This window comes from Vibrio sp. PID17_43 (assembly GCF_002608565.1).
Taxonomy (GTDB): Bacteria; Pseudomonadota; Gammaproteobacteria; order Enterobacterales; family Vibrionaceae; genus Vibrio.
In genome coordinates, this window is the sequence record NZ_LIXM01000018.1 from 57,672 (window position 1) to 104,943 (window position 47,272).

The 47,272-nt window shown below is 44.4% G+C and carries 51 protein-coding genes, 1 tRNA gene and 2 pseudogenes (1 of these 54 running past the window's edge); 29 read left to right on the forward strand and 25 right to left on the reverse strand.

Translation table 11 applies throughout. The features are described from left to right. The 8 genes from ptsN to AK965_RS13805 all read right to left on the reverse strand — a co-directional run. Positions 1–442, reverse strand: the 5' portion of a protein-coding gene (gene ptsN, locus AK965_RS13770) for a PTS IIA-like nitrogen regulatory protein PtsN (protein ID WP_099080143.1). 5 nt of this gene lie to the left of the window's left edge; only the first 442 of its 447 coding nucleotides appear in the window; its start codon is at positions 440–442; its stop codon lies off the left edge, out of view. Positions 443–444: 2 nt separating this feature from the next. Next, the gene (hpf, locus tag AK965_RS13775; protein ID WP_099080144.1) at positions 445–732 is read right to left on the reverse strand and encodes a ribosome hibernation promoting factor; all 288 of its coding nucleotides are present in this window, start codon (positions 730–732) and stop codon (positions 445–447) included. Between the two features lie 24 nt (positions 733–756). After that, positions 757–2,223: an RNA polymerase factor sigma-54 gene (locus AK965_RS13780; protein ID WP_099080145.1), complete on the reverse strand. Its 1,467-nt coding sequence runs from the start codon at positions 2,221–2,223 to the stop codon at positions 757–759. Positions 2,224–2,273: 50 nt separating this feature from the next. Next, positions 2,274–2,999, reverse strand: coding sequence for an LPS export ABC transporter ATP-binding protein (lptB, locus tag AK965_RS13785; protein WP_099080146.1), 726 nt, complete (start codon positions 2,997–2,999; stop codon positions 2,274–2,276). Between the two features lies 1 nt (position 3,000). After that, a complete protein-coding gene (lptA, locus tag AK965_RS13790) occupies positions 3,001–3,495 on the reverse strand; it encodes a lipopolysaccharide transport periplasmic protein LptA (RefSeq protein ID WP_099080189.1) in 495 nt (164 codons plus the stop codon). Beyond that, entirely contained in the window at positions 3,476–4,039 is a 564-nt protein-coding gene (gene lptC, locus AK965_RS13795; protein ID WP_099080147.1) for an LPS export ABC transporter periplasmic protein LptC, read from the reverse strand. The genes lptA and lptC overlap by 20 nt, the downstream gene beginning before the upstream one ends. Positions 4,040–4,129: 90 nt before the next feature. Beyond that, positions 4,130–5,101 carry an arabinose-5-phosphate isomerase KdsD gene (gene kdsD / locus AK965_RS13800; RefSeq protein ID WP_099080148.1) on the reverse strand — a complete coding sequence of 324 codons (972 nt, stop codon included), beginning with the start codon at positions 5,099–5,101 and terminating at the stop codon, positions 4,130–4,132. A gap of 35 nt (positions 5,102–5,136) precedes the next feature. Then, the gene (locus AK965_RS13805; protein WP_099080149.1) at positions 5,137–6,102 is read right to left on the reverse strand and encodes a calcium/sodium antiporter; all 966 of its coding nucleotides are present in this window, start codon (positions 6,100–6,102) and stop codon (positions 5,137–5,139) included. A 471-nt stretch (positions 6,103–6,573) separates the two neighbouring features. Between AK965_RS13805 and mlaF the strand changes: the two genes are divergently transcribed. From mlaF to AK965_RS13845, 8 genes are all read left to right on the forward strand, one after another. Further along, on the forward strand, positions 6,574–7,377 hold the full coding sequence (gene mlaF, locus AK965_RS13810) for a phospholipid ABC transporter ATP-binding protein MlaF (RefSeq protein ID WP_099080150.1): 804 nt from the start codon (positions 6,574–6,576) through the stop codon (positions 7,375–7,377). Then, positions 7,367–8,158 carry a lipid asymmetry maintenance ABC transporter permease subunit MlaE gene (mlaE, locus tag AK965_RS13815; protein ID WP_099080151.1) on the forward strand — a complete coding sequence of 264 codons (792 nt, stop codon included), beginning with the start codon at positions 7,367–7,369 and terminating at the stop codon, positions 8,156–8,158. Before mlaF ends, mlaE begins: the two co-directional genes overlap by 11 nt. Before the next feature lie 2 nt (positions 8,159–8,160). Further along, positions 8,161–8,649: an outer membrane lipid asymmetry maintenance protein MlaD gene (gene mlaD / locus AK965_RS13820; protein WP_099080152.1), complete on the forward strand. Its 489-nt coding sequence runs from the start codon at positions 8,161–8,163 to the stop codon at positions 8,647–8,649. A 3-nt stretch (positions 8,650–8,652) separates the two neighbouring features. Then, complete coding sequence (gene mlaC / locus AK965_RS13825; RefSeq protein ID WP_099080153.1) at positions 8,653–9,291, forward strand: phospholipid-binding protein MlaC; 639 nt, start codon at positions 8,653–8,655, stop codon at positions 9,289–9,291. Then, positions 9,291–9,611, forward strand: a complete 321-nt coding sequence (locus AK965_RS13830) for a lipid asymmetry maintenance protein MlaB (RefSeq protein WP_099080154.1) — start codon at positions 9,291–9,293, stop codon at positions 9,609–9,611. Before mlaC ends, AK965_RS13830 begins: the two co-directional genes overlap by 1 nt. Positions 9,612–9,614: 3 nt before the next feature. Beyond that, complete coding sequence (ibaG, locus tag AK965_RS13835; protein ID WP_005432865.1) at positions 9,615–9,869, forward strand: BolA family iron metabolism protein IbaG; 255 nt, start codon at positions 9,615–9,617, stop codon at positions 9,867–9,869. A gap of 9 nt (positions 9,870–9,878) precedes the next feature. Then, positions 9,879–11,144: a UDP-N-acetylglucosamine 1-carboxyvinyltransferase gene (murA, locus tag AK965_RS13840; protein ID WP_099080155.1), complete on the forward strand. Its 1,266-nt coding sequence runs from the start codon at positions 9,879–9,881 to the stop codon at positions 11,142–11,144. A gap of 141 nt (positions 11,145–11,285) precedes the next feature. Next, positions 11,286–12,011 carry a 1-acylglycerol-3-phosphate O-acyltransferase gene (locus AK965_RS13845; RefSeq protein ID WP_099080156.1) on the forward strand — a complete coding sequence of 242 codons (726 nt, stop codon included), beginning with the start codon at positions 11,286–11,288 and terminating at the stop codon, positions 12,009–12,011. 90 nt (positions 12,012–12,101) lie between these two features. Here AK965_RS13845 and AK965_RS13850 read toward each other — a convergent pair whose 3' ends face one another. The 6 genes from AK965_RS13850 to arcA form a co-directional block, all read right to left on the reverse strand. Next, entirely contained in the window at positions 12,102–12,491 is a 390-nt protein-coding gene (locus AK965_RS13850; protein ID WP_005432832.1) for a RidA family protein, read from the reverse strand. Positions 12,492–12,658: 167 nt separating this feature from the next. After that, positions 12,659–13,120 (reverse strand): aspartate carbamoyltransferase regulatory subunit, encoded by a 462-nt coding sequence (pyrI, locus tag AK965_RS13855; protein WP_099080157.1) that lies wholly within the window; start codon positions 13,118–13,120, stop codon positions 12,659–12,661. A gap of 16 nt (positions 13,121–13,136) precedes the next feature. Beyond that, a complete protein-coding gene (gene pyrB / locus AK965_RS13860; protein ID WP_099080158.1) occupies positions 13,137–14,066 on the reverse strand; it encodes an aspartate carbamoyltransferase in 930 nt (309 codons plus the stop codon). 90 nt (positions 14,067–14,156) lie between these two features. Further along, on the reverse strand, positions 14,157–14,252 hold the full coding sequence (locus AK965_RS13865) for an aspartate carbamoyltransferase (RefSeq protein WP_253252696.1): 96 nt from the start codon (positions 14,250–14,252) through the stop codon (positions 14,157–14,159). A 90-nt stretch (positions 14,253–14,342) separates the two neighbouring features. Further along, positions 14,343–15,347, reverse strand: coding sequence for an ornithine carbamoyltransferase (argF, locus tag AK965_RS13870; protein ID WP_099080160.1), 1,005 nt, complete (start codon positions 15,345–15,347; stop codon positions 14,343–14,345). A 157-nt stretch (positions 15,348–15,504) separates the two neighbouring features. Then, positions 15,505–16,725 carry an arginine deiminase gene (gene arcA, locus AK965_RS13875; RefSeq protein WP_099080161.1) on the reverse strand — a complete coding sequence of 407 codons (1,221 nt, stop codon included), beginning with the start codon at positions 16,723–16,725 and terminating at the stop codon, positions 15,505–15,507. Positions 16,726–17,308: 583 nt separating this feature from the next. On the opposite strand from arcA, the gene rraB reads away from it, so the two are divergent. Together rraB and AK965_RS13885 are read left to right on the forward strand one after the other, a co-directional pair. Beyond that, complete coding sequence (gene rraB / locus AK965_RS13880) at positions 17,309–17,725, forward strand: ribonuclease E inhibitor RraB (RefSeq protein ID WP_099080162.1); 417 nt, start codon at positions 17,309–17,311, stop codon at positions 17,723–17,725. 167 nt (positions 17,726–17,892) lie between these two features. Then, entirely contained in the window at positions 17,893–18,693 is an 801-nt protein-coding gene (locus AK965_RS13885) for a hypothetical protein (RefSeq protein ID WP_099080163.1), read from the forward strand. Positions 18,694–18,741: 48 nt separating this feature from the next. Here the strand turns inward: AK965_RS13885 and AK965_RS13890 are convergent. From AK965_RS13890 to pepA, 5 genes and pseudogenes are all read right to left on the reverse strand, one after another. Beyond that, positions 18,742–19,221, reverse strand: a pseudogene (locus AK965_RS13890) (GNAT family N-acetyltransferase); the annotation flags it as partial. 63 nt (positions 19,222–19,284) lie between these two features. After that, a complete protein-coding gene (locus AK965_RS13895; protein ID WP_099080165.1) occupies positions 19,285–19,689 on the reverse strand; it encodes a DUF2061 domain-containing protein in 405 nt (134 codons plus the stop codon). Between the two features lie 227 nt (positions 19,690–19,916). Continuing rightward, a complete protein-coding gene (locus tag AK965_RS13900) occupies positions 19,917–22,775 on the reverse strand; it encodes a valine--tRNA ligase (RefSeq protein ID WP_099080166.1) in 2,859 nt (952 codons plus the stop codon). Between the two features lie 96 nt (positions 22,776–22,871). Further along, positions 22,872–23,321 carry a DNA polymerase III subunit chi gene (locus tag AK965_RS13905; RefSeq protein WP_099080167.1) on the reverse strand — a complete coding sequence of 150 codons (450 nt, stop codon included), beginning with the start codon at positions 23,319–23,321 and terminating at the stop codon, positions 22,872–22,874. 115 nt (positions 23,322–23,436) lie between these two features. Then, positions 23,437–24,945, reverse strand: a complete 1,509-nt coding sequence (gene pepA / locus AK965_RS13910; RefSeq protein WP_099080168.1) for a leucyl aminopeptidase — start codon at positions 24,943–24,945, stop codon at positions 23,437–23,439. Between the two features lie 200 nt (positions 24,946–25,145). Here pepA and lptF point away from each other — a divergent pair, with 200 nt between their 5' ends. Next, the gene (lptF, locus tag AK965_RS13915; protein ID WP_099080169.1) at positions 25,146–26,246 is read left to right on the forward strand and encodes an LPS export ABC transporter permease LptF; all 1,101 of its coding nucleotides are present in this window, start codon (positions 25,146–25,148) and stop codon (positions 26,244–26,246) included. A 3-nt stretch (positions 26,247–26,249) separates the two neighbouring features. Next, positions 26,250–27,320, forward strand: a complete 1,071-nt coding sequence (lptG, locus tag AK965_RS13920; RefSeq protein WP_099080170.1) for an LPS export ABC transporter permease LptG — start codon at positions 26,250–26,252, stop codon at positions 27,318–27,320. Between the two features lie 73 nt (positions 27,321–27,393). On the opposite strand, the gene AK965_RS13925 is transcribed toward lptG, so the two are convergent. Then, positions 27,394–27,873 (reverse strand): RDD family protein, encoded by a 480-nt coding sequence (locus AK965_RS13925; protein WP_099080171.1) that lies wholly within the window; start codon positions 27,871–27,873, stop codon positions 27,394–27,396. 354 nt (positions 27,874–28,227) lie between these two features. Here AK965_RS13925 and AK965_RS13930 point away from each other — a divergent pair. The 5 genes from AK965_RS13930 (at position 28,228) to AK965_RS13945 (ending at position 31,087) form a co-directional block, all read left to right on the forward strand. Further along, a tRNA-Leu gene (locus AK965_RS13930) sits at positions 28,228–28,312 on the forward strand. Positions 28,313–28,827: 515 nt separating this feature from the next. Then, complete coding sequence (locus tag AK965_RS13935; RefSeq protein ID WP_099080172.1) at positions 28,828–29,388, forward strand: hypothetical protein; 561 nt, start codon at positions 28,828–28,830, stop codon at positions 29,386–29,388. A 559-nt stretch (positions 29,389–29,947) separates the two neighbouring features. Beyond that, positions 29,948–30,100, forward strand: coding sequence for a hypothetical protein (locus tag AK965_RS13940; RefSeq protein WP_020329560.1), 153 nt, complete (start codon positions 29,948–29,950; stop codon positions 30,098–30,100). Positions 30,101–30,110: 10 nt separating this feature from the next. Beyond that, positions 30,111–30,248, forward strand: coding sequence for a hypothetical protein (locus tag AK965_RS20455; RefSeq protein WP_172438150.1), 138 nt, complete (start codon positions 30,111–30,113; stop codon positions 30,246–30,248). Between the two features lie 62 nt (positions 30,249–30,310). Beyond that, positions 30,311–31,087 (forward strand): hypothetical protein, encoded by a 777-nt coding sequence (locus tag AK965_RS13945; RefSeq protein ID WP_030001019.1) that lies wholly within the window; start codon positions 30,311–30,313, stop codon positions 31,085–31,087. A gap of 267 nt (positions 31,088–31,354) precedes the next feature. Here the strand turns inward: AK965_RS13945 and AK965_RS13950 are convergent, their stop codons facing one another. Further along, complete coding sequence (locus AK965_RS13950; protein ID WP_099080173.1) at positions 31,355–32,440, reverse strand: phospholipase D family protein; 1,086 nt, start codon at positions 32,438–32,440, stop codon at positions 31,355–31,357. A 207-nt stretch (positions 32,441–32,647) separates the two neighbouring features. Between AK965_RS13950 and AK965_RS13955 the strand changes: the two genes are divergently transcribed. From AK965_RS13955 to AK965_RS13980, 7 genes and pseudogenes are all read left to right on the forward strand, one after another. Continuing rightward, entirely contained in the window at positions 32,648–33,886 is a 1,239-nt protein-coding gene (locus tag AK965_RS13955) for an integrase family protein (RefSeq protein WP_099080174.1), read from the forward strand. 102 nt (positions 33,887–33,988) lie between these two features. After that, positions 33,989–34,372 carry a hypothetical protein gene (locus AK965_RS13960; RefSeq protein ID WP_099080175.1) on the forward strand — a complete coding sequence of 128 codons (384 nt, stop codon included), beginning with the start codon at positions 33,989–33,991 and terminating at the stop codon, positions 34,370–34,372. Positions 34,373–34,416: 44 nt separating this feature from the next. Further along, on the forward strand, positions 34,417–34,917 hold the full coding sequence (locus tag AK965_RS13965) for a hypothetical protein (protein ID WP_099080176.1): 501 nt from the start codon (positions 34,417–34,419) through the stop codon (positions 34,915–34,917). 101 nt (positions 34,918–35,018) lie between these two features. Continuing rightward, positions 35,019–35,447: pseudogene (locus AK965_RS13970) on the forward strand (DUF2787 family protein). A gap of 967 nt (positions 35,448–36,414) precedes the next feature. After that, positions 36,415–36,564, forward strand: a complete 150-nt coding sequence (locus AK965_RS20460) for a hypothetical protein (RefSeq protein ID WP_172438151.1) — start codon at positions 36,415–36,417, stop codon at positions 36,562–36,564. A gap of 93 nt (positions 36,565–36,657) precedes the next feature. Beyond that, positions 36,658–36,849, forward strand: a complete 192-nt coding sequence (locus tag AK965_RS13975) for a hypothetical protein (protein ID WP_099080177.1) — start codon at positions 36,658–36,660, stop codon at positions 36,847–36,849. A gap of 198 nt (positions 36,850–37,047) precedes the next feature. Further along, positions 37,048–37,311 (forward strand): hypothetical protein, encoded by a 264-nt coding sequence (locus tag AK965_RS13980; protein WP_099080178.1) that lies wholly within the window; start codon positions 37,048–37,050, stop codon positions 37,309–37,311. A gap of 99 nt (positions 37,312–37,410) precedes the next feature. Here AK965_RS13980 and AK965_RS13985 read toward each other — a convergent pair whose 3' ends face one another. The 4 genes from AK965_RS13985 to AK965_RS14000 all read right to left on the reverse strand — a co-directional run bounded on the left by AK965_RS13985 (position 37,411) and on the right by AK965_RS14000 (position 42,504). Continuing rightward, on the reverse strand, positions 37,411–39,378 hold the full coding sequence (locus AK965_RS13985; RefSeq protein WP_099080179.1) for a DNA polymerase: 1,968 nt from the start codon (positions 39,376–39,378) through the stop codon (positions 37,411–37,413). A gap of 48 nt (positions 39,379–39,426) precedes the next feature. Continuing rightward, positions 39,427–41,100: a DNA-binding response regulator gene (locus tag AK965_RS13990; protein WP_253252697.1), complete on the reverse strand. Its 1,674-nt coding sequence runs from the start codon at positions 41,098–41,100 to the stop codon at positions 39,427–39,429. Between the two features lie 146 nt (positions 41,101–41,246). Beyond that, on the reverse strand, positions 41,247–41,870 hold the full coding sequence (locus AK965_RS13995) for a hypothetical protein (protein ID WP_099080181.1): 624 nt from the start codon (positions 41,868–41,870) through the stop codon (positions 41,247–41,249). 25 nt (positions 41,871–41,895) lie between these two features. After that, entirely contained in the window at positions 41,896–42,504 is a 609-nt protein-coding gene (locus tag AK965_RS14000; protein WP_099080182.1) for a hypothetical protein, read from the reverse strand. A gap of 136 nt (positions 42,505–42,640) precedes the next feature. On the opposite strand from AK965_RS14000, the gene AK965_RS14005 reads away from it, so the two are divergent. From AK965_RS14005 to AK965_RS14020, 5 genes are all read left to right on the forward strand, one after another. Continuing rightward, positions 42,641–43,225, forward strand: coding sequence for a helix-turn-helix domain-containing protein (locus AK965_RS14005; protein WP_172438152.1), 585 nt, complete (start codon positions 42,641–42,643; stop codon positions 43,223–43,225). A gap of 235 nt (positions 43,226–43,460) precedes the next feature. Beyond that, positions 43,461–43,598, forward strand: coding sequence for a hypothetical protein (locus tag AK965_RS20700; RefSeq protein WP_253252698.1), 138 nt, complete (start codon positions 43,461–43,463; stop codon positions 43,596–43,598). 49 nt (positions 43,599–43,647) lie between these two features. Beyond that, positions 43,648–44,070, forward strand: coding sequence for a hypothetical protein (locus tag AK965_RS14010; RefSeq protein ID WP_253252699.1), 423 nt, complete (start codon positions 43,648–43,650; stop codon positions 44,068–44,070). Between the two features lie 154 nt (positions 44,071–44,224). After that, complete coding sequence (locus AK965_RS14015; protein ID WP_099080184.1) at positions 44,225–45,352, forward strand: DNA cytosine methyltransferase; 1,128 nt, start codon at positions 44,225–44,227, stop codon at positions 45,350–45,352. A gap of 130 nt (positions 45,353–45,482) precedes the next feature. Further along, positions 45,483–46,352: a Cfr10I/Bse634I family restriction endonuclease gene (locus AK965_RS14020; protein ID WP_099080185.1), complete on the forward strand. Its 870-nt coding sequence runs from the start codon at positions 45,483–45,485 to the stop codon at positions 46,350–46,352. Positions 46,353–47,272: the final 920 nt, after the last annotated feature.

Genomic DNA, 47,272 nt, shown 5'->3' on the forward strand with positions numbered 1-47,272 from the left:
GATGAATCATAATGTCGTAGAGTTCTTCATCACTCTGAGCATTGCGCAGCATTTTTAACACTTGCTTGTTGCTCAGACGCTCTGCCATGGAGGATAAAGTCTTGAGGTGCTCTTTGCATTGCTCTTCTGGTACGAGAAGAGCGAAAAGAAGATCGACTGGACGGTTGTCGATAGCATCAAATTCAATCGCTTCGTCACATTGTAGTAGCACGGCGATGGCTTTGTCGCTGGATGGCATTCTGGCATGAGGAATAGCGATACCGTTACCGATACCTGTACTGCCCATTTTTTCTCTGTTTAGCATACACTCAAACAGCTCTGTTGAATCTTGACCCGTACTTTCAGCCACGATTTGGCTGATCATTTCCAGGGCACGTTTTTTACTCGTACAATGGACTGCACTTTTCGTGCAGTCCAATGACAGTATCTCGCTAAGTTGCATGATTAATGACTGTTTAATTTTTCTTTGTGCTTGTTAAGTTGGCGAACTAACTTATCCACCAGCGAGTCAATCGCTGCATACATATTTTCGTCATCGGCTGACGCATGGATTTCGCCCTGATTTACGTGGAGCGTAGCTTCCGCGATTTGCTGAAGTTTTTCAACTTTTAGTACAACGTGAACTTGATTGATATGGTCGAAGAACCTTTCGAGCTTCTGAAACTTTGTTTGAACATAGTCTTGCATTGAATCGGTAAGATCAACGTGATGGCCTTGAATATTGATTAGCATAGACTTTCCTTTTCAGTTGGTGCCTTAAAGTAGGCGTTTACGCTGACTTGAAGGGGCAATACCCAAGGATTCGCGATATTTCGCTATGGTTCGTCTTGCGACTTGAATCCCTTGATCAGCCAGAAGAGTAGCAATCTTGCTGTCACTAAGTGGTTTGGCAGTATTCTCCGCTGCGACCAGTTTCTTGATGAGAGCACGAATTGCTGTGGACGAACATTCTCCCCCATTGTCAGTACTGACATGACTGGAGAAGAAGTACTTCAATTCAAATATGCCACGTGGTGTGTGCATGAACTTCTGTGTGGTAACACGAGAAATTGTGGATTCATGCATTTCTACCGCCAAAGCAACATCGTTTAATACCATTGGCTTCATGGCTTCTTCACCATACTCGAAGAAATCTTGCTGATGTTCAACAATACATCGTGCAACTTTGAGAAGTGTCTCGTTTCTGCTTTCTAGACTCTTTATTAACCACTTTGCCTCTTGCAAATTGCTGCGAATATACTGGCTATCTGCGCTACTGCCTTTGCTTAGCTGTGCATATTGTTGATTTACCTTCAATTTTGGCATGCTGTCAGGGTTAATCGAAACTGTCCATTTGCCATGCTCTTTAAAGACAGAGACATCAGGAATGACGTACTCGGTCTCATCAGAGGTAATGCGACTGCCAGGGCGAGGATCAAGTTGCTGAATTAACTTCAACACTTCACGTAACTCGGTTTCTTTCAGCTTACTTTCTTTGATAACGAGTTTGTAATCACGATTGCCTAGCTGGTCGATGTGATCGGCAAGTACCATCTTCGCTTCGGCTAACCATGGGGTATCTTCAGGAAAAGTGGCCAATTGCAGCAATAAGCACTCTTGTAGGTTGCTTGATGCAACACCAAGAGGATCAAATTGTTGAATTCGCTTGCGAACGGCTTCGATTTCATCGAGCTCAATTTCTTCGTTATCAAAGCTCTCGTGAATTTCTTCCGGAGAAAGCGTAAGGTAGCCGTAATCGTCAATAGCATCGATAATGGTAAGAGCAATCGTTCGGTCAGTTTCACTAAAGGGGGTAAGATCCAGTTGCCACATTAAGTAATCGTGTAGAGACTCAGTGGTCTCACCTTGGTAAATCGGCATGTCGTCATCAAGAGCTAGGCCAGTACTGCCAGTGTTCGCACTGTAGACATCATCCCAAGTCGTATCGATTTCCAGCTCTGAGCTGATTTCTGACTTTTCGATGATGTCAGAGCTGTCTGGAAGATCTGTTTCAGAGGTATCGCTCGCACTGTCGTCAGACGTATTCAGTCCGGATTTGTCTTCACCATTGGCTAGAGGTTCTTCTTGACCTTCTTCAACTTCCAGCAGAGGGTTGGAATCCAGTGCATCTTGAATTTCTTGTTGAAGATCGAGTGTAGACAGTTGCAACAAACGAATGGCTTGTTGCAGCTGTGGCGTCATGGCTAACTGTTGACCTAGCTTGAGTTGTAATGAAGGTTTCATTCAGTGTTACTTACCTTGTAATGCTCAGAATCTTACCGTTCCTAATGTAATCATAGACGGAATTGTTCGCCGAGATAAACTTGTTTCACTTGCTCATTATTGAGAACTTCATCCGGAGTTCCTGAAGCAATGAGGTGTCCTTGACTGACAATGTAAGCTTTTTCACAGACGTCTAGGGTTTCACGAACATTGTGGTCGGTGATTAGCACACCAAGGCCACGATCACGCAGGTGTTCGATGATCTTTTTGATATCGTTTACAGAAATCGGGTCTACACCCGCAAACGGTTCATCCAACAGAATGAATTGTGGATTTGCGGCTAGAGCGCGCGCGATTTCGACACGTCGACGCTCACCACCAGATAGTGCCATACCCGCACTGGTTCGTATGTGCTGTATGTGGAACTCTTCCAATAAATCTTCTAGCTTATCTTGGCGTTCTTCATGTGTGAGTTCTTGGCGCGTCTCTAGTACAGCCATGATGTTGTCTTCTACTGAGAGTTTACGGAAGATAGACGCCTCTTGTGGCAGATAGCCGATACCCATACGAGAACGACTGTGCATTGGCAAAATACTAATATCTTGATCATCAATAGTAATAGTGCCTTCGTCACGGGGTACAAGACCTACGATCATATAGAAGGATGTGGTTTTACCTGCCCCGTTAGGGCCTAAAAGTCCTACGATCTGACCGGACTCAACCTCTAAGCTTACATCAGTAACCACTTTGCGCTTTTTGTAGCTTTTTGCCAAGTTTTTTGCGCTTAGTACCGCCATATTACTTCTCGATCTGATTAGGTTGCAAAATGGTGGTCACGCGCTCGTTTTTTGAGCTATCAGCAACCAATTTCTGTTTGCCAATTTGGTAACGGATTGAGGCGCCATTGATGGTGTTACCATCTTGAGCGAGTTGCGCTTGGCCCTTCATTGTCAGTTCGTCAGTAGAGATGCGGTAATCTAACTCTTCGGCTTGACCGCTTAAAGTTTTGCCATCATCCATTAGCTGAGAGAAGGTGGCTGGTTTGCCAAAAGCCTGAATCTGTTTAATTGACTGCGTTTTTGCATCGCGAGTTACGACGATTTTATTCGCATCAATATTAATACTACCTTGCTTAAGAGAGACATTGCCTTCAAAAGTCACCTGATTACTCTTCATGTCCACCAGTTGGGTGTTAGAGTTAATGTAAACCGGTTGTTGAGTGTCCGATTTTAATGCTAACGCTTGCGGCGCAGCTAAAATCAGCGCCAATAGGCTAAGGTGTAACGGTTTCATATCGACCTTGAACTTCATCTGTTAGAGTCGCGATATGCTTTTTCAAGTTACCTTGCATTGCGCCTCCAGTAGTTTCAAATTGAGGTCCAACCAACATCACTTGTTGATCGGCTTTAAAATCACGATTGGTTAGATTGATGACCAGTTTATCCGTTACCATGGTATCAAAACTGGCACCTGGTAATAGATTTTTCATTAAGACCTCGTCATATAGCGTCAAGATCTGGTCTTCATCTAGTACTGCTTTTGTCGCAGTCACCTTCCACTCGATGACATTCCCTTCTCGGTAAACCAACAAGGTTGGTTGGTTGAAAATCGTGTCACCACTTTTGGCATAGTGATCCAAATTCGTGGAGCGAATGATGTAACTGCGGACACCATCTTCACCATAAGTAATATTTTCCAGTCCAGTACCACTGAACATGGGCAGTTCTAAATCGGGTGCTACTTGCATACCTTCATGGCCTTTTGGAGTGAGCAAATAATAGCCACACCAAGCGACAACGAAGAGCAAGAGCAAGTATATAAGGCGAGTAAAACTCATAAAATAAAGGCCTTTATCTTAGCTCAGTACTTCCCTGACCATTGCCTTAATCTGATAAATAGATCATTTAAGTTTGCTGTATGACGGATATTACATCACGCCAGCTTTCAATAAGTCATGCATATTTAAAGCACCAACAATCTTGTTGTTGTCACACAAAAGCAGTGCGTTGATGTTTTTATCTTGCATTAAATTTAATCCCTCAACGGCCAGCATATCTGGGTGTGCGACGGTTGGGTTTTGTGTCATCACCTCTCCGATCGCCGTTGTGTGGATATCAATTCGTTTGTCCAATGTTCGGCGTAAATCACCATCGGTGAATATACCAAGCATAGCATCGTGTTCATCGACGATTGCGGTCATGCCCAATCCTTTCTCTGAAATCTCAAGAAGCGCATCGCGAATCAGCGCATCGGGAGCCACTTTGGGCAGTTTGTTGCCAAAGTGCATAATATCAGACAGCTTAAGCAGCAGTTTTCTCCCTAAAGTGCCGCCAGGGTGTGACAGTGCGAAGTCTTCAGCTGAGAAACCACGAGCTTGAAGTAGAGCTACAGCTAGCGCATCCCCCATCACTAAGGTAGCGGTGGTACTTGTCGTTGGTGCGAGTCCAAGTGGGCAAGCTTCCTTTGGCACCGTGATTTGCAGGTGCAGATCAGACAGTTTAGCCATGTTGGAATCAGGCTTACCAGTCATGCTAATGATTTTGATATTGAGGCGTTTTAATACGGGAAATAGAGACAAAATCTCATGTGACTCACCAGAATTAGATATCGCGATAACAATATCACCAGCGCTGATCATTCCAAGGTCACCATGAGCGGCTTCGCCTGGATGAACGAAAAACGCCGATGTACCAGTGCTTGCGAGCGTTGCAGCAATTTTGTTGCCAACATGGCCTGACTTGCCCATCCCCATCACAACAACTTTACCGCTGTTGGATAGAATCAATTCGCAGGCTTGTTCAAATTGCGCATTAAAGTACTGGGTCAGCTGTTGTAAACCAGCTATTTCGATATCAAGAACTTGTTTTGCAGCAGCGCGAAAATCAAATTGATTAGACATCTCGGGGCTCCAATTGGTCTTTAATTATTATGTTATTAAGCGGCCATGTTCATTAGTAGATAGCCTTGGTAACCCAAGAAACATACGACTAAAATGCTGCCTTCAATTCGGTTAATGCTACGAGATTTACCCAAGCACATCGCAACCAAAAGCAGAGAAACACCCAACATAACCCAGAAGTCGCGCCCCATAGCGTACTCACTTAGCACCGATGGGTTGATAATGCCTGGAAGTCCCATTACGGCCAAGATATTAAATACGTTTGAGCCGATGATATTGCCGACAGCCATGTCATCTTCGCCTTTTAAAACGCCAGCCAATGACGCTGCAAGTTCAGGTAAGCTCGTACCCACCGCGATGATCGTAAGACCAATCACAAGGTCACTCATGCCGAAAAATTTCGCGATGATAACGGCATTATCAACCAACATGCTAGCAGCGATAGGCAGCAGAATCAGGCCGATAACCACCCACATAATCGCTTTTGGATTGCTCACGCCTTCTGGAATTTCGGCTTCTTGCTCTTCAATTAATACGTCACCCGCTTTTTGTTCTTTACGGCTGATCTGCAACATGGCGTAAAGGAATCCACCAAATAGAACAAACAGCAGCACACCCTCGTAGAAACCTAAGTGGTTATCCCAAAGCAAAATGCCAGCTAAAACGGTAACCGCTATCATGAGAGGAAGCTCACGGCGAATCACTGCCGAGCTGATTGATAGTGGTTTAATAAGTGCGGTGATACCTAGGATTAATGCGATGTTAGCAATGTTCGAGCCTAGTACATTACCGACAGCCGTGTCAGTTTTTCCTTCCCATGCGGCCGTGGCGGACACCATCATTTCAGGTGCAGACGAGCCCATGGCAAGAATAGTCATACCGATGACCAAAGGCGATATACCAACGTTGCGAGCAAGAGCAGCAGAGCCAAAAACAAGTTTATCGGCACTCCAAACAAGTAATACAAGACCGACGATGAGCAACGCTACGGTTTCGAGCATGATGATTCCTAAGTAGTGAATAATTGAAATGAGTAACCGCTAATTTTGACCTTTTGCAGGCAAAAATGGAAGATAAACAACAAATAAATTAAAGGTTGGTAACGAAATTGCATTTAGCCTGTATGTTGTTTATTACCGCAATGAGGTCGTTGCCGAAATTTAGTCGCCTATCGTTGCTTCACTTTGTTTATAAGGGAATAGTGAAGTCTAGCCGATGTGATTTAATTGAACAGTGCTTTTAATTCAAGTTCAATGTGCTTATGATTGCAGCTAAATATACCCAAGTGACGTCAATATACTGTATTCATCGTCTGTCACGGTTTTCAATTCATTCTAAATAACGATGAGCGTGGTGAGCCCCTCAGAGTTATTTAGCTAAGTACTGGGAATCCACAACGGGCTACTGACTGAAAGACGAATTTACCTGGCGATTTTGTAAGTGATTACTTACAAATAGTAGAAGAAGATGATATGTCGCACAACGATTTAGTTACCTTAAATAATCTCACTTTCTCACGTGGAGATCGCACGATCTTTGACGGCATTGATTTGCGCGTACCAGAGGGGAAAGTGACGGCCATTATGGGGCCATCGGGAATCGGTAAAACGACGCTGCTACGCCTGATTGGTGGTCAGTTGTATCCAGAACAAGGAGAGATCTGGTTTGATGGTGACAATATTCCTGCTCTTTCACGGAAGAAGTTGTACCAAGCTCGTAAGAAGATGAGCATGCTATTTCAATCCGGAGCACTATTCACGGATCTCAACGTATTTGATAACGTTGCCTTCCCTTTACGTGAACATACTGAACTGCCAGAAGAGTTGATTCGAACCATGGTGCTACTCAAGCTTGAAGCCGTAGGACTTCGTGGTGCGGCAGAGTTGATGCCGAGCGAATTGTCTGGGGGTATGGCGCGGCGTGCGGCATTGGCACGAGCCATTGCGCTTGACCCGGACTTGATCATGTACGATGAACCGTTTGTTGGTCAGGACCCAATTACCATGGGCGTCTTGGTTGAACTGATCAGTAATTTGAACCGAGCTCTGGGGCTTACGTCAATCGTGGTATCACACGATGTACCAGAGGTGATGAGCATTGCTGATTGGGTCTACTTGCTTGCAGATGGAAAAATCGTGGCATGCGGTACACCACAAGAGCTCAATGACAATCCAGACCCACGTGTACAGCAATTTTTACAAGGCGAAGCTGATGGCCCTGTACCATTCCGCTACCCAGCTCAAAGTATCGAAAAGGATTTATTTGATGGTCGATAGCTTTATTCAATTTGTCGCTTCGCTAGGCAGACGCACATTGGCCATTTGTGAAGCGTTCGGTCGCGCAACGTTGATGCTCGTTGGTGCGTTAGTGGCTCGACCACAGCCAATCAAAAACCTTCCTTTAGTGATCAAACAACTTTACTCGGTAGGGGTACAGTCATTGGCGATCATTGTCGTTTCTGGTCTGTTTATCGGTATGGTGTTGAGCCTGCAAGGGTACGTTGTTCTTGTGGATTATGGTGCAGAGGGCAGTTTGGGGCAAATGGTTGCGCTGTCGTTGCTTCGCGAGCTTGGTCCAGTGGTTACTGCTCTTCTGTTTGCGGGGCGCGCCGGCTCTGCTCTGACTGCTGAAATTGGCCTAATGAAGGCAACTGAGCAGTTATCAAGCTTAGAAATGATGGCCGTGGATCCGCTTAAGCGAGTGATTGCGCCACGTTTCTGGGCTGGTGTTATCTCAATGCCACTGCTTGCTATGATTTTTATGGCGATAGGTATTTGGGGCGCAGAATTAGTTGGGGTTGATTGGAAAGGCGTTGATCACGGCAGCTTTTGGGCAGCGATGCAATCGTCGGTGGAGCTTGGTAAAGATATCGGCAACAGTATGATTAAATGTGTTGTATTTGCCCTTACTGTTACTTGGATTGCTCTTTTTAACGGCTATGACGCGATTCCAACTTCGGAAGGCATCAGTCGAGCTACTACGCGCACAGTTGTGCATTCTTCTTTAGCAGTACTAGGACTAGACTTTGTACTGACTGCATTGATGTTTGGGAATTAGTCATGCAACAAACACGTAAAACTGAATTATGGGTTGGCAGCTTTGTATTAGCAGGAATTTGCGCGATTCTTGTGATGATTTTTCAAGTTGCTGACGTAAAAAGCATGGGCTCTGGCAATACTTATACCCTGAAAGCCGAGTTCGATAATATTGGTAGCTTAAAAGTGCGCTCGCCAGTGAAAGTCGGTGGCGTGGTTATTGGTCGAGTAAGCAGTATTACGCTCAACCCAGATAACCTGCTGCCAGTAGTAAGTTTGTCGATCAACAGCAAATACAATCAGTTCCCAGAAACGTCCAGTGTGCAAATTCTGACTTCTGGCTTGATTGGCGAGCAATACATTGGATTAGTGCCAGGCTTTGTCTTTGATGATGAGGAAATGCTCGTAGATGGCGATACAATTGAAGACACCAAATCAGCATTGGTGCTAGAAGATTTAATTGGCCAGGTGCTATACAGCATTGGCGATTCAGGCGATTCAAATAAGGAATAACCCATGCTATCGAGATTATTGCTTTCTTTCGCAGCGGCTTTCACGGCATTTGGTGCAGCAGCCCAAGAAGTGGATAAAACGCAGCCATACCAGATGATGAAACAAGTCGCGGAAGTGACGTTTGAGCGATTGAAGAATGAGCAACCAAAGATTCAGCAAAACCCTAATTTGTTAAAGGATATTGTTGATCAAGAGCTGATGCCTTATGTAAATGAACGTTATGCTGCGTTGAAACTGCTCGGCCCGAATCTTAAAGGAGCCAAGCGTGAAGATGTTGGGGTGTTCATTAAAGCTTTTCGTGGTTACTTGGTGACATCATATGCACAAGTGCTGACGCAATATACGGATCAACAAGTCGCGTTTGGTCCAGAACCAAAGCTGGACCCGTCGAAACGTATCACTAGTATTAAAGTTGATATTATTGATGCGCCTCGCCCAAACATTACGCTTGAATTCAAACTGCGCAAAGATAACAAAACAGGAGAATGGCTGGCATTCGACATGGTTGCTGAAGGCATCAGTTTACTGTCGAGCAAGCAGTCGGAATGGAGCGGAAAAATTCGTCAAGATGGCATTTTAGCGGTAGCGAAAGATCTTGAGAGTTTGGCAGCGCAACCCATTCGTTTTGAGGCAAAAAACTAATGTCAGCATCTCATTCTCAGTGGCACTTACAGCAAGGCTCACTTAAGCTCAGTGGGGCGTTGGATAGAGATACTGTGCCATCACTATGGACGGTAGCGAAACAATGGCAGCCCTCACAAGTCGCTGTCGAGTGCTCGTTGGAAGAGATCGAGCGTATCGACTCAGCTGGAATGGTGATGTTAATTCACTTAATAGAGCATGCAAAAAAACAAAACTGTCATATAATGCTCAGTTTCGTGCCTGCGCAATTGCGCACTTTGTTTCAGCTGAGTAATGTTGAATCTTTAGTGGCCAAACATATACAGAATTATCAGGGGTAAATTGTGGATAGCGCAAAAGTACAACAGTTACTAGAAGAAGCACTAAACCTTCAAGAAGTGCATGTAAAAGGTGAAGGTAGCCACTATGAAGTGGTTGCTGTTGATGCTTGTTTCGATGGAATGAGCCGCGTTAAGAAGCAGCAGTTAATTTACGGTCCTCTGATGGATTACATTCAGCGTAACGACATTCACGCGCTATCGATTAAAGCGTTCACTCCCGAAGAGTGGGCACGTGATAAAAAGTTAATGTCGCTTTAAGGTTTATTGATGGAAAAGTTTCGAGTAATTGGGTCAGACAAACCACTAGTTGGTGAAGTGACTATTTCTGGTGCAAAAAACGCAGCACTGCCGATTTTATTTGCGTCTATTTTGGCTGAAGAGCCGGTAGAAGTGGCAAATGTGCCACACCTTCGTGATATCGACACGACCATGGAATTGCTAAAGCGTCTAGGCGCAACAGTAAGTCGTAATGGTTCTGTTCATGTCGATCCAAGCAGCATCAATGAATACTGCGCGCCTTACGATTTAGTAAAAACCATGCGTGCCTCAATTTGGGCGCTTGGTCCACTTGTTGCGCGTTTTGGTCAAGGCCAAGTATCACTGCCTGGCGGCTGTGCGATTGGCGCACGTCCAGTTGACCTACACATCACTGGCCTAGAACAGCTTGGTGCAACCATCACACTAGAAGATGGTTACGTAAAAGCAGAGGTTGATGGTCGTCTGAAAGGCGCACACATTGTGATGGACAAAGTCAGCGTTGGTGCAACCATTACTATTATGTGTGCTGCCGCATTAGCGGAAGGCACAACAACACTAGATAACGCAGCTCGTGAGCCTGAAATCATTGATACCGCCGATTTTCTAAACACCTTGGGGGCGAAAATTTCAGGTGCAGGTACAGATACCATCACGATTGAAGGTGTTGAGCGCCTGGGCGGTGGTAAGCACAGCGTCGTCGCAGACCGTATCGAAACCGGTACTTTCCTAGTTGCAGCAGCGGTGTCTGGTGGTAAAGTGGTTTGTCGCAACACCAATGCACACCTATTGGAGTCTGTGCTGGCGAAGTTGGAAGAGGCTGGAGCTCTAGTAGAGACAGGCGAGGATTGGATTTCTGTTGATATGACGGATCGCGAGCTAAAAGCTGTGAGCATCCGCACCGCTCCGCATCCAGGTTTCCCAACCGATATGCAGGCGCAGTTCACGCTATTGAATATGATGGCGAAAGGTGGTGGCGTGATCACGGAAACGATCTTTGAAAACCGTTTTATGCACGTACCAGAACTGATGCGAATGGGCGCGAAAGCGGAGATTGAAGGCAACACTGTGATCTGTGGTGACGTAGAATCATTAAGTGGCGCGCAAGTTATGGCAACGGATCTACGAGCATCGGCAAGTTTGGTGATTGCTGGTTGTATCGCAAGTGGTGAAACGATCGTTGATCGTATTTACCACATTGACCGCGGTTACGACAAAATTGAAAATAAACTGGCGGCACTTGGCGCAAATATTGAGCGAGTGAGCGAGGCAAGTTAAACTGCTTGGCTAGTGACGTGGACATCAAGAGAGCCGAAACTCAGGTTTCGGCTTTTTTATATGTTTTCATTACCATCATGTGATGGAAAGAGAACAAAGACGAGTTGTACTTGGCGTAAAGCCGGTTCCTGGAGAACAATGATGATTGCACTATTACGTGTATTTGCTGTCGCAATTTTCGCAATTGTGATGTTTATTGGCGGTTGTGGTTACTGCCTGCTGAGCCCTAGAAACCCTAAGCATGTTTATACCTTTGGCCGGCTGTTCGGCAAGATGTCTCGGGTATTTGGCATTAAATTAGAGCTACGCATTCCCGAAGATGCTTATTCTCGTGGTCAGCATATGTATATTGCTAACCATCAAAATAATTGGGATCTGTTTACGGTTTCTTCAGCAGTGACACCAAAGGTGGTCACTGTTGGTAAAAAGAGCCTAGTATGGATGCCACTATTTGGTCAGCTTTACTGGCTTACCGGCAATATTTTGATTGACCGTGCGAACCGATCGAAAGCGAAAGGAACTATCGATCAGGTGGTCGATAATATTAAAAAGAGTGATGTGTCGGTATGGATGTTCCCAGAAGGCACACGTTCACGTGGTCGAGGCTTACTGCCATTCAAAACCGGTGCGTTCCATGCTGCAATTGCTGCAGCAGTGCCAATCATTCCAATCGTATGTAGTTCAACGGATCGAATTAAATTCAACCGTTGGAACAACGGCCATGTTATTGTTGAGATGCTTCCACCTATTAGTACAGACGGTTATGGTAAAGAAAGTGTACGTGACCTGGCGAACCTTTGTCGTGAACAGATGAAAGAGAAGTTAGAAGCTCTGGATGAAGAAGTAAAACAGCGCAATGCGGCATGAGTTTGACGGACGATAAATAAAAAAATGGGTAGCTAGGCTACCCATTTTTTTATTTATCCTGAACGCAGGTCACTTAGTAAGTGCGAGCAATTATTTACGAACAGCGATTGCTTCAATCTCGATACCTACATCTTTAGGTAGACGAGCCACTTCCACGCAAGAACGTGCCGGGTAGTTTGCCACTTCGTGTTCGTCAAAGAACTTACCGTACACTTCGTTTACTGTGCCGAAGTCGTTTAGGTCTTTAACGAAAACGGTCATTTTAACGATGTCTGTTACTTTAAGGCCTGATGCTTCCACTACAGCCTTCACATTTTCTAGAGACTGACGTGCTTGCTCTGCGATGTCAGCTGACACTTCACCTGTCGCTGGGTTTACTGGAATTTGGCCAGAAGTTAGAACCATGTTACCTAGATCTACGCCTTGAACGTAAGGACCGATTGCTGCTGGTGCAGATTCAGTGTGAAGTACTTTCGTCATGTGAATTGTTCCATCTGTTTTATAGGGGAATAAAGAATATACCCAAGTATCTTGACGTTACTTGGGTATATTGAGTGTGCCTCTAAACATGAAGCACGTAAAGATCAAAATACCCCGCTAGGGCGGGGCATTAGTCAACTTTCTGTTAGTAATAAAGCGATAGGCGATTAACGCTCTGTCACGATCTCACGTGCAAATACTTTCTCACAGTATTTACATTTCAGACGGATATCGCCTTTCTTTTCGACGACATTGAAGCTACTTGCGACAGGTTCGTTGTGAGTAATACAGTTACTGTTTGGGCACTCGAAGACATTGTTGATTCGCTCTGGAAGCTCTAGTGCCAGTTTCTTCACTACTTCGTAGTTTTCGATTTGGTTGACGGTCGCGTGTGGTGCATAAAGTGCTAGCTTGCTCGCTTGCTCTTCATTGATGAAGATATTTTCAATCTTTAATAGATCTTTGTGGCCCAGTGCCGATGATGGCAAGTTAAGGCCAATGGTTACACGCTGAGACGAATTATGCATGTCGAACAGCTTCAGAACCTTGATACCAATTTGTGCCGGAATGTGGTCGATTACCGTACCGTTTTTGATTGCTTCTACCTGCAATTGAGTTTCTTTAGTCATGTCTTTTCTCCCTCGATTACAGTGTTTCGTTAAGAACCAATGCCAACAACGCTTGGCGCGCGTACACGCCGTTCTCTGCTTGTTGGAAGTAGTATGCGTGTGGTGTTCTGTCTACGTCAGTCGTGATTTCATCTACGCGTGGCAGTGGGTGTAGTACTTTTAGGTTCTCACGTGCACTTTTAAGCAGTGATGCCGTTAGGATGTAAGCTGACTTGATATGGGCGTATTCTGATTCGTCAAAACGTTCTTTCTGTACGCGAGTCATGTACAGAATATCGAGCTCAGGAATTACGCTCTCCATATCAGTATGCAGGCTGTATTGGATCCCAGCTTCGTCGAGCTCTTCACATAGGTAATCAGGCATTGCTAGCGCTTCTGGCGCGACAAAGAAGAAGCGAATGTTATTGAACTTCGCAAGGGCTTGCGTCAATGAGTGCACGGTACGACCGTATTTCAGGTCACCAACAAATGCGACGTTAAGGTTATCCAGACGACCTTGGGTTTCTGCGATGGTGTACAGGTCGAGCAGCGTTTGTGTTGGGTGCTGGTTTGCACCGTCACCGGCGTTGATGACAGGTACGCCGTTTGAGAACTCAGACGCTAGACGAGCAGCGCCCTCTTGTGGATGGCGCATCACGAATGCATCCACGTAAGAAGAGATAACCTGCACAGAGTCAGACAGAGTTTCGCCTTTTTTTGCCAGAGAGGTGTTGCCACCATTATCAAAGCCAATAACATCGCCGCCGATACGCTGAATGGCCGTCTCGAAAGAGAGACGAGTGCGTGTGGATGGCTCAAAGAAACAGCTTGCGACAACCTTGTTGTTAATCAGTTCTGGACGAGGTTCTTTTTTTAACTGACCTGCAGTTTCGACAATCAGTTCCAGCTCTTCACGTGAAAGCTCTGGAATAGAGATGATGTGCTTCTGGTAAAGCGAGTTCGCCATGATCTTCTTCCCTATAACAGTGGTGACTATCCCCAAAATTAACCGTGACGGAATTTTGGACATAAAAAAACCTCCCCAAATGGGGAGGTTTTAAAAATCAATAGAATTAACGAAAATAACAGCACGTAAGCGTAGTCGCTTAGCTAGAGCAAATCGCATTTTTACGTCAGCAATCAGCGTGGTCATTTCGTAATCCTCAGACAAATTGCCGAGCATTATACGCTTAACTTCCTTGAGCGCAAGCGATTACGCTATGCTTTTGGTGACTAAAAGTCGCTAACTTCCGAGTGTCGCCACCATTACCGCTTTGATGGTATGAATGCGGTTCTCGGCTTCGTCAAACACGATAGAGTATTCTGACTCAAATACCTCTTCCGTTACCTCAAGGCCTTTCATACCGTATTTTTCTGCCACTTCTTTACCCAAGGTGGTTTCGTCATTGTGGAAAGCAGGTAGACAGTGCATGAACTTCACGTGCGGATTACCCGTTTTTTTAATCACATTCATGTTGACTTGGTAAGGTGTCATCAGTGCAACACGCTCATCCCAAGCTTGTGCTGATTCGCCCATGGAAACCCACACATCGGTGTAAAGGAAATCACAACCTTTTACGCCCTCTTCGACGTTTTCAGTCAAGGTGATTTTCGCGCCTGTTTGCTGTGCAATCTCTTGGCAACTCGCCACTAACTCTTCTTCTGGCCAGAAAGATTGTGGTGCGACAAGACGAATGTCCATGCCCATTTTCGCCGCGCCAACCATGAGAGAGTTGCCCATGTTGTTGCGTGCATCACCAAGGTAAGCGAACGTAATCTCATGCAGCTGTTTACCGCGTCCATGCTCTTGCATGGTAAGGAAGTCGGCAAGGATTTGTGTTGGGTGGAATTCGTCGGTCAAGCCATTCCATACTGGCACGCCAGCGTAAGTCCCCAGTTCTTCCACGATGGATTGACCAAAGCCGCGATATTCGATGCCGTCATACATTCGACCAAGTACGCGAGCAGTGTCTTTGATTGACTCTTTATGGCCGATTTGTGAGCCAGAAGGACCGATGTAAGAAACTTGTGCGCCTTGGTCAAAGGCCGCGACTTCAAACGCACATCGGGTACGAGTAGAAGATTTCTCAAAGATTAACGCGATGTTTTTGCCTTGAAGTTTCTTCTGCTCTGTTCCTGCATATTTCGCTTTTTTCAGCTCAGCAGACAGTTCGAGCAAAAACTGGATTTCTTTTGTAGAGAAGTCCAATAGCTTCAAAAAGTTGCGATTACGTAGATTGAAAGCCATAGCTCGTCCTTTAGGTCGTTTGGTTGATGAAGGATAAAAGCATTAAAACATATAAATGCTTTTATTGTGAATAATTATTTTTCGCGTGAGTAAAAAAAGGTTGATGTATTCACATCAACCTTAGTCATTATTTATCTCGTTTGCTGAGAGAGGTTTCTCAAATATCGTCGCGTTCTATTGGGCAGCTCATACAACGTGCGCCACCACGACCTCGACCAAGCTCATTACCTGGAATCGTTAGGACTTCGATTCCTGCTTTGTCATATTTCTCATTGGTATAGACGTTACGCTCGTAACCAATCACCACCCCCGGTTTCACCGTGAGGACGTTATTGGCATCATTCCACTGTTCACGCTCGGCTTCGTAGCTGTCGCCACCGGTCGTGATGATTTTTAGTTGGTCCAAACCAAGTGCAGATTCAATCGCATGTAGGTAGTTGTGCGATGCTTCCACATGCATTTCACCATTGCTCTTTGGCGTTAAGCGCCAAGTGTCGAGCTCTTTACGCATGATCTCAGGGTAAACCGAGAAGGTATCAACGTCCATATGCGTCATGACGGTATCTAGGTGCATGCATGAGCGGTGTTTTGGTAAGTCGATAGCAATGACTTCTTTCGCCTGACCGGATTTAAACAGGCTTGCTGCTAGGTTTTCTACCCCCTGTGGCGTGGTGCGCTCAGATATACCAATGAGTACCGCTCCTTTACCTATCACCAGAACATCACCACCTTCGATGTTTGCATTGTCGTAGTGAAGGTCTTCGTTACCAAAGTACTTAATGAAATCTTGCCCTGCAAACGCCGGATGCCAGTGGTAGATGGCTCGCAGATGATTCGTTTCACGTTGACGTGCAGGCATCATCATTGGGTTAAGGGAGACACCGCCATAAACCCAGCAGGAGGTATCTCGAGTAAACAGATGGTTTGGCAGGGGCTCAATAACGAAGTCGAGTGGTTGTTGCATTTTTGGTAGCATCGATGATGACTGAATTGGCAACTCTGAGTAGGCCAAACCGCCAAGTAGGATAGTGGCAAGATGCTCGTTGTCCATCTCGATAAAGTATTGACGCAAATCTCGAGCGAAAGTTGGACCATAGCGGAAGTCCGAAATCTGAGTATTTAATAGCCACTGTTTTGCCTCCGGAACGGCAAGAGTTTCGACCAGTAAATCGTGCAGCAGTAACACTTCGACACCTTGATCTCGAAGCGTGCGAGCAAAGGCGTCGTGTTCTTCTCCTGCGGCTTCCACTGCTAATACATCATCAAACAGTAGATCGTGACAGTTTGATGGTGTGAGGTGGGTTAGGGCACGCTCTGGGCGATGTAGTAGTACTCGTCTAAGTTGACCAACTTCTGATCCAACGTACAGCTTACTCATTTTGCATCCTTACAAATTTTCCAGCCGTTAGTTATGACAAGCTTGCAGCAAAGATGCAAGCTTACACTAATGGTCTATATATCGAATTTTATTGATTTTAAGATTTATATTTTTCTCAGGAGGTCGGTTGTTCTTTTTTTCTATATATAATTCTTTTTTCCAATAAGCTTGAGGAGTGCGTTTTTATTCTCTTCGCTTTTAGAGGAAGTGAATACATCGTTAGAGCATAAAGCGCGCATAATAATTCTAAAATATGCAGGTTAGACGCTGTCTTTATTCGTTCGGTGACAATCAGTGTGTCGTTACTGTATTCACTCCAAGGTCATAAACACGCAATGCTCTTGGAAACCAGCCGTAAACAACCGGAATAGGATCTTCTGAATATTACAGATTGTCTATTTTTGTTGATTTTATGTTTCTGCCTGCAGAGTTTCGATTTTCACGTAGTAATAATCACTAAGAATCGAGGCTGTTTGGTGTTTGTTTGTGGCTTTTCATCGCAATCCGTGCCATATTTCACCGCATCAACATACTCAGTTTTGAGTAAAGTGTTTCCATCAAGTAACTAATCTGGAGCCAAAACATGTCTCACGAAGATGAATATCTATCAGTAGAAGAATTAATTGAGATTCAAAAGGAAGAGACTCGCGATATCATTGCAGCATTGCTAGAAGATGGCAGCGATCCAGATTCATTATACGAAATCGAGCACCACCTATTTGCCGAAGACTTTGACACGCTAGAGAAAGCCGTAGTTGAAGCGTTCAAGATGGGCTTTGAAGTACTTGAAGCTGAAGAAACAGAAGATGAAGATGGCAACAAACTGCTTTGCTGTGATGCAACAATGGAATCTGCGCTGAACGCAGAAGCGATTGATGCACAGGTTGAGAAACTGGTTCATCTTGCAGAGAAATACGACATCATTTACGACGGTTGGGGTACTTACTATGAAGGCGAAGATGCGCTTTACCCTGACGAAGATGATGAAGACGAAGAGTAATTAACTCATTCATACTAGGAAGCCAGCATTTATCGCTGGCTTTTTTGTGCCTTGAAAATGAACCACGCCGATGATGATAAATAACTCTCATTGAGTTAGCTAATAGTCTATAACCCTGTGTCACTTGAGTATATAATGAGTGAAAATTGATCTAGCTCAAGGTGACTATGCAACTCTCACTCGCCGGTTTATGGCAAGTCTCTCCACTGACGGACCTTTCTATCCCACAGGATGACATCACTTTTCCTGCACCTTTGAGTCGGGTATTACCCGCTGAACTGACAGAAGAAGCGATTCGTCAGCAAGAGTGGCATCTGATGCATGACATTGAAGTGGATGAATCCATGATGGCATTCCCAGCGGTAGAAATGGTGTTGGGTGGTGTGGATTACCATGCTGAAGTGCGTTTGAACGGAGTTGCATTATTTGATTGTGACGGCTCACAAAGCTTGTACAAAAAAGACATTCGTCCGTTCATGCAGATGGGACGTAACCGCTTTGAGATCCTGTTCCTTGAGGAAGATGAAGATCTTCTACTGGGTGAGGATAAGCCAGAGTTGTGTTCACTTGCGGATCACGAATACAAAAAGAGTGATGAGCGCTTGGGGGTATGGCAAGAACCGTATCTGCAGTTTATTCGTAATGTGCGTTTAGATCGCGTGGCAACAGAGCAGATTTGGCACTACGGTGGGGGCTGTGAGTTCAAAGTCGATTTGTACTATCAGACGTTTGCGCCAGGACTGGTATCTGCGTCGGTGAAGTTTAATGGCATGACTTACTGCATTCCAATTGATGTTCGCGCCGATCACACCACTGCACTTTTCCAGATCGACGCGCCAAAATATGCCGATCTTAACGCTCCCGATCCAAATGATCTCTACCAATTGTCGGTGGAGCTAGATGGGCAGCGCCAAGCCTTTTCGGTTGCACTCAGCCAAGAGCTCTGCGTTACTCACCTTGTTTTGTAACGGTTTAGCTCTGTAGGTGTCTGAATTTGTAAATGCTTGATGCGTAAGTTACAGCGACTTAAGCATCACCACTTCACATGCATCATGCCCTGTTTGTCCAAGCGGGGCATCTAAATGTTCAAAGCCAAGCTTTTCATACAAGCCCACTGCCTCTCTTAGACATTCTGTTGTTTCTAAATAGCACTGTTGATAACCGAGTTGTTTCGCAAGTTGTAAGCTCAACGCGACGATGCGTTTGGCTAAACCGTGCCCTCGCGTTTGAGGTAAGAAGTACATCTTTTGCAGCTCACACACATTTGGTTCGCCAGCTAAAGGTGCAAAGCCACCACCACCCACAATCTCGCCTTGGTGCTCTACCAACCAGTAAGCAGCGCCTTGTTGGCTGTAAACCGAGTACATGTCATCAAGGGTCGGATCTGCTACGCCATAACCTTTGTCTGTGGTTAAGCCATATTCTGCCGAGACTTTGCGAATGACTTGAGCAATGCCGGGATTATCTTGCGCTGTGATTGGGCGAAGGACGAAGTCAGCAATTTGTTCCATGTTTTGCCTATAAAAAGGGTCACGAGTTAGTGACCCAATATATTTCGATTAAGCATGTTGGTGCAAGCAAAACTGCGGAGCTTTGGCGTGGCTTTCCGATTTACGTATCCATACTTTCTCGTGGAAGTAGTAGGCGACGGTGTTCAAACTAGGTTCTAGCATTGCCATTACACCACCGACAAACGCGTCACCTGTTAGTAAGTAAACCACTGTAAAGGCAACGCTAAAGTGGATAGTGGCAAAGCTTGCGGTTTTTAATTTGGTCATCCATTGACGAGCTTTAAGCGCAGGGACTTTTGCCCATGCCTTTTCATGAAAGTAGAAAGCGACGGTGTTCACGGACGGCTCAATCATGGCAATTAAACTACCAATCAGAATGTCGCCAGTAAGCACGTAAGCGACACTAAACGCGATAGTAAAATGGAGTGCGGCAAAGGTTAGTGTCTTTTTCATGATAATTACTCAATCGTTGTGTTGTTTCGATAGTTCTATTATTGAGAATCATTATCACTAAAGCCAATGGGCAGTTAAGATTATTTTGATAGGTAAAAGCTATTAAATGTGTGGAGAAGTAGAAGAGAAGAGCGGATATTTCTGAAAACTGTCCAAGTCATAAAATGGCAAAAAGGGTTGATGCTTTCACACCAACCCTTTGATTCTTTTATTCTAACTTTTAGCGATTAAAGTGCAGCGATCGTTGTCTTCTGTTCTTCTAACTTAGCTAAAGTCTCTTTGTAGCCTTCAAGCTTCTCACGCTCTTTAGCAACAACTGCCTCAGGTGCTTTCGCTACGAAGCCTTCGTTACCTAGTTTGCCTTCGATACGCTTGATTTCACCGTGAGTCTTTTTGATTTCGCCATCTAGGCGAGCAAGTTCTGCGTCTTTGTCGATCAGACCCGCCATTGGGATCATCAGCTCAGACTTAGCAACCAATGCTGTTGCGCACGCAGGCGTTTCTTCGTCAGCAGCAAGCACGCGTACAGATTCTAGTTTCGCAAGAGACATCAGTACTTGTTTGTTTGCTTCTAGGCGTGCTGCATCTTCCGCATTTGCAGCTTTCAACATAACCTCAAGCGGCTTACCTGGGTTGATGTCGTATTCAGCACGTAGGTTACGGATGCTAGTGATGAACGCTTTCACCCATTCGATATCGTCTAGTGCTTCTTGGTTGAAGTTTGCTTCGTCGAATTGAGGCAGTGCTTGAAGCATGATTGTCTCGCCTTCTACACCTTCAACTAGTGGCTTGATGCTTTGCCAGATAGTTTCAGTGATGTAAGGAATCACTGGGTGAGCTAGACGTAGAGTCTTCTCAAGAACTGTGATTAGTGTACGGCGAGTACCACGCTGTTGCGCTTCAGTACCTTTCCATAGAACGGGTTTGGTTAGCTCTAGGTACCAGTCACAGAATTGGTTCCAGATGAATTCGTAAAGCGTGTTCGACGCCATATCTAGACGGAAGTTGTCGATATGGTTGTTGAACGCTTTCGCTGCGAGTTCAAACTGAGACTCGATCCACTTGTCTGCTAGTGAGTATTCGATCTCACCACCGTTGAAGCCACAATCTTGCTCTTCTGTGTTCATCATTACGTAACGGCTCGCGTTCCATAGTTTGTTACAGAAGTTACGGTAACCTTCTAGACGCTTCATATCCCAGTTGATATCGCGACCGGTTGATGCCATTGCTGCAAGCGTGAAACGTAGCGCGTCAGTACCGTATGCTTCGATACCGTTTTCAAACGTCTTACGTGTGTTCTTCTCGATCTTCGCGGCAAGTTGAGGCTGCATCATGTTGCCACAACGCTTCTCTACTAGAGACTCTAGGTCGATACCATCGATCATGTCGATTGGGTCAAGTACGTTACCTTTCGACTTAGACATCTTGTCGCCGTTTTCGTCACGGATTAGACCAGTAACGTAAACCGTCTTAAATGGTACTTGTGGTTTGCCGTTTTCGTCTTTCACGAAGTGCATGGTCATCATGATCATGCGAGCAACCCAGAAGAAGATGATGTCGAAACCCGTAACGAGTACGTCTGAAGGGTGGAATACTTTCAGATCGTCCGTTTGCTCTGGCCAACCTTGAGTGCCGAACGTCCATAGTGCAGAAGAGAACCATGTATCCAAAACGTCTTCGTCTTGGTGCAGTTCTATTACTGACTCTAGGTTGTTGTTCTTGCGAACTTCTTCTTCGTCACGACCTACGTAAACATTACCTTGGTTGTCGTACCAAGCTGGGATGCGGTGACCCCACCATAGCTGACGAGAGATACACCAGTCTTGAACGTCACGCATCCAAGAGAAGTACATGTTTTCGTATTGCTTAGGCACAAATTGGATGTCGCCATTTTCTACTGCTTCAACCGCTGTTTTCGCTAGAGGCGCAGTACGTACGTACCATTGGTCAGTTAGCATTGGTTCGATAACCACGCCACCACGGTCGCCGTAAGGAACTTGTAGATCGTGATCTTTCACTTCTTCAAGTAGACCTAGCTCGTCGAATTCAGCAACGATAGCTTTACGAGCGGCAAAGCGCTCCATACCGTGGTACTTAGCAGGTAGTTCTGTGCTGTATGCGTCGCTTGCTTCGCCGTTAGTGTTGAATACTTCAGATGCAGCACGGATGTTCGCGTCGAAAGTCAGAATGTTGATCATTGGTAGCTGGTGGCGCTTACCAACTTCATAGTCATTGAAGTCGTGCGCAGGTGTGATTTTCACACAGCCAGTACCTTTTTCCATATCTGCGTGCTCATCGCCCACGATTGGGATGCGACGACCAACGATAGGAAGAATGATGTCTTTACCGATAAGATCTTTGTAGCGTGGATCTTCTGGGTTAACTGCAACACCAGTATCGCCTAGCATGGTTTCTGGACGAGTAGTCGCAACAACGATGTAGTCTTTGCCATCTGCTGTTTTAATGCCGTCTGCTAGCGGGTAGCGGAAGTGCCACATGTGGCCTTTCGTGTCTTTGTTCTCTACTTCTAGATCCGAGATAGCTGTGTGTAGCTTTGGATCCCAGTTAACTAGGCGCTTACCGCGGTAGATTAGGTCGTCTTCGTATAGGCGTACGAACACTTCTTGAACCGCGTTAGACAGACCATCGTCCATCGTGAAACGCTCACGATCCCAGTCTACAGATGCGCCAAGACGACGAAGCTGCTTAGTGATAGTGCCGCCAGATTCGCCTTTCCATTCCCAGATTTTGTCGATGAAAGCTTCACGACCGTAATCGTGTTTTGTTTTGCCTTCTTCAGCTGCGATCTTACGCTCAACAACCATCTGAGTTGCGATACCTGCGTGGTCAGTACCTACTTGCCAAAGGGTATTTTTGCCCTTCATACGTTCACAACGGATAAGTGTATCCATGATCGTATCTTGGAACGCGTGGCCCATGTGTAGGCTACCAGTGACGTTCGGTGGCGGGATCATGATGCTGTAAGCTTCTTTAGTCGTGTCACCGTGTGGCTTGAAGTAGCCTTTCTCTTCCCAAGTCTGATACAGAGCTTGTTCGATTGAAGTTGGGTTGTATGTCTTTTCCATAGCGCTCTTTTAATGGATACGTTGATGGTTGAATCTAAGTCAATCTTTATAAGTGAGGGATCTTAGTAAGATCACCTTAACTATAAGGATTGACCGTTAAGGATAATCAATTTCGATTGTTTGCAGTTGGTATCCTGCTTGACGGTAAATTTTATACCTTCCTCTTGCGAGCTGTTTAGCTTTTTCTTCGCAAGGGACGAAGTCTACCACCTCTGCAAACTTGTTCGCAAAGGTTGTCTCATTTTCCGCCAAATTAATTACCAACTGACGATTCCAAGACGGCTTAACGCCCTCGTAGCCGATTTCAATATTCGTCGTGTATTTAGGCCCTTCACCTACGAGATTATGTGCCATGTACTTATCAGCATCAACTTGCCAGAAAGCTTCAGCAAGCTGCTCCGCTTGCAGTTTATCTTGGCAGTTCAAATATACTTTAGCGCCTTGACGAGCAAAGTGCTGAGTCAAAAACACGATGTATTGTTCAAACCCCGTAACGGTTGCTTGTGGGCTCTCTTCTTTAATGATGTAGAAAGTGGCGTTGTGCATCATTCTCTCGTTTGCTTAAAGTCTCATCCTAAGACCATCTTAACCCTCATTCTTTCTCAAGAATATTGGGATAATAAAAAAGGGCCTTTCGGCCCTTTTAGATTGTGTTCAGAAATTACTCTTCTGTCTCTTGGCCGCTGCGGTTCAAAAGGAATTGGACAAGCATTGAGACAGGACGGCCTGTTGAGCCTTTCGCTGCGCCTGATTTCCAAGCCGTACCTGCGATATCGATGTGTGCCCAGTTGTATTTCTTGGTGAATTTAGACAAGAAACAGCCCGCAGTAATTGTGCCAGCAGGACGGCCACCGATGTTTGCCATATCAGCAAATGGACTCTTCAACTGCTCGTGGTACTCGTCAGCCATTGGTAGACGCCATGCACGGTCACTCGCTTGCTCAGAAGCGTTGATCAGCTCATGAGACAGTGGGTTGTGATTGGAAATAACGCCGCTGATGTGGTGACCTAGTGCAATAACACAAGCCCCCGTTAGCGTTGCCACGTCAACGACGCAATCCGGTTCAAAACGCTCTACGTACGTCAGCGCATCACACAGAACTAAACGGCCTTCCGCGTCGGTATTGAGTACTTCTACCGTTTGGCCTGACATGGTTGTTAGGATGTCACCGGGACGGTATGCGTTGCTGCCAGGCATGTTTTCACAGCCTGCAAGTACACCAACCACGTTGATTGGTAGATTCAGTTTCGCTAGTGCTTTCATAGTGCCGAATACCGATGCAGCACCACACATGTCGTACTTCATCTCATCCATGCCTTCGCCAGGTTTTAGCGAGATACCACCTGAATCGAACGTCAGGCCTTTACCAATCAGTACGATCGGTTTTGCATCTGAATCTGGGTTGCCTTTGTATTCGATGATAGACATCATCGATTCGTTTTTCGAGCCACGACCTACCGCAAGGTAAGAGGTCATGCCTAGTTTTTCCATCTCTTGCTCACCAATGATCTTGGTGGTGACGGTTTCGTAATCGTCAGCTAGGCGACGAGCTTGAGAGGCTAGGTAGGCTGGGTTAGCCACATTTGGCGGCATGTTGCCAAGATCTTTAGACGCTTTTACACCAGACGCAATCGCTAGGCCATGAGTGATCGCTTTTTCACCTAGGTTTAATTCACGACGCGTTGGTACGTTAAATACAAGCTTACGCAGTGGGCGTCGAGTTTCTGGCTTAACGCTCTTGAATTGGTTAAATGTGTAAAGGCCATCTTTTGTTGCTTCAACAGCTTGGCGAACTTTCCAGTAAGTATCGCGGCCTTTAACGTGCAGCTCTGTTAGGAAACATACGGCTTCCATTGAGCCAGTTTCGTTAAGTGTGCTGATCGTCTTTTGAATGATTTCCTTGTACTGGCGCTCGCCTAGTTCACGTTCTTTACCACAACCTACAAGTAGAACGCGCTCTGACAACACTCCCGGTACTTGATGCAGTAGCAGCATCTGACCAGGTTTTCCCTCTAGATCACCACGGCGAAGTAGTGAACTGATGTAGCCATCACTGATTTTATCAAGTTGCTCGGCTACTGGAGAAAGGCGACGTGGTTCAAACACACCAACAACGATACATGCGCTACGTTGTTTCTCTGGACTGCCACTTTTTACACTGAACTCCATGCGTACTCCTACATCCTGAAGACAAATTGCTATAAATGTTAGATAATGATCGCTTACTTGTTGAATTTAAGCTCGGGTCTTACCCTCAGAGCTGATTTAAGCGCTAACATCTAGTTTATAATTTTTAAAAAAATAAATGGTTCAACGGGAAACTATAGTGATTCGACCAAAAAAACAAGTTTTGTATAGGTAATTTCAGCGTGATTATTGTTAGATATTTGATCCGCGAAACACTCAAGAGCCAATTTGCGATTTTCTTTGTGCTTTTTTTGGTGTTTGTGAGCCAGAAGTTTATCAGTGTCCTCGCAGATGCTTCTGACGGAGATATCCCTGCTGGATTGATTTTCTCTATTGTTGGCTTGAATATGCCTGCAATGGGGCTATTGATGCTGCCATTGAGTTTGTATATCGGCATATTGATCACGTTTGGGCGTTTGTATGCCGAAAGTGAGATCGTGGTGATGAATGCCACTGGTATCGGGAATAAGTTCTTGGTTCAGGCGGCGTTGTACTTGGCGCTCATCACTTCTGGCGTGGCGGCATTCAACGCACTGTGGTTATCGCCTTGGTCTCAGGACCGAGTGGAGCAGCTTTATGAGCAAGTCGCCGTAGAAAACAGCGTTGACTTGCTTAAAAAAGGCCAATTCCAAGGTACGCCAGATGGCTCTTCCGTGGTGTTCATTGATGACATCAAAGACAACACTTTGCGTCATGTGTTTGTCGCACAGATGCGTCCGCGAGATTCTATTTTACCAAGCGTGATGTTCTCTTCTTCTGGTGAAGTAAAAGAGCTTTCTGACGGCCGCCAAATCATCACCATGCAAGAAGGTACGCGATATGAAGGTGTACCAACGCGTGTGGAATATATGGTCACTAAGTTTGAACAGTATGAAGGTTTGATTGGTCAGCGTGAAGTGAAGCCAAAAGGTCGTGATTGGGAAGCGTACCCTACGGCTGAGCTGATTGGCCATCCTGCCCCTGAAGCACAAGCGGAGTTACAATGGCGAGTCTCATTATTTGTGTGTATTCCGTTGTTGACCATGCTGGTTATTCCACTTTCTGCGGTTAACCCGCGTCAGGGAAGATTTGCCAAGATGGGGCCTGCCATTTTGATTTACTTGGCGTATTTCCTGGCAATCAGTGCGACTAAGTCAGCACTTGAAGATGGTGCAATCCCTGCAGCCGTTGGTATGTGGCCGATTAACGTCACGTTGTTGCTGGTCGCCATAATGGCAAATATGATGGACAGTGTCCCTATCCGACGTATGAAAGAAAAACTCCGCAAGAAGAGGCGTGCGTAAGCAGTGTTTAAAATATTAGACCTTTACATTGGTAGAACCATCATCTCGACCACGGCTTTGGTGCTGGCAACTTTTGTCGGTTTGTCTGGCATCATTAAATACGTAGAACAGTTACGTAAAGTGGGGCGAGGTGCTTACGATTTGATGCATGCGCTTTACTTTGTGTTGCTGAGTATTCCTCGTGATGTGGAAATGTTTTTCCCAATGGCGGCACTGCTGGGTGCCTTGATCGGCTTGGGCATGTTGGCATCCAGTTCAGAACTCGTTGTGATGCAAGCCGCGGGCTTCTCTAAGCTGGACATAGGCCTTTCGGTATTGAAAACTGCGGTTCCTCTCATGTTAATCGTGATGGCGTTAGGCCAGTGGGGCGCACCAGAAGCTCAAAAAATGGCGCGAGACTTACGGGCATTTGCATTATCTGGTGGTAGCATCGCTTCAGTCAGAGCCGGGGTGTGGGCGCGTGATGCTAATGACTTCATCTTCATTGGAAAAGTGGAAGATGACAAACTCTACGGTTTGAACATGTGGCGCTTCGATGAAGATAAGAACCTAGATAAGGTGATCTTCGCAGAAGAAGTGGACTACCAACAAGACAACAACTGGTTGATGCGTTATGTGCAAGTTACCGATATGGAAAATGAGAGCATCATTACCAAACAAGACCTAGAGCAGATGGAATGGCATACATCGCTGGCTCCAGATAAGCTGGCCGTCGTGACAGTGAAGCCAGAAGAGCTTTCTTTAAGTGGTTTGTATGATTACGTGACCTATTTAAAAGCGTCAGAACAAGATGCTTCTCGCTACGAATTGGCGTTTTGGCGTAAGTTAACTCAGCCACTGTCCATTGCCGTCATGATGCTGATGGCGCTGTCGTTCGTGTTTGGCCCACTGCGGAGTGTGACCATGGGAGCAAGAGTATTATCGGGCGTAGTTGCTGGTTTTACCTTCTATATCTCCAGTGAGTTCTTCGGCCCTCTCACCTTAGTATATGGAATACCGCCAGTTTTCGGTGCGTTGGCTCCGAGTTTAGTATTCTTAGCCATTGCGGTATCACTGCTAAGAAGAAAACTATAGGTTTTCAAAACACGATAAACATAAAAAAGGAAGGCACTGAGCCTTCCTTTTTTTATTCTGTTTTACTGCGTCGCTATTTTGCCTTTGGCAATACCACCACTTCAGTTTTTGCCCAAATATCGTGGAAACCCCGTTTTTGAGGATCAATTGGTACTGTTAAGTTAGCCAAACCGAAGCCTGATGTTGCTAGGCGAATCAACGCTTGAGTCACGGTAATTGGTACGCCATCTTTGCTGTTACGGATTTGCATTTTCCAAGCACGCATGCCTAGTGTTTGACCTGCACGCGTCCAGAAGAAAACAAAGAAGTAAATCCATACCGCCGCCAAGTAGAGCGTAAATAGAGGGCTTAATATTGGATGTTTGCCTAGCATATCTGCAGCATCGACATATTCCCCATAGTTGAGTAGCCCGGCCGCATTGAGGGCAAAAACAATCGCCATTACAACACCAGCCGCCATCATTTCAATCGCTAAGATAATCAGCGTGTCGTAAACCAAAGCGCCGCAACGACGAAAAAATCCCGCAGGTGGAAGAGTTGTAGAAGTAGTCATAGTTCCATCACTTACCTTGAAAATTGTGCGTCAGAATATAGATTCCATTAGCATGTGAAAAGAGAGCTGACGCACAGAGTTTCTCATTTTGGTTAAATCATCCATTCATCTTCTGACTTGTATTCATCGAAGAGGGGGAGGGAAATCACCAGTTTATAAGCGCATTTTTTAATTTGGTGAAACTTAAGCCTCTGCTACCCGTTGACCCAAAGGGAAAATTTTACTGATGAGCGCTGCTTGGTCACACTTTGTGGCGAAATTATCAGCAAACGATAGTTATTTCAGATTTTTCTGCTTGCGTGGGTCAAAAGCTTCCGTATAATGCCAACCATCAAAGGGCAATAGCCTCAAGATGCCGGTATGGTGAAATTGGTATACACGACGGATTCAAAATCCGTTGCCTTCGGGCGTGGCGGTTCAAGTCCGCCTACCGGTACCATATTTAAACAACAAAGCCTCGACTTCGGTCGAGGCTTTGTTGTTTCTAGCACAATCAATAGCTTTCCTCAGTTTTCCTTGCCTGTTATCAACGAAAATCTCTCCCGATAGACTCCCTTTATCAACCCTGAAATTTTGCCCATGGTGCATCTATGGTTCATCGCATGTCGATTCTGTGCGCAAGGGAATTCCCGTAAATCCAACAAACTCCGGTTACTGCAAACTCGCAAGCCAGTATTGCCAAGAGCGCTGAGCTACCAGAACCATGGTGCGACCATGGTGAATTTACGGTGGTATGCGCTTCTGGTTTGGTTGCTATGTGGTTTCTGATCGTTTTGATGGATTGTCGAAAACCGTTTTGTTATGGGTAGTTTTGCGGTGTGTGTGGTAAGTGCGTTGGGGTATATGGTCATCGTTAAGCACATGCTAATGCACATGTTTCGCCCCTAAAGTTGATATCAATATGCAACTGTGCAATCTTGTTTATAGAGGTAAACAATTGGAGCTTGCCTAACTATGAAGATGATTTTCGTTGATGCTGAAAATGTAGGGTTGAAAGAAGTAGAGAAAATTGGTGCTTCAATCATCGACAAAGTGTTTGTTTTCTCTAAATCGGAAGCCGTTAAACTTGTTTGTGATAAATCATTGTATTTATTCCTTTCCGATTATCCTACCGGACAGAATCAAGCTGATTTCTATATTGTTGCCTACTTATCCAGAGTGCTACTCGCCTTAGATAAAAAGCAGCTAGGCTCGGTTAATTTTGAGCTCTACAGTAACGACGAAAGTTTGATTTCAGCATTCGAATTTCAATGCGGTCAGTTAGGTGCAGCTTATCGCAGTGTCAGAACTAGAGATAACACCGTTGTCCCAATCGTTGAAGCATCACCCGCTAAACACAAATCCCCCGAAGAGAAGCTTCTTCATGCTTTAAATACTCCTCGTGCTTTAGATCCTAGCTTTCAAAAACAACTAGGGTTATCAAAGTCAGACTTTTCCAGAGCCATTCAGGGACTCTCACAGAGCAATCAAATTAAGCGTAGTCGTCAGTCTAAGAAAAAATGGGTTAGGTGTTAAGGGGCTGGTTTAGCTGTACAACTAGGGGGTGATTAGCGGTTGCTTTCCCCATCGTTACTACTAACCATCAGTACGTGAATATCGCTGCTCTAAGCTCGCTGAGTGATGATCTCGGTACTTTCTGGTGATCCGTGTGTGAGATTAGCGTGGCGAGTTGCGTACCGTGGAAAATATGTGGTTTGAACGAGTGTCTATGTGGGTTATGGGCTCTAAACGTGTAGGTGGTGTCGGTAGTTGTAGGATTACGTGGATGTGGCTTGATAGATGAGGGCTAGGTCTTGGTTGAGATTTTTATATTAAATATATAATAACCAGTACAACAGGTTGCCGTAGGCCGCTGTTGTACTGGTTATTATTAATACTATGTTAGTGGCTCTGGTGGCGAAATTTGTAGGTAATACAGTGGTAGTTTCCCTTTTAAGCTATGACATTTTCCACTCATTCGTCCAAAATCACTGAATATCACTAAGAATCACTGAACAATCACCGTCCCATCATCGTCGCTACGAAACCGACTCTCATACAATGTCATCGTTCATTCAACAAAGGAGATAGAACGATGAGCAACGGTAATAAACAGAACGATCATAAAGCAAACCAAGCCAACGGTAACAAAGGAACTTCAGGTCACAATACTGCGTACCAGAAAGTTCTTGATAACAGAGCTAATCAATTGAACCCAAATAACTCACGTTACCAAGGCAAGAAGTAGGAGATTCAATATGGTTGATACTTCGGATATGTCACAAGACGAACTAGACCTATGGTCAGATATCAATAACCCGAATAATGATGCAGATATGGATGATTGGGCGGATGCTCACAACCCTAATAACGATGATTATTTAGGTGATGACTAAGATGAAAGCCGATGATTAAATATCATCGGCTTTCTTTTAAATAACAGTTGGTTGGCATAACGATGAGTGGAACAGACAACAAGTACAAATTAACACGGCAACTACTTAAGTTGGCAATAGAGACTTCTGGCTATAGAAATGAGGATATAGCAGTAAAGGCTGGATTAAGTGGGAAGTCAGTCGCCCTTGTTTCTGCATGGAGGAATGGACGGAAAAACGCAACAGAAAGACAGATGGCATATTTTATTAAAGAATATGGTCATTTGCTCAAAAAGGCGAGAGAACATCTATTTTATGCAGTTCTTCTAGAAAATGGTGAAAACAAGCCTGTATTTCTAAAACTAATTGGCGATCCGATCTTCAGATACCAAATCAAGACTGTTAAAAGTAGTGCTTATCATCGCACCGAGCAGCCATACAATAAAAATCATCAGAGTTTTAGTTGTTTAAGACTTATTATTCTACAGGACAATAATAAGTTTAATATCGTGTGCCAATACAGGGCTGGGTTAGTTGGTTTAATAGAATCCGAAGTTGAAGGTGAAAAGCGTACGCATTTTAACGATGTTAAATTAGCTAATGTCGTTCACTCAGATAATGAAGAAGGTAACTGGTATTGCTACGACATCAAGCGAGATCGAGAGTTAGATGAAGTTGTGCTGTTCATCCAGGACTACTGCCGAAATCTTGTTACAGGTGAAAATATAATTGATGCTGCTTATGGTCGTCGTAGGGAAGAAAGCTCATTCTTTAATTCAGGTACAGCGTACCCACTTGAGTTAGCGTTTTATCAGAAGATGATGACTTTAGGTTTGCATTCTGAGCATTTCCCATTCTAAGATATTTCTGAAAACCCAATAGCCTATGAGGGGCTCAATCCTCAAAGCAGAACTGGATGCCAGTTCAACAACAAATACCTTTCATCATGAACACCACCTTAGCTTTAAAGTTGAGGTCGTGTATAGGTATTCGGATAACCTTGTAATCGGTCACTGACTAGGTGAAAACGCTGAGGCAAGTAGCTGAAACGGTTCAAGGTTTATTAGGGATAGGGGTGGGTAAAGCCGAACCATATAACTTCGTGTTGTATCGTTCGGCTTTTATTTTTACTTCATGCAATTCTTTATTTTGCCTATTAAAAACTCGCCAAATTCTTTAGTTATCTGTACTTTATCGTTACCGAAGTTAAGCGTACCTAGAGTGAAATTTCCTGACTTCGTCACTGGAATAGTGGGATAAAGTTGTCGGAATTCTTCTAATGCTGCGTTACGTTTAATGTCATATTCCCACCATGAGCCACCGAAGTCACAGCTATGGTTTTGTCCTTCCATATACCAAGGCCAGCGTTCTTTCCAAGCCTCCTGTTTTATCTCTTGATCTGTTACATGGAAAAGACTACCCGTGACTTTGAAGTAACTAAGCAAGGAGCCACACCCTACGCCAGTTGTAATGACGATATCGCCTTTGGTTACACCTTTAGGCTTTTTCTTGGAAAAGTGTAAGTTCTGGTGGAGATCTGAGTAATCTCGTCGTTCTTCGAGAAGTACAGGATCATCCTGAGTCCCAATTGGTTTTAGGAAGTAGAGTGGCTCTTTATCTGAGTCGCTCTCAGAGGAATAGACTCGTGGTAGGATATCGATGTCAGCACTTGGCTGCTTTGTTTCCCATGCTTTTTGTGAGCTATACTGCTCAGCGAACATCACGGCTTTTCTGAGTTGAGTTAACGTAAGCTCTCTAAATTCAATGGCTTCGTAAATTTCATCAATAAGATTGTCCAGATGGTCACTGTGTGGGGTTAGTACCCCCCATTCGTGATTGTGGTGTAATCCGTTTTTAGTGAAGTTTGCCGATGTGATGATAGCTTGATGCTCATGGTTTTTGGTTAGGGCATAGATTTTTCCATGAAGGCTATTATCGATGTGAACTTTTGCCTTTACCTTTGGGTATTTGGCATTGAAGTATTCGAGGAAGTCTAATAGTTGTTTTGGCTTTGTTAACTGCTCTGGATCATTGGCTTTGAATGTCGTTACCAGTTCAATGTTCTTGACCGCATTGAAATGAAAGCCATCTAAAAAACTTGTCATATCAGAAGCTAAGAACGGTGATGTAATGAGAAGTCTATCGCCACCTTGATCAACTAACCTTTGCAGATCTTGGTGATGGGAGCCAGTGATATTCGATAATATATACATGTTTTTCTAGCCTTGAATGACGTGTCGATATCTCATCATATTTGGCTGTGCTTGGCAGTGCATCAATATCGTCCTATGACTGTTCAGTTTTGTTAACTAGAGTGGTTTTGTGCCTAAAGTCACTATTAATCAAGGGTGTACCCGTAACTAAAGACCTCTGAAATTTATATTACTGAAGTGTGGGTATATAAATTAACGGAGGTCTAAATGAGCAAATCACAACGACTCACCACCACTTTCCTCAACAACCTTAAACCCAACCCTAGAACTGCAAAGTCCGCTGATTACGAAGTCAATTTATCCGCTATGAAAGACAGTGGTTTACCTACTGGAGTGCGTTGCTTAGTGGGTAAATCTGGAGGGAAACGCTTTTTGCTGAGGTATATTAGTCCTCAGGTTCCGGGTAAAAAATCTGCGATTGGTCTTGGCCGTCACCCTGAGACAGATCTTGTAACCTTGAGAAAGATCGCTAAGGAGTACCGCCAGAAGATCCTTGAAGGCATTGATCCCAAGCTCGAGCGTGACAATCAGGCTACCGAGAAGACGATGACTCTAGAGCGGTTCTTTGATGAAGTGTACCTGCCACTGGCTAAACAGAAACGCAGTTGGAAGGATGATGTAGCGCGATTTCGTTTAGCTAAGTCGATACATCATATCTCGATTCATGACCTAACCGCCGCCGATATCATCAAAGTCCAAATGGAGATGCAAAACGCCGTTACGATTAAGGGTAAACCGTATGCTCCTGCCTCGATAAACCGTGTTCTGGCTCTATTGAAAACGATCAATCGTCAGGCATACAAGTTGATGGACGCGCCGCTTATCGCGGACAAGGTGAGCTTGTTAAAAGAAGATAACGTTCGCACTGGCTACTTATCGGAAGCGCAGCTAAAGGAGTTCATCGGTCACGCTCTGAACCATGAAGATAAGAGCATTGGCGCGTACCTAGTTCTGTTGTTTTTGACTGGCGCGAGGGATAAGGAACTGCGTTTACGCTTGAAATCCGATGTGAATTGGGAGGAGAAAACACTCACTATTCCACATACGAAAAACGGTACTAGTCACGTTTTATTCCTAAGTGATTACATGCTTGATATTTTGAGGTCGGTGCCTCATGTGGCGAATAATCCGTATCTCTTTCCTGGACGCAAAAAGGGTAAACCAGTAGGGCAACCTAGGCATGCTTTCAAGGCTATCAAAGCCAAGATGGGACTGCCCGACATACCCGGAGATAAAGCGAACCTAACCCTGCATTCAGCTCGTCATACGGTTGGAAGTTTGTTAGCTAGCCAAGGAGTCTCGTTACACGACATAGCCAAGCAGCTGAATCACGCTGACCTGTCATCAACAAGGCGCTATTCGAAGCTGACTGTAGGGCGTCGGAGGGAGATTGGCTCTCGTTTATCGGATATGGTGACTGCGAAGCCAGAGATACGTTGGGAATGAAGAAGTTAGGTTTAACCAGTTAATTTAGAAATGACATTAGAAAAGCCCCTGTTTAGCGATGAGCTAAACAGGGGCTTTTTCATTATTAAACGGAGATTAGAAATGAAAACAGTAAACAAGTTTGAAGACATTCAATCACTGCCAATGCCGGATGGTGTGAAAGCAAAACTACTCGAACACCTGATAGAACCATTCGGTGATGAAGAAAGTACCAAAGCGTTCTGGGATGAGGTCGGTACTACCTTGTACTTGATTGAGGAGTCCGATACCGACGAAACCTTGAGTGAAGAATCTGAGAAAAATCAGCATTTTTTAAGGTTCCTTAGTAACTACCCTGAATGGGTGCTTTTGCTAAATGATGATGACTGTCCTTGGCTACTTGCTGTTGCCATAGTGACCATGGAAGGTGGTGGTGTTTACTGCTGCGCTCCAATGAACAGTCCAACGTTCCCTGTCGCCAAACTCGCTGACCAAGCTGAATCTTAAAACCAAGTTAAATCTGAACTATTCCAACTTTAAGGAGGTGTCGTATGGCACGTAAATCAAACCAACAACAAGAAGCGGTTCAACCTGAAATCGGCGAGGTTAATGAACAAGTCACGGTTACTGACGATAAGCCAGTCGATCATTTCACTAATATCGTACTCGATGGTAAAGCTAAAAAGTTATCACCGAAAACAACAAACCATGTGTTCTATGAAATCGTATTACATGACGAGGAAAATGAGCTTTATATCCGTATGACTGGAAATCAGGGCGGTGGTCTGCACAGCAAAGAAAAAATCTTACTAAAGGATATCACCGCAGTTCTAGATGTGCAGGGTGATAAACCGTTCAAGAGCTCTGTGATGAAGTGTGTCTTTTCCGGACAGTCTGCGAACAACGCGGGTTTTATGGCTGCTTGTTGCAGGGGGCTTGGTCTTATCATCCAGTCAGAGAAATCAGTCTTCCTCCACGTACTCTCAGAGGACTACAAGCAGCGTCGAGACGAACTCCTGTCGTTCGTAGAGGGTGAAATCGAAGCTAAATAATCCTAAAAGCACATCAATCCTTACCGACTAAACCTCTTCCCAAATTTCATACCTCGCACTACCCAAGAGTGCATCCCGAACAAACTAAATGAGAATTTATTATGAAACTATGCTTTTCAAAGAATAAGCTGACTTTACCTGTCAGTGTCGATCTTCAAGATACTTTAAGCCGAGTGAACAGCGAATAAGGCAAATGGACACCTATGCTCCAATCGGTCGTGATTAGCTTCCGAGATTCGAGCTATAGCCCTGAGAACGGTGGATATCACCCTATTGAGATTTCTATTGGTAGGGTTGGTGGCCAATGGGTTTTCGACTACATCACTGACTTTAGTTACTGTGGATTAATGCCTGAACTTGAGAAAGAAATCGACTTTGATTTTGGTCATGGTGTGGCTTACATCCGTTACATGGGTGAAGTTCCCATTGCTGAATCCAGTGTCGCTGAGTTCTATTCGATGTGGGAAACCAACTTTCTAAGCTACATCGGAATCGACTGTTTCGATGAGATAAAAGTTACGGTGGATTAGTTCATCGGAAACAAACCAAGTAGAAAGCACCATGTATGTACCATAAAATAGTCGACTCACTTCCTAGTGAAACTAAGGCTTCCCATTGTCCCATGTAACCCATGGTGTGATGGGAAGCCTTTTTCATTTGGGTAACGTTCTGCAACGTTTTACTTAAACGTTGCAGTCGCGATTCAGAGGGGAACAGTTCAATGGAGCTTGAGAAATGGATTTTTAAACCAAGGAGTGGATTTTAATTCTAACCAGTCTGGTTGGTTTGTACCGAGCTTTTGACATTAGTGACGCCCATTGCTTCAACGAGCAATGGGAGTGAGTGCGGTGTTTCCTTTAGGGTGAGTATGGATAGTGGGTCATAAATGCGATTTACTCTGAGTTTACCCATAGTCATCTGTTTTAATATCAGCACCAAGAGTGCACCTTTAAAAATCTGTTTACGATTTGGTGTCGAAAACTGAGCATGATGAAACTTATCTTATTCGGTAAACCCCTTACTATTCTCGTTAGCCATAACTCCAAGCGCCACGAGAGCATTTTTAATCACTATTACTACAGGTGAATAATCTAGTCGGTTTCAGACGAACAGTAAAAATCTGGAACACTAGATTGTGTCGTGGACCCCTCGTCGCTAAAACGCCTCATTTCGAGCGTATCTCACAGCGCTTGTATTTATCCTCATGTCAGCAATATCGCTGAATAATCACTTAACAACGTCAATCTGGGATGCTTGAGCATAGCTGTGGCTCGGCGTTCTATTGTCATTCGCAGCTAAAACAGAGCTACTTGTTAGCTAAGGAAATGTAATGAGTATTTTTAAAAAGTCATCAGGTTCAATGAAGCTTTGGACTTGCCATAAGTGTCGTAAGAAGACAGATGTAATGGGCGGAACCTCTTGCAGTAGATGTGGGCAATGGGTTTGTAACTCGTGTAAACAAGTGACCCAGAACTACTGCAAGAAGTGTTCGTAATAATGGCTAAGTTAAACGCTGACGTAGAGCTGTGCATGAATGAAAACGGTTATACCGAAGAAGAAGCGCTCAATGAGCTAGGTATGAATTGGCATGAGCTGTGGGAAGACGATGATGAAGATAGTGATGATGACGATGCGTACGACGACTAGCTAGATAGTATAGAGGTCACCCGCAACAAAATACATGGGTGATATCAGTGATGGTATCGCCCTTTTTAATAATTCAAATATAGGCACTGAAAAATGAATAAACGAGGAAGCACTTTCTACCCTAAGCCTGCACAATTACCGAAATCTAAAAGGGATCTTGGGCTAAAAGCGGCGCAGCTGGGCGGCACTCTCGGAGCACGCCTTGGCGGGCCGTACGGTTTGATAGCCGGCGCTGTGGCTGGTTTTGCACTCGGCTTGCTCATTGATGAAGTTCTGGATGACTAACATCGATGTGTAAAAAGTAGGGATGGAGCGTCTCTACTTTTTTCGCAAGTAATAAGCTTCAATAGATCCGCATGTTGTCTAGTAGGCAACAAATAGCCCTTTAAGTACATCTGAGTTTTCCATTCTTTTTCTAACAAATTAATAACCCTGCATGGTTTGCAGGGGAACTTACTTGTAGAAATAGATGGAGCAATAAAAATGAAAAACTTCGAGAAAATCATCGAGAAAAATACCGCTAAACTGAAAACTGGTAACATGCAGTCATACCTAGAAGTACTAGATGATAGTATCTGCCAATATGAAAAATCATACGGCCCAATGGCTGAATCGACATACTTGCGGAACTATGTTCGATCCTGCTTTAGGAATGATCTAGCCCAGAAGAATGGTCACAACTCATTTGGACGCAAACAGTTCTCGAAATACATAGCTCGTTGGTTCCGTAAAGTCGGTGCTAACTAAGAAAGTACGATACACGTCATGTGTATCGTACCCTCAAATGTCAGCTAGGTGGACATGGAGCCTTAATAGAAATTCTATATAGGTTTGGCGTCCAGTTTGTCACCTGCTCAGCCACTCAAAGATGCTGGCAGCGCTACCGTCTTTGTTCCAACTGTGGGGCGATGTGATGTTAATATCCGTGCGAATGTTGAGCTGCGGATATTTTTCTTGGATCACCTGAATCATGACTTGAGAGGTTAGTGCAGCCACTTCCTCTAGTTTGTCTAGTGGTGCCTCAAATACAAAGGCGTCATGCAGAGCAACAATCAACTTTGCATCATAGCGTTTGTATAGCTGATGTAGACGGTTGCCTGCCATTTTAAACAGCGCAGCAGCGGTTCCTTGAACTGGCATATTAATCATCCAGTTTTTCTCGCTGCGATTCCGTTCCGCATTTTCGGCGCGCTGTCGTTGCAGTCCGGTAGCGGTGCTTACATAGCCCCGAATTGCTCCGTATTGCGGCGTTGTATGCATGGCTTTTTCCAAAGTAGGGAACATGGCTAGAAACCCGTCCATGAGTTGCCTTGCTTTGAACTCTGATACTTTCAGCTTTTTAGCCAGCCCAAATGCGGTGATGCCATAAATAAGTCCAAGGGTGCATTGCTTCATGACATTGCGCTTATCTGCGTGATGTTCTTTGAACATAACTAGCGAGCAATGCTTATGTTCTTCTGGTAGTTCATCTTGGTAAAACTCTTGGGCTAATGCCGAGTACAAGTCGCCAGCGTTGTACTTCTCAATCAAATTGGCATCGTTGTAGATAACCGCCGTGATAGCTACTTCAATCTGAGCCAAATCCACTTCACCAATGCCATAGCATTCCGGCGCTATGACGATAGGACGCAAATCCGCTGGCAAACCCAAAATGTTGGGTGCCATTGTTGCTTGACGCCCCGTTACGGTGTCTAGATGCTTGTGTACTGGATGGATGCGACCATCAGCACCGACAAGCCCCGGCTGAAAAATGACGTCTTTAGATATTGATGCCACATTTGAGTACTTAGATAACAATCGCACTGCTGGGTGCAAGTCGTAGTTAGCACTTAACATCTCGCGTTCAAAGCTATAACCGTCACCATCCTTAAAGTGGCGCAGTAAACCAAGCGAGTTGAAGAAAGTGATTTTTTCATCAAGGCTGTTTGGGTTGATTAGGCCATAGGCTTTAAGTTCTGCTTGCCATTGAGCGAGCTTTTCTTTCGTTCCAATGAGAACTTTTGCACATTGCTTACGGCAAATAAGAACGCCATTTTTTTCCATTGCGGCATTGGTAACAATCCAAGGCATTTCCACTTCAGTTAAATGGGAGTGAATACCTTGCATAACGGTCGCTTGAAGTTGCAGCATGTATAATTTGGCTACTTCCACGCATAATGCTTCGGTTTGATCTGTCAGTGGGGACTCTAGGCCATAACGGGCAGCAGTCGCTCTTAATCTATAGAAATTATTGCGCTCTGAAGCAAAGCTATCTTTAGCCTCGATTTTGGCAACTAGGCCATTAAACTCTTGGCGTTTATCGAACTGGTGCAGCCCAAGGTACCGAGCCTTTTCTGCAATCAGTATGTCCCAGATTCGGCGTGGTTCAATAAGCTCTATAGCCCAGAGGCAATGCAGCAGCTTGTTAGCATCGTAAGCGACAAAGGCTACTGGTAAATCAAACAACACTTGTAGTTGGCTAGTTTCAATATCTGATGCTAAATCAATGATAAAGGCGTGCAGCTCTATTGAAGTCACATCGCCAGTGCAGAGAGTTAGACACAGTTCAGTTGGCTGAATCGCAGAGATGTCATATTTGTCGTAACCGTTGGGTAAGGTTACGTGTGATGTGCCGTAGATATGTTTGCACTCCATACCAACATGGCAGATAGGCAGTTGTAATGCTAAGTCGATAAAGTCATATAGCCCCTGCTGCGTATTGATCAGCGTAGTTTCTCCACTGGTAAAGCTAGGGTTTTTAGGTAGAACTAGGGCGGATACCTTTTTGTTTTTAGTTGGAGCAAAGTACTGTTCAGTTCCCGGAAGTAAATTCATTGTTCTAATCCTCGGAAAGGGCGAATAATCTCGCCCAAATTAATGGAGTTAAGCGGCGGATTGTTGTAAATAGCGGCGTACTTGTCGGGTGCTGATACCCAACTGCTTCGCTATCTCGGCTTGTTTGAGTTTTTTAGCGCTGAGAGCCCTAACATTATCCGCTTTAGAATTGCTGCTACGTGTGCGTTTGGGTGCTAATCCGAAGTGATTGCGCAATTCCGCCAAGTTAGAGAACTCGTGATCATAGGTCGTCGCTAAAGCATCATTGTTCTGGAACGTAATGATTTCGCGAGTCTTGGTAAATGGACGCACGCGACCAACGGCTTGGACCACTGTGCCCATCTCTAAAGTTTGCAGCATTGGATCTGCGACTTCGGCTACATCAGTGAATCGATGTTGTTCTGATACGACGCCATGGCGACGACGCGGCTTGTTCGAGTGGACAATCGTAACTTCAATACGCTCACTGTCAGCACGTAACCCCTGAATAGAGTCGCTTAGGATTTTCTCGGTGACGTAATAGCTATTGAGGCAGTAACAGCAGTCGAACTCTTCATACTGATTAATGCCGATAACGCCATAGTGAATGACAGGAACTAAAGTTAAATCCGAGCTTTCCGCATAATGCTCCCCATGTACTACACGGATATCATTAACGTTTTGCTCTACCAGCATTTGGTTGAGAGTCTCAATGCAGAAATCAGCGTGATCTTTTTTTGATACCAGTAGAACACGCTTGCCTGACTTGATTCGCTGTACAGTTAGCTGCAAGAACACATCCAGTATTTGTGGGGCATTCTTTTTAAAATGAGTGCTAGCTCCAATCGATGAAGCAAGGTTCAACCATGTTGTTCCCTCACCTTTAAATTCGTAGTTGTCGTATGGCGAATAGAAATCGATACCTAGCCGCATCTTTAAAATGGATAGGTGAGTGGTGCCACTGTAGAGCAACACATTACTCCCAGAAGTAAAGGGAGATGCGGGAAAGCGGATATCGCCATTCGGTAATTTTTCACGAGACTCAGCACTGGAATAACCAAAGGCTTGCAAGTCGTAAATGATGTTGTGGAATGAATCACCAAATAGCTCATCGCCACAGGTCAAGATCTGAGTCATTTCGTTAACACCAAGGCGAGGGAAAGCCCAAGCATGGGCATCTTGTAAGTCCTCGTTTGGCGCACAGATCAAACAGCCTAAGTAATGGGCAATCTCGGCTTTGCGTTTTTTAGATACATCGGAACGTTCCGTTGCATCAATTAACTGATGGATAGAATCCAACGTTATGATGCGACTGTAATCGGCTAGGCTGACATTCGCCTCATCAAAGATAACCAGCACTTTCTCCGCAGAAGTCATCTGCTTTATATGAGCAATAAAGTGTGGGTTATGCTCAAGATGCGCTTGAGCTGCGAACACTACCTGTTTGCCTTGCAGATCTTTACCGTATTGGCTAGGCCAGAAACATTCAGAGCGCTTGGGGCACAACTCACAGCAGTGTCGTTTGCCTAATTGAGCAAGGTTCCGGGCTTCATATTTTTCCCATACTTGATTGCGCTCTTTACCGCATAGTTCGGCCGGGCGAGGGCGGATATTGATGACTTCAATATCTGCTGGTGGGGTTGTTATCAATTTGCGCTCATCGATAATGCTGCGGGTAGGGGGCATGACTATCACAAGATCGTAATAACCCGAACGAATAGCCGTTTCAGTCACTTGATCCATGTTATGGGACTTACCTACGCCAACTTGCAAGTTAACGACGACGTTTTGGTGTTTTAGACAATGCTGAAGATTAACTTCAGCATTATTCTTTGTTCTGAAATTAGCGAGGCAATCAGCCCCGCTAATCCGTTGCTTATCGGCAGTCATTAGGCTGCACGGCCACGTTTTAGAAGGAGGCGCGCCTTGATCTGCGGAATCTCTTCCAGCTCTTCATTGGCCTTGATTTGGTAGATGTCCGCTAGCGAAAACTCGTTGTGATCGTAGGCATTTTTAAACGCCAGTACTTTATCGCCGTCGATACCCATACCATCCATGATCTCGCCAGAATTCACTTCATATTGGTATCCATTTTTAGTGATGCTAATCATCAGACCACCCTTGCCAAATAAAGTCTGTAGCTGTGGAGCTAATGCGGTTGGCTTCATTGATGGTGGAATAGCAAGAACTTCCATGCGTCCTTCTAAGAAGTTATATGCTGGTGTCAAAATGCGATGATCTAGCTTAATACCTGCTTCGCATAGTGAGCAATTGTCGCTGCCGTTGCATTGCACAAACCCTTTCAGTTCCGGTGTATCTAGGTAATGAAAGAACACCTTCTCAAAAGTGTCCATCACGAAAGCGATCGTACAGCCATCCTCATTCAAACGAGTGCTGTGAAGAAAGTCAGGTTGCTTGTAAGAAGGGTGATTAGCTGCAGCGCCAAACATATCTTCATGTGTGCCTTTCTGGTTACGACCGTGTGTGTTTGTAGTGTTTAGTTCGTTTGTCATGTTCATATGTCCTATAAAAATTGTGTTATTTTGCGAATGCCGCTTTTAATTCTTCTTCTAACTGCGCCCACTGTTCTTTGGTCGTGAATTCGTTGCTTACCGATAGTTCAGCATCAAAATAGAATGGTTCCCCATCAGGAAAATCGACATAGTCGAAGCACTCACTGGCTAGAGAAAACGTTGCAGCACAGAAGCTTGTCACTGCTTCTGGGTGATAAAAAGGCAGATCTTTACAGATATGGCCAACAGCCTCATAAACGGAGGCGGGTATGAGGGGTGACTCATTTAAGTGGTATTCACAGCTAAATGTTTCCGTACCGCTACCAGTTGAAACCCTTGTGGTTATGATGAATACGCCTCCACCCATTTCTTCTGAATTAGAAGTAATAGACAGTTTTTTTGTGAAAAAATAATCTAGAGCTTGTTGCTCAGCATCTTGAACGTCGCGAACCTTTTCAACAGGTAGTATGGCGATAGGAGTCCCGCCGCCGTCCCCATAGCTGACAGGAACACTGTCCATGAATTGCTCTTCGTAGTCTTTAGGCAAAATGTCTCGTTTAATAAATAAGGCTAACGTAGTGAGTCCGATTTTCTTGCCGTGTTGTATTGCCTTTTCGCTTTGGTTGTACTGCATAATTTTTCCTAAAAATATAACTGTGAGGTAAACTTTTCATGGTTAAGTTACTTCTTATTGTGCATTTAAGTCAATAAATAATTGAAAAATTTTCCTGTAGCGTTAAAATTTTAGAAAGGTAGAGAGGGAGATGAGAGTGAAAAGTAAAGGTAAAGTTAGTATCTTCACGTTGATAGCAGAGGCAGTGAAAGATCTAAGATTGTATGGAGCTGACTTTGTATTGGCGTTGGGCCAAACAAAGAAGATAAAAACCAGTACCAAACAAGCGGAATATGCAGAGATACTCGGCGTGAAAAATGCCTTTTACTCGCGTCTTGAAAGTGGCAGTTCGGTATTCAACATTGCTCAGCTGCACACGTTATGCGAGGCAACAGGGCTGTCATTTGGGGCGTTGTTTGCCTATGTCGAGAGTATGAAACAAGAGCGCATCAGCAAAGGATATCAAATTGTGACAGACGTTCTGCCTATAGAGCAAGATGCAGTACGCAAAGATAACTGGATTGAAGAAAAGGCTACGGCTTTAAATAACAAATGGACTCGCGAGCAGAAGAGTCTCAAGCAATATAAACATTTAACCACCGAACAGATTGCAGCGAAGAGCCAAGAGTATGTACTTCACGCCGCACTTCTATTTGCAGATAAGTTTGGTCATGTGGAAGATGCAGAACTAGTCGACGGGCAATGGGACGAGGCATTTGCCGAGGATAGGCTTGAAGATTGATCGGCAACAGTATGAAGTGGACGACAACCCTAATTTAAATTCTTTTATAGGGAAAACGTCCACTTTGGGCAGTAAATCACATGTCATGCATGTCATGCATGTCATGCGATTCAACGGCAGATATGGGCCCGAGACTAACCGTGCCAAATTGTTTGTTGCGCTGATCTGTCTGTAACTTTGTCTCGCCTCAGAACAACAATTTAATAACTATTAATCTGATTGTTTTGAGGCCTATATGTTTGAATTAAAAAATGGTGATTTGACGTTCGCCTCACGTGCTGAAGCAGCGCGTCATTTTGGTATCAACCCTAAATTGGTCACGGAACGTATGACCAAGCGTGGCTGGACACTAGAAGTTAGAACCGAGTCCTAGTCGTGTTTACGCGAGAAAAGTCGTTATTAACGGTGTTGAATACTCAAGTATGCGTCAGGCTGCGAAAGATCTTGGCGTGGCGCAAAGTACACTGATGAATCGCATAAACGCAGGCATTAGTGTTGAAGATGCTTTGTCTGGCGCACATTCTGAGCGTGAGAAGTTAAAAGGGCAATCCAAGCCGATGTTCTACCAAGGTAAGCTCTACCCATCGGCTCGTCATTTGTTGCTTGTTAATCCCGAGCTGGTTGCTGGTGGTGATTTAGATTTGGTCGTTGCCAAGCTGAACGATAGGGCTCGTAGGGCTAAGAATCGTGGTGAGATTGAGAACCTGTCGATTGATGAGATTTCGGTTAAGTATGGTTTGCCTAAGGTGAGGTTTGTTGATGAGTTTGATGAGTGGATTGCTATTGATGTTGGCGGTGTGTTATCAAAGCGTTTCCTCAAAGTGGCGTTGAGTTCAATCTCTTAAGCAACTTGTTTAATTATGAGAGTATGTTTGATTGTTCTTCATTGATAAGGCTTATGACAGATAGTTTTGTTTTCTTTTTTTAAGCTAGGTAGAATTCCGTTTTCTCGCTTTTCTAGTGGCTTTAGCCGTTCAGACTTACCAAGGTGTTGCTTCGATGAGTACCATATTTTCTTTTTTTTCAGGGGCTGGTTTTTTAGACTTAGGTTTTGAAAATGCAGGTTTTAACGTTGCTTTTGTTAATGAGTATCATGCTCCTTTCTTAGAGGCATATAAGCACTCTAGAAATGTCATGGGTCATGCAGAACCTCGTTATGGCTACTTTCTAAATAGCATTGAGGATTTTGTAAACGGTGGTGATAAGTCTCAATCATTAACAAATTGTATTGATGATGCTCGTGCTCAGGGAGAACTTGTCGGTTTTATTGGTGGTCCACCGTGCCCTGACTTTTCAGTAGCAGGTAAAAACCGAGGTCATGAGGGCGAAAATGGTAAGTTGACCCGAACCTATATCGACGGAATTATTGAACATCAACCTGACTATTTCTTATTTGAGAACGTAAAAGGGCTTTGGAGAACTGCAAGGCATCGTGCATTTTACGAAGAAATGAAAGAGCGTCTGAGAGGTTCAGGTTATGTTTTGTCTGATAATTTACTGAATAGTATTAGGTATGGTGCAGCTCAAGACCGTGACAGAATCTTACTATTTGGTATTAAAAAGCATTTAGTTAGTTCAATATTGTCATCTGATGAAATGCAATCGGGAGGCATTTCTGCTGCGAATTTTGACTGGGAAGCTCGAACTTCTTTTACACTCGAACAATCGCTGAAACTGAAATCGTGGCCTGAGAGTCATCCTTTCATCGAAAATGGTAATCAAAACCTGCCAGATGGAGTTGTTGAAGAACTAACTGTTGAATATTGGTTTCAGAAAAACAACGTGCTTAATCATCCCAATGCAAAGCACCACTTTGCCCCTAGATCAGCAAAGTTTGGTGAAATAGAAGAGGGTGATGTTAGTAAAAAGTCATTTAAGCGTCTTCATCGCTGGAGATATTCTCCTACGGCAGCGTACGGTAACAATGAGGTTCACTTGCACCCTTACTTTGCGAGACGAATCAGTGCCGCTGAAGCTTTGGCAATCCAATCGCTACCAATTGAGTTTCAGCTTCCTCCATCAATGACTTTAAGTAACATGTTTAAAACGATTGGAAATGGGGTTCCGTACCTAGCAGCATTAGGTGTTGCTAAAACAATAGATGATTTTCTAAAAAAACTAGGTTAAAAGGTTAACGTTAAATAGCGCCTAGACAAAACATCTCCTTAGTTATATAGTTGCATATGCAGCAAGGTTGCATGCCGATTTGCGGCGTTAACCAGTCTTGCTTGTTTGACTTATTCTAAGGAGATGCATAATGCCTCAAAACCTCATCAAAACTGATGTCAATGGTAAACCAACTGTTGATACTAAAAACGCTTTTATTCAGTCTGTTAGCGGTACTTTACCTACAGGTGATTGGAACTATAGAGCGCATCTAGATCAAATTCAAAAGTCAGTTCTTGACGCTAATCACCGTGTTACATCAGGCGCTATATCTAATTGTCGCGGAACATGGTATGAGTGGATGCTTGCCATTGATCTATATAATGAATGGTGTAATTCGGAACATGACTACCTTATGGTGCCACTCCCAAACATCAGTCGATTCGATTGTGCAACTTTGTATGTTCCTGAAGTGAGTAAGTTCATTTTTGATTTAAGAAGAAAGCTTCATGGCTCTCTTGATATCGAACTAATTACGTCAAACCCTGACTTTGTAATGTTCGACACATCCGAGTTAGTTTGTAAGTCTGATTTTGAGCCAATATCGCGTGTTACCCCCTCGACGATAGAGTTTATTGATAACTTTTTTAGACAGTTAGTCGGGAAATGTAAGTTGGATGACATTGTTGCATATATGGCAACGAAAACGTCTTTAAGGCCTGACCGACGTTTGCAAATCGTTCATGAGGGAAGTTTGACTAAAGCGATGTATGTTCATCTTCAAACGCGACTTTGGATAGATAAACCTAGGAAAATAAAGTACTTTGGGGCATCTCTTTCTTTAAATGCGAAAGATAGAATTGCTTTAAAAACGGTGGCAACTCATTCTATAACAACTATTCTTTCTGAGCCTGAAAAAGCTGTGGATGAGTGTTTTGAGTTGTCTTCAAGAGAGCAGCTTTACACTGCTTTGTCAGTAATGCACGAGTCGATTCTACCTCGAACATCACTTGAACTCTAAGTATGCAAGTTGTCTATGCTGTTGGGCTATGTATCGACTTAAGTATTGCGGAAGAAGAAGTAGTAGCTTATACGAGAGCTATTTCTTGTTAAATCTGAGTGCTTTGTTTGAATAACAGATCTACCTTGATCCTAATTTATGGTCCTTAACATGCAACAAGATCCTAGTAAGTCCAACTAGGTAAGAGACCATGTGAGGTATTCAAAATCCGTTGCCTTCGGGCGTGGCGGTTCAAGTCCGCCTACCGGTACCATATTTAAACAACAAAGCCTCGACGAAAGTCGGGGCTTTGTTGTATCTAGCACAATCAATAGCTTTCCTCAGTTTTCCTTGCCTGTTATCAACGAAAATCTCTCCCGATAGACTCCCTTTATCAACCCTGAAATTTTGCCCATGGTGCATCTATGGTTCATCGCATGTCGATTCTGTGCGCAAGGGAATTCCCGTAAATCCAACAAACTCCGGTTACTACAAAGTCTTAAGCCAGTATTGCCAAGAGCGCTGAGCTACCAGAACCATGGTCCTACCATGGTGAATTTACGGTGGTATGGGTTTTCTTATGTGTTAGCTTGGAGGGTAACTTGAAGAGTACCATAACATTCCAAGTTCACTGGTTGGTGAAAGAGTCGGCAAAAAACAATTTATCAATGGTCTTATGACAGCCTCGCGTTTTTTTGGCGTTGAATATGAGGAGCTAGAGTCGGTGATTCCAAAGTCATTGGCTGACGATGAAGAATTGCTCGATATGCCTAAGTTTATCCGTGATGGAAAATTGTTGAGTAAGCTAGGTACTGTTTAGATTTGCTGAGGCTGTCAACGCCAGTTTAAATTTGATCCACTTATCGACGTTATCGCCGAAGTAAAACTGACCCACCCACGTTATTAACTCTTGTTTCCAGATAGACTTTCTAGAACCGCTG

Coding starts and splice junctions, on each gene's coding strand:
- hpf (WP_099080144.1), bottom strand. CDS start 732: ATGCTAATCAATATTCAAGGCCATCACGTTGATCTTACCGATTCAATG.
- AK965_RS13780 (WP_099080145.1), bottom strand. CDS start 2,223: ATGAAACCTTCATTACAACTCAAGCTAGGTCAACAGTTAGCCATGACG.
- lptB (WP_099080146.1), bottom strand. CDS start 2,999: ATGGCGGTACTAAGCGCAAAAAACTTGGCAAAAAGCTACAAAAAGCGC.
- lptA (WP_099080189.1), bottom strand. CDS start 3,495: ATGAAACCGTTACACCTTAGCCTATTGGCGCTGATTTTAGCTGCGCCG.
- lptC (WP_099080147.1), bottom strand. CDS start 4,039: ATGAGTTTTACTCGCCTTATATACTTGCTCTTGCTCTTCGTTGTCGCT.
- kdsD (WP_099080148.1), bottom strand. CDS start 5,101: ATGTCTAATCAATTTGATTTTCGCGCTGCTGCAAAACAAGTTCTTGAT.
- AK965_RS13805 (WP_099080149.1), bottom strand. CDS start 6,102: ATGCTCGAAACCGTAGCGTTGCTCATCGTCGGTCTTGTATTACTTGTT.
- mlaF (WP_099080150.1), top strand. CDS start 6,574: ATGTCGCACAACGATTTAGTTACCTTAAATAATCTCACTTTCTCACGT.
- mlaE (WP_099080151.1), top strand. CDS start 7,367: ATGGTCGATAGCTTTATTCAATTTGTCGCTTCGCTAGGCAGACGCACA.
- mlaD (WP_099080152.1), top strand. CDS start 8,161: ATGCAACAAACACGTAAAACTGAATTATGGGTTGGCAGCTTTGTATTA.
- mlaC (WP_099080153.1), top strand. CDS start 8,653: ATGCTATCGAGATTATTGCTTTCTTTCGCAGCGGCTTTCACGGCATTT.
- AK965_RS13830 (WP_099080154.1), top strand. CDS start 9,291: ATGTCAGCATCTCATTCTCAGTGGCACTTACAGCAAGGCTCACTTAAG.
- murA (WP_099080155.1), top strand. CDS start 9,879: ATGGAAAAGTTTCGAGTAATTGGGTCAGACAAACCACTAGTTGGTGAA.
- AK965_RS13845 (WP_099080156.1), top strand. CDS start 11,286: ATGATTGCACTATTACGTGTATTTGCTGTCGCAATTTTCGCAATTGTG.
- AK965_RS13850 (WP_005432832.1), bottom strand. CDS start 12,491: ATGACGAAAGTACTTCACACTGAATCTGCACCAGCAGCAATCGGTCCT.
- pyrI (WP_099080157.1), bottom strand. CDS start 13,120: ATGACTAAAGAAACTCAATTGCAGGTAGAAGCAATCAAAAACGGTACG.
- pyrB (WP_099080158.1), bottom strand. CDS start 14,066: ATGGCGAACTCGCTTTACCAGAAGCACATCATCTCTATTCCAGAGCTT.
- AK965_RS13865 (WP_253252696.1), bottom strand. CDS start 14,252: ATGACCACGCTGATTGCTGACGTAAAAATGCGATTTGCTCTAGCTAAG.
- argF (WP_099080160.1), bottom strand. CDS start 15,347: ATGGCTTTCAATCTACGTAATCGCAACTTTTTGAAGCTATTGGACTTC.
- arcA (WP_099080161.1), bottom strand. CDS start 16,725: ATGAGTAAGCTGTACGTTGGATCAGAAGTTGGTCAACTTAGACGAGTA.
- rraB (WP_099080162.1), top strand. CDS start 17,309: ATGTCTCACGAAGATGAATATCTATCAGTAGAAGAATTAATTGAGATT.
- AK965_RS13885 (WP_099080163.1), top strand. CDS start 17,893: ATGCAACTCTCACTCGCCGGTTTATGGCAAGTCTCTCCACTGACGGAC.
- AK965_RS13895 (WP_099080165.1), bottom strand. CDS start 19,689: ATGAAAAAGACACTAACCTTTGCCGCACTCCATTTTACTATCGCGTTT.
- AK965_RS13900 (WP_099080166.1), bottom strand. CDS start 22,775: ATGGAAAAGACATACAACCCAACTTCAATCGAACAAGCTCTGTATCAG.
- AK965_RS13905 (WP_099080167.1), bottom strand. CDS start 23,321: ATGCACAACGCCACTTTCTACATCATTAAAGAAGAGAGCCCACAAGCA.
- pepA (WP_099080168.1), bottom strand. CDS start 24,945: ATGGAGTTCAGTGTAAAAAGTGGCAGTCCAGAGAAACAACGTAGCGCA.
- AK965_RS13925 (WP_099080171.1), bottom strand. CDS start 27,873: ATGACTACTTCTACAACTCTTCCACCTGCGGGATTTTTTCGTCGTTGC.
- AK965_RS13935 (WP_099080172.1), top strand. CDS start 28,828: ATGAAGATGATTTTCGTTGATGCTGAAAATGTAGGGTTGAAAGAAGTA.
- AK965_RS13940 (WP_020329560.1), top strand. CDS start 29,948: ATGAGCAACGGTAATAAACAGAACGATCATAAAGCAAACCAAGCCAAC.
- AK965_RS20455 (WP_172438150.1), top strand. CDS start 30,111: ATGGTTGATACTTCGGATATGTCACAAGACGAACTAGACCTATGGTCA.
- AK965_RS13945 (WP_030001019.1), top strand. CDS start 30,311: ATGAGTGGAACAGACAACAAGTACAAATTAACACGGCAACTACTTAAG.
- AK965_RS13950 (WP_099080173.1), bottom strand. CDS start 32,440: ATGTATATATTATCGAATATCACTGGCTCCCATCACCAAGATCTGCAA.
- AK965_RS13955 (WP_099080174.1), top strand. CDS start 32,648: ATGAGCAAATCACAACGACTCACCACCACTTTCCTCAACAACCTTAAA.
- AK965_RS13960 (WP_099080175.1), top strand. CDS start 33,989: ATGAAAACAGTAAACAAGTTTGAAGACATTCAATCACTGCCAATGCCG.
- AK965_RS13965 (WP_099080176.1), top strand. CDS start 34,417: ATGGCACGTAAATCAAACCAACAACAAGAAGCGGTTCAACCTGAAATC.
- AK965_RS20460 (WP_172438151.1), top strand. CDS start 36,415: ATGGCTAAGTTAAACGCTGACGTAGAGCTGTGCATGAATGAAAACGGT.
- AK965_RS13975 (WP_099080177.1), top strand. CDS start 36,658: ATGAATAAACGAGGAAGCACTTTCTACCCTAAGCCTGCACAATTACCG.
- AK965_RS13980 (WP_099080178.1), top strand. CDS start 37,048: ATGAAAAACTTCGAGAAAATCATCGAGAAAAATACCGCTAAACTGAAA.
- AK965_RS13985 (WP_099080179.1), bottom strand. CDS start 39,378: ATGAATTTACTTCCGGGAACTGAACAGTACTTTGCTCCAACTAAAAAC.
- AK965_RS13990 (WP_253252697.1), bottom strand. CDS start 41,100: ATGGATCAAGTGACTGAAACGGCTATTCGTTCGGGTTATTACGATCTT.
- AK965_RS13995 (WP_099080181.1), bottom strand. CDS start 41,870: ATGACAAACGAACTAAACACTACAAACACACACGGTCGTAACCAGAAA.
- AK965_RS14000 (WP_099080182.1), bottom strand. CDS start 42,504: ATGCAGTACAACCAAAGCGAAAAGGCAATACAACACGGCAAGAAAATC.
- AK965_RS20700 (WP_253252698.1), top strand. CDS start 43,461: ATGTTTGAATTAAAAAATGGTGATTTGACGTTCGCCTCACGTGCTGAA.
- AK965_RS14010 (WP_253252699.1), top strand. CDS start 43,648: ATGCGTCAGGCTGCGAAAGATCTTGGCGTGGCGCAAAGTACACTGATG.
- AK965_RS14015 (WP_099080184.1), top strand. CDS start 44,225: ATGAGTACCATATTTTCTTTTTTTTCAGGGGCTGGTTTTTTAGACTTA.
- AK965_RS14020 (WP_099080185.1), top strand. CDS start 45,483: ATGCCTCAAAACCTCATCAAAACTGATGTCAATGGTAAACCAACTGTT.